Origin of the sequence: Subtercola sp. RTI3 (genome assembly GCF_035018625.1) — a bacterium.
GTDB classification, from domain to species: Bacteria; Actinomycetota; Actinomycetes; order Actinomycetales; family Microbacteriaceae; genus Subtercola; species Subtercola vilae.
The window spans coordinates 57,672-113,693 of record NZ_JASJXO010000006.1; the positions used below are offsets into that span (position 1 = coordinate 57,672).

Consider the following 56,022-nt stretch of genomic DNA (forward strand, 5'->3'; position numbering starts at 1 on the left):
CTGGGGCGACTGGTCGGGGCCGGTGGGTGCCGGTGGGGGCGCTGGCGCAGGCGCCGAATGCCCGGGGCTGGGCCGCGCCGGTGCTGGCACGTCAGCGCCCGGCATGCCGCACGTCGTCGATCGCGAGAATGCCGTCTTCGACTGCGCGGCGGAGAAGGTCGACCTTGGTGGGGGCGGGTCGCCCCACCTCCACGTACTTCGCGCGAACCCGGTCGAGGTACTCACGGGCCGTCGACGGTGCGATTCCGAGTTGCGCCGCCACCGCCTTCAGTGGCAGGCCTGAGGCGTACAGGTGCAGCACGTCTTGTTCACGCCGGCCCAGTTGCGCCCGGGAGAAGGCCTGGTCGGCATCGATGGCGCTGGCCCATTCGAGGTTGTTCAGCACCTCGCCCCGCGCCACCTGGCGAATGGCCGCCATCACGATGCTCGTCGAACTGGTCTTCGGAATGACCCCCGCCGCGCCCGCCGCCAGGGCGTCACGAATGCTCGAGGCGCGGTCGGCGATGCTGTGGATCAATACGTCGGCTCCGGTGGCCCTGGCCCGCTGCACATTGGAGGTGACAGTCGATGCGTCGCCCAGGCTCAGGTCGAGCACGATCACGTCGACAGTGGCCCCCTCGAGCAGGGGCAGCAGGGCATCCATCGTCAACGCGACGCCCACGACGTCGAACCCGGCATCGAGGCAGGCGGCGCGAAGCCCCAGCACAACCGACTCATGGTCGTCGACGATGGCGACCCGAACCTGCTGCGGCAATTCGGCCACGTGACCCTCCCGGCGAGACATCGAAGCTGTCGTCTCGCCTATCGTAGGCCCACCGCTGCTCAGCGCGGGGTCAGTACACCGATCGCTTCGACGTGGTGGGTGTGCGGAAACAGGTCGAACGCACGCAGTGACCGCAGCTCGTAACCCCCGGCAGAGAACTGCGCCAGGTCACGCGAGAACGCCACCGGATCGCACGCTACGTACACGACCTGGGCCGGGTGCAGGTCGATGAGGCTCGCCACAACCAGCTTGCCGGCGCCCGCGCGCGGCGGGTCGATGATGACGGATGCCCGGGCGAGAGCCTGACGCTCAGCCGTGCTGGCATCGCGCTGCAGTTGACCGAGGTACCGGTCGACACGAGCCGTGGCCGCCGACGCGTTCGCGGCGTCGCGCAGATTGAATTCGGCGTTCGCGGTGGCGCTCGCATCGCTCTCGACGCTCTCGATGCGCACGTCGGGTGTGAACCGGTCGATCAGGGCCGCGGCCAACAGGCCCACCCCGCCGTAGAGGTCGAGGTTGGCAGCTGAGGGGTCGAACAGCTCAGAGAGCACCTGCTGCTGCACGGCCTCGGTGAGCGTGCGGGCGGCGCCGTGGTGCACCTGCCAGAAGCCGAGTTCATCGAGCCTGAATTCTCGCTCGCCCACCCGCTCGACGATGGGCTTACCAGCCGGCGCCGACCCGACGACGACCCGGGCACCGCGGCGGCCGTCAGAGACCACGTCGACGCGGTCGGTACCGAGCAGGCGTTCGTCGAGGGGCGAAGCGTATTCGACCGCCTGAGTCGCGAGCGGAAGCGCGTCGACCGTCACGACGCGGTGCGAGCGCGCGGCGTAGGGGCCCACGAAACCGTCGTCGTCGACGTGCAGGCTCACCCGGGTGCGCCAGCCGAGGCCGTTCGCTGCATCATCGCCTTCGACCGCTTCGACCTGCACCTCGAGTGCCGGGTGGTTCTCGAGCCGGGCGAACCGCTGCAGAGAATCGACGAGCACCTGACGTTTGAGTTCGCGCTGCCAGGGCAGATCGATGTGGCCGAACTCGGCCCCGCCGGCGCGCCGGTCGGGGTCACGGTCAAGAGCCGCGGCCTTCCACACGTGCAGACGGCGGTGCGGGCTCTCCTCGAGTACCTCGACCGTCTCGGCGCGCCAGAACGACTGGTGGTCGTCGCTCGAGATGCGGGCCAAAACGGTTTCACCCGGCAGGCTGTCGGCGACGAAGACCACGCGGCCGTCGAGCCGCGCCACCGAAACCCCGCCGTGAGCGACGTTCGTCACCTGAAGCTCGACCGTCGTACCCAGAAGTTCACCCATACCTCCAGCATGACAGACGGTCATTGCCTACACTTGCCGACTATGCGCCTGTACCTCGCCTCCACCTCGCCCGCCCGACTCGCACTGCTGCGCCAGGTGGGAATCGAGCCGGTCGTCGTGCCCTCGCACGTCGACGAAGAGGGCGCTGTGCTCGCTGCCGAGGCCGCAGCCGGAGGCCCGCTCACGGCCCACGATCTCGTGCAGCTGCTCGCTCGCCTGAAGGCGGAGGCGGTACTCGATGCCGTACCGGGCGGCGAACCCATCGACGGCTTCATTCTGGGCGGCGACTCGGCCTTCGAGTTCGACGGGGTCATCTACGGCAAACCGCACCTGCCAGAGGTGGCAGCCGAACGCTGGCGACGGCATCGAGGGCGGGCCGGCGTGCTGCACAGCGGGCACTGGATGATCGACCACCGGTTGGGGGCAGGATCGGGTTCCGGCGGTTCGGGCACAGGCGGCGCGGAGTCTGGCAGCGCGGTGTCTGCGAGTGCGGTGTCTGCGAGCGCAGGCGCATTTCCCGCAGCCGGTAGTGTCACGTCGGCCACCGTCGAATTCGCCTCCGACATCAGCGACGCCGAGATCGCGGCCTACGTGGCCACCGGCGAGCCACTCGAGGTGGCGGGGGCGTTCACGATCGACGGGCTCGCGGCTCCGTTCATCCGCTCGATCAGCGGTGCGCCGTCGACGGTGATCGGCATGTCGCTGCCCGCGCTCCGCGACCTCACCGGCCAGCTCGGCGTGTCGTGGACCTCGTTCTGGAACACGCCGCACTCGTCCTGAGCATCCATCCTGAACACGCGCCAATTCATGCGCGGAGAGGCATACAGCGGCGCCGAGCAGCCCGTTTTGTAGACAACGGCACCGCCCGGGCATCCATTTTTGTAGGCACATGCCAAAGCGCCGGGCTGCCGGCCTAATAGGCTAGGTCACTATGCCTCGTATAACTAAAGTTCTGATTGCCAACCGCGGCGAGATCGCTGTGCGGGTTGTACGGGCCGCGAAAGACTCGGGTGTAGCGTCGGTGGCCGTCTACGCCGACCAGGACAGAGACGCCCTGCACGTTCAGCTGGCAGACGAGGCGTATGCCCTCGATGGCACCACGAGCGCTGAAACGTACCTCGTCATAGACAAGATTCTGTCGATCGCCAAGCGATCGGGCGCCGACGCCGTACACCCTGGTTACGGGTTTCTCGCTGAGAACGCCAGCTTCGCCCAGGCCGTCATCGACGCCGGGCTCATCTGGATCGGCCCCTCCCCCTCGGCCATCGAGCTGCTGGGCGACAAAGTGTCGGCGCGCCACATCGCCGAGCGCGTGGGCGCACCCCTCGCCCCCGGCACCATCGACCCCGTCACCGGCGCCGACGAGGTTCTCGACTTCGTCGCCATCCACGGCCTGCCCGTGGCCATCAAGGCTGCCTTCGGCGGCGGTGGCCGCGGCCTGAAGGTCGCCCGCACGGTCGAAGAGATTCCTGAGCTGTTCGAATCGGCCACCCGCGAGGCCATCGCTGCCTTCGGTCGCGGCGAGTGCTTCGTCGAGAAGTACCTCGATGAACCGCGCCACGTCGAGACGCAGTGCCTAGCCGATTCACACGGCAACGTGGTGGTCGTATCCACCCGCGACTGTTCATTGCAGCGCCGCCACCAGAAACTCGTCGAAGAAGCCCCGGCGCCCTTCTTGAGCGACGAGCAGAACGAGGGCCTCTACCGGGCATCCAAAGCCATCTTGAAAGAGGTCGGCTATGTGGGGGCCGGCACCTGCGAATTCTTGGTGGCGAAAGACGGCACGGTGTCGTTTCTCGAAGTGAACACGCGCCTGCAGGTCGAACACCCGGTCTCAGAAGAGGTCACCGGCGTCGACCTCGTACGCGAGCAGTTCAGGCTCGCCGAGGGCGGCGTGCTCGGCTACGACGACCCTGCGCCCCGCGGGCACTCATTCGAGTTCCGCATCAACGGCGAAGACGCCGGCCGCGGTTTTCTGCCGAGCCCCGGGCCCATCCACGTGTTCAAGGCTCCGGGCGGCCCCGGCGTGCGCGTCGACACCGGCGTGCAGGCGGGCGACGTGATCTCCGGGTCGTTCGACTCGCTGCTCGCCAAACTCATCGTGACCGGCGCGACTCGTGAAGAGGCGCTCGAACGGGCCCGCCGCGCGCTCGACGAGTTCGAGGTGGCCGGCCTGCCCACCGTGCTGCCCTTTCACCGTGCCATCGTGCGCGATCCCGCCTTCGCTCCCGAGGCCGGGCAGCCGTTCAGCATCTACACCCGCTGGATCGAGACCGACTTCGACAACACCATCGAGCCGTGGAGCGGGTCACTCGACGACGCAGCACCCGCGCCCGCCCGCAGCACGGTTGTCGTCGAGGTCGACGGCAAGCGCATCGAGGTCGTGCTGCCCGAGCGCCTGCTCTCGGCTGCCGGCAGCGGCATCGGTTCAGGGGCCGGCAGTTCGGGGGCGACCCTCGGCGCAGCACCGCGTCGGCGCAGCGGTTCCACCGGAGCCACGCTCACGGCCACCGGCAACTCGGTGAAGGCTCCCATGCAGGCCACCGTCATCAAGCTGGCCGTGGCCGAAGGCGACAAGGTCGTCAAGGGCGACCTCATCGTGGTGCTCGAGGCCATGAAGATGGAGCAGCCCATCCAGGCGCACAAAGACGGCATCGTGTCGTCGATTGACGCAGTCGTCGGCGAGACGGTCTCGTCGGGGCACCGGCTGCTCGAGATCTCCGACCACGTGGCGGCGTAGCGGCCGCCGCTCCCTCGATATTGCGGGGCGTGAGACGATGGACGCATGTCGAGTTCCGCGTTTCCGCTGGTCGACGCGGCCGACATTGCGCGGCTGGTCGGCCGCCCCAGCTTCGATCGGGCTCGGCCCTACGCCCGGGGGTCTGCGGTCGCGAATCTCGTGTGGAACGCCGAGACGCGCACCCTCACGGCCGCAGTTCAGGGCTCTGAAGGCGCTCCCTACCGCTGTTCGGTAACGCTCGACGAATCGAATTCGGTGTACTGGGTGCCCGTCAGCTCTTCGTGCAGCTGCCCGGTGCGTTTCGACTGCAAACACGTCGCCGCCGCCCTCCTCGCCAGCAATGCGGCCCACGTTCGCCGGCCGGTGGGCGATCACGGGTATGCGTGGGTCGCGCCGGGTGACCTGGGTGCGCCGGGTATTCCGGGCGGCTTGGATGCGTCGGGCACGCCTGCAACCGGCGGCATGCGCACCCCTGACGCCGACGCCGAACGCGGTACCGAGTGGCTGCCCGGGCGAGCCCCACGGGAGCTCGGCGAGTGGTATTCGCCGGCATCGGAGGCTCCGGCCCCCGCCGCCGCTGAAGCCCAGGGCTGGCGCCAGCGGGTGGGCGCGCTGTCTCAGCCCGGCGCATCCTCGGCGGCGGCAAAGCTCGTCGCACCCGCGCGCGGCGGGCAACGCTCGACCACGGCGATGGGGCTGCAGTTCGAAGTGCGGGAGTTCGTTCCGCGCAGCCGTGAGCAATGGCGGGGGCCGACCACGAAGGCCGCCCGCGAGCCGAAGGCGACCGATGATCCGCTCGAGCGCGCGCCCCGGCGACTCGGCGTTCGCCCCGTGGTTCGGAGTGCCGCCGGAAGCTACATCAAGGCGAGCGTCAGCTGGGGGTCGTTCACCCACCAGGTGAACCGGCTGAACCTGAACCCGGAGCACCACCGGTGGTTCGCCCAGTTCGCCGCCGTACAGCGTGCCACCCGCGAGCTGTACACCGGCCAGGAGAACGACTGGCTCTACCTCGACGACTTCAGTTCGCCCCTGCTGTGGGGGCTGCTCGACGAAGCCGCGCAGCTCGGAATCCCTCTGCTGGGCACCAAGAAGGCCTCGGTGGTGAAGGTGGGGGCGGGCGCCACGGTTCGGCTCGATGCTTCGCGGGCCGGCCAGGAGACGGCAGGGCCGGGGGTGGCAGAGCGGGGCGACCTGGTGCTTTCGGCGAGCGTGGTGGTCGACACGGCAGTACGCCCGGCATCGTCGAGCGGGGCCATCGGCGACCACGGGGTCTACACGTACGATCTGGCCCGGTCGAGCATCGTGCTGGCGCCAACGGTGACCGCCGCTGTCGAACCCACCAGCGAACGAGCCCACGCGGTGGCTCCCGAGGCCCGGGCAGACGAGACCATCGCGCCGGGTGCCGAGGGTGTCCCCGCCGTGCGCACGCGTCTGGGCGAGGAGGAACGCGCGCTGCTCGGCCACGTTGCCGACGTGGTGGTGCCCGCTGACGAGGTCGGGGAGTTCTTCGAGACGTTCTATCCGCGGCTCCGCCGCGCTGTGACGCTGGTCAGCAGCGACGAGACGGTCGAGTTTCCCGAGATAGCCCCGCCCGTTCTGGTTCTGACCGCACGCTTTCGCGCGAAGAACGTGCTCAGTCTTGACTGGTCGTGGCAGTACGGTTCGGGTGAACACACTCAGCAGCTGCCGCTGTACGCCTCGACCGAGGATGCCGATGCGGATGCCGACGGCGGAGGCGACGGCGACGAACGCGATACCGCTGCCGAGCGGCACACCCTCGGGGCGGTTCTCAGGGCCCTCGAGTTCGCGAACGACGCGGCAGCAGAGATCGGTGCACGGTCGGAGGCCTTCGAGCCGGTCGACCCGGCGCGCCCGCTGAATGCCAGCCTCGTGCTGCAGGGGTTCGATGCTGCCGTCTTCACCGAGAAGACACTGCCGATTCTGGAGCACCTCGACGCGGTGCAGGTCGACATCGTGGGCAAGCGGCCCGACTACCGCGAGCTGACCGGTGACCCGGAGCTCACCATCACCACCGTCGAGAGCGACAAGCGCGACTGGTTCGACCTTGGCATCATCGTGAACGTTGGCGGCTACCGGGTTCCGTTCGGGCCGCTTTTCAAGGCGCTCTCGAAGGGCGAGACGAAGCTGCTCATGGTCGACAAGACCTACCTCACCCTCGACCATCCCTCGTTCGACCGGCTGCGTGAGCTGCTGGCGGAGGCCAGCGCCCTCGCCGAGTGGGACACCGGAGTGCGCATCAGCCGCTACCAGGCGAGCCTGTGGTCGGAGTTCGAAGACCTCGCCGAAGAAACGGTTCAGGCGGTGGCGTGGCGCGAGGCCGTTTCGGGCCTGAACACCGTGACGAGCATCCGGCCCACGCCACTGCCCGCAACCGTGGATGCCTCGCTGCGGCCCTACCAGCTCGAAGGTTTTCACTGGCTCGCCTTTCTCTATGAACACGGTCTGGGCGGCATTCTCGGTGACGACATGGGGCTCGGCAAGACACTGCAGACCCTCGCTCTCGTAGCGCACGCCCGGGGGGCCGCACCGGGCGGCACCCCGCCGTTTCTCGTGGTGGCACCGACCTCTGTGGTCTCGAACTGGCTCGCCGAAGCGGCCAGGTTCACCCCTTCGCTCGTGGTCAGTGGCGTCACAACCACCCAGGCGAAGGGCAAGCGAACCGTGGCCCAGATCGCCGACGGAGCCGACATCGTGGTCACGAGTTATGCGCTGTTCCGGCTCGACTTCGCGGCATACAGCGCGGTGGGCTGGTCGGGGCTGATTCTCGACGAAGCGCAGTTCGTGAAGAACCACACGTCGAAGCTGCACGAGTGCGCAACCGCACTCGACGCTCCCTTCAAACTCGCCATCACCGGAACCCCCCTCGAGAACAACCTGATGGAACTCTGGTCGCTCTTCGACATCGTGGCACCCGGGCTGTTCGCCTCTGCGCCGAGGTTTCAGGAGGCGTATGTGAGGCCCATCGAGAAGGCGCTCGACCCCACGCTGCTGCCGAAGCTGCGGCGGCGCATTCGGCCACTGCTGATGCGTCGCACGAAAGAACTCGTGGCCCCCGAGCTGCCGGCTAAGCAGGAGCAGACGCTGCAGGTCGCGCTGCTGCCCGCCCACCAAGCGCTCTACGACACCTTCTTTCAGCGAGAGCGCCAGAAACTGCTCGGTCTCATCGACGATCTCGACCGCAACCGATTCATCGTCTTTCGCTCGCTGACGCTGCTGCGCATGCTGAGCCTCGATGCGTCGCTGATCGACGAGAAGTACGCAGATGTACCTTCGAGCAAACTGAATGCCCTGTTCGAGCAACTCGATGATGTGGTGGCCGAGGGCCACCGCGCCCTCGTGTTCAGCCAGTTCACCTCGTTTCTCGGCAAGGCGGCCACCCGTCTCACCGAAGCCGGCATCGAATTCGAGTACCTCGACGGCTCGACCAGGCGCCGGCCCGAGGTCATCGCGCGGTTCAAATCCGGCACGGCCCCGGTCTTTCTGATCAGCCTGAAGGCGGGCGGGTTCGGCCTGAACCTCACCGAAGCCGACTACGTGTTCATGCTCGACCCGTGGTGGAACCCGGCCACTGAGAACCAGGCGATCGACCGTACGCACCGCATCGGCCAGACCAAGAGCGTGAACGTCTACCGGCTGGTGGCGACCGGAACCATCGAAGAGAAGGTGATGGCGCTCAAAGAGCAGAAGGCGAAGCTCTTCGATGCGGTGATGGACGACGACGCCGTGTTCAGCACCGCCCTCACCGCCGACGATATCCGCGGCCTGCTCGACGTGTGAACAGCACCTCACAGGCCGCACGGCCCGCTCCAGTACCAGCAACCGGTGCTCCCCGCCCTCGGGGCGATGACAAGCGAGACGTGCTGCACATCCGAGCGGCCGACCAGGTTCGCGGCGGAGACGTCAAGGTCGAAAGTGCCGGCGACGGTGGGGGTGCCACTCAGCACTCCGGATGCCCGGTCGAGTGACAATCCGCTCGGAAGCGGTTCTAAGGCAGCGAACACCGTCGGGTCAAGGCCCGTCGCGGTGATCTGCGCGCGGTACGCCACATCGACCTGAGCCGCCGAAGGCGGAGCCGCCGACGTGATGACGGGCGCGAGTGGCGCGATACCCACCGAATCGGTCGCCGTGTTCGCCGTGAACAGCGATCCGCTGCGGTCGGCCACGATCGCTTCGGCTGACGGTGATCCGGTGAGCGTCGTGACCGCATCGATCACGCTGCCATCGACACCGAACATCGAGATCGTGTTGTCACCGATATTGCTCGTGTAGACATTGCCGATGAGATCGTTCGTGATGGCGAAGGGGTAGGTTCCGGGCATGCGGTGCCGTGACATGAGATTCAGGCCGATGGGGAGATCTTCGCCGATCTCGTAGACGCTCGCGCCGGCCGCGCTCACGGCGTAGACGTGGTCGTGGTGGTCGAAGGCGAGGCCGGTGGGGTAGGTGCCGGCGTCGAGCGTCGCCCACGCCCGGGTCACCGAGGCGGGGCCGGCCGTGCCGTACGTGATGCGGGAGATGGTGCCGTCACCGGTGTTCGCCACGAACAGGTCGCCGTGATCGTCGAAGGCGAGCGCTTGCGAGTCGGCGACCGGGTCGAGTGCGGCGACCGCGAGTTCGTCTCCCGCGGCCGAGAGTTCGACCACTGTCTCGTCACCGCTGTTCAGTACGAAGATGGCGCCGGCCGGGCTGATGGCGACGTCGACCGGGTGCCGCCCCGCAAGTGCGGCGCCGGCGTGTGCGGTGAAGGCCGAGTCGGCGAGCCCCGTGTCGGGGTCGAGCTTCACCACCGTGCTGGTCGTGAAGCTCGTGACGTAAAGAGCTCCCGCCGCGTCTTCTGCGATGTGCACGGGCAGCGAACCCGACGGAAGCGTTCCGTCGAAGCGTGGGTCGAGCCGGCCGCCGGCCAGCACCTTGCTGACCGAATTCGTACCCGGGTTCACCGTGAACACGTCACCGGCCGTGTCGACGACCAGTGCGCCGGGCTCTGCGCCCCGGGGAAGGGACGCGTACGCCGCCGGATGCACCACGGCTTGTGCGCTGCCCGCCAGGCCAGCAATGCCGCCCGCCATCAGCAGCGCTACAACGGGAACGGCGGCACAGAGTCGTCGATTCATGAAGGTTTCCTCTCGGTAGTTGCGGCCGGCCAACGAGCATGGCAACCGTCGCAAAGACGAGAGTAAATCATTTATGAGGCCCAGAACGGGCCTGTGGATAACTAGCCGGCCTCCGAAGCCGCAGGGGCTACCTTGACTGCATGACCTCATCTGCACTACTCGAATGGCGCGGCCCACGAAGCGAGCGACTGCATTGACGCCATCGTCACGGAAACGACAGTGCCCCTCGGGAGCGTTCGAACCATTGTGAGCAACCGTTTTCAGAGTGGGCGAAAGCTCGATTTCGGGAATGCCAACCCCTCGACTCTTGGAGCGGACTTTCTCGCCCTGGGGCTGCCATTGGTCACCAAGATAAATGAACTACACCCTGTCGGCGGATCTTTCGCACTGCTACAACTCCAGCGATTGAACGAGGCGCGCAATGCCCTCATTCACGATGACCCGGTCAGCATTGCGGCGTGCAGAACCATGCAGCCCCTCGTCCTTGAGACGGCCCGGCGATGGCGACAGTCGCTCGACTTCGTCGCCGCAGAAATGGATACTATTATGCGAGAACATCTCACTGATCTGATTGGAGCGCCTCCATGGTGAACGCAGAACGTGAACCCACAACTCAGCTGAACCGAACGGAACCCCTGCGAGCCGGGCAGAAAGTCATGGTCAGGTTCGGTGTGAGCGACATGCTGGCGACGGTGCGCTACGTCACCGTGCGGAAAGACCGCACACGGGTGTCGGTGGTGTTCGATTTCGCCCGAAGTGAGGTGTCAGAAGACTATTTCGGCATCTACGACATCGAGGAGGTACGCCGAGTCGCGTGAGCGTGAGCGTGAGCGTGCCAAATTGACCCACTCACGCCGGCGAACGCAGCTACAGAACGATGTGCATCGCGCGCGCCGCGTCGGAGATCGAGCCGGAGAGCGACGGGTACACCGTGAACGCGCGAGCCACCTGGTCTACGGTGAGGCGATGCTCGACGGCGAGCGCGAGCGGGAATATGAGTTCACTCGCCTTCGGGGCCACGATGACGCCCCCGATGACCGTACCCGAACCGGTGCGGGCGAACAGCTTCACGAAACCGTCTTTGATGCCCATCATCTTGGCCCGGGGGTTCTCGCTGAGCGGCAGCTTGTAGATGTCGCCCTGGGCGATGCCATCCTCGATCTGCCGCTGGGTCCAGCCGACGGTGGCGATCTCGGGCTGGGTGAAGATGTTCGAGGCGACGTTGCGAATCTCGGTGGGGTTCACCGCGTCACCCATGGCGTGAAAGACGGCCGTGCGACCCTGCATCGAGGCAACGGATGCCAAGGGCAGGAAGGTCGTGCAGTCGCCGGCCGCGTAGATACTCGGCACACTCGTGCGAGCCACCCGGTTCACCCGGATGTGCCCTGACTCGGTGAGTTGAACGCCCGCCTCTTCGAGGCCGATGCCGGCGGTGTTCGGGATGGCCCCCACCGCCATCAGGCAGTGGCTGCCTTCTACCGTGCGACCGTCGCTCAGCGTCGCCACCACGCCATTCTCGGTTCTGACCACCGAATCGGCGCGCGACTTAGACAGCACGGTCATTCCGTTGCGCCGGAACACGTTCTCGATCACCGCAGCAGCATCAGCGTCTTCACCCGGCAGAACCTGATCGCGGCTCGAGATGAGGGTGACTTTCGAGCCGAGGGCGGTGTACGCCGACGCGAACTCGGCGCCGGTCACACCCGATCCGACCACGATGAGGTGCTCGGGGATGGCCTCGAGCGTGTAGAGCTGGGTCCAGGTGAAGATGCGTTCGCCGTCGGGCATGGCACTGGCGAGCAGGCGCGGGCTCGCGCCCACCGACACCACAATCGTGTCGGCTTCGATGCGGTCGAAGTCGATGGCCCCGGCGCCATGACCGGTCGAGACGATGACAGCATCACGGCCATCCAGTCGCCCATCGCCCTGTACGACCTTCACACCCGACCGAATGAGGGTCGACTTCATGTCTTCTGACTGCTGGCGCGCGAGGCCGAGCAACCGCTTGTTGACGGCCTGCAGGTTCACTGCAACCTCGGGGCGCACCGCGCGGCCCGACTCGGTGCGGCTGAAGAACTGCACGCCGAGGTCGGCGGCCTCACCGATGGCCGATGCGGCCTCAGCGGTGGCGATCAGCGTCTTCGAGGGCACAACGTCGGTGAGAACGGCCGCGCCGCCCACCCCGACCCGTTCGATGAGGGTGACTTCAGCGCCGAGTTGGGCGCCGGCGATGGCTGCTTCGTAGCCACCGGGGCCCCCGCCAAGAACGGTGATTCTCTGCTTGCGCTCGAATTCATAGGCCATACGGCCATTCTTCCCCAGCGACGCCCCGGCCGACAAACTGCACAGATTCTGGCGCGTATCGAATCGGTTACCGGCGCGTTAACTAAAGTGGTGGAATGTCTTCAACACCTGCCTCCGAACCCGCACTGAACCCGCTCGACCAGGCCGATCTGAGCCCCTTCGACATCGCCCTCGAGGCGGCCGGGCAGATCGCCGAGAAGACCGGCGTCGCGCACCACGACATCGCGCTGACGCTCGGCAGCGGCTGGGCGAAGGCAGCCGACCTCATCGGCGAGACGGTTGCGACCATTCCCGCCACGGAGATCGTCGGGTTCAGCGCGCCCGCCGTCGTCGGTCACGTGGGTTCGCTTCGTTCGGTGCGACTGCCGAGCGGCAAACACGCGCTGGTCATCGGCGCCCGTACCCACTACTACGAGAGCCACGGGGTGCGCCGGGTGGTGCACAGCGTTCGAACGGCGGCGGCAACGGGGGCATCCATCATGATTCTCACCAACGGTGCCGGCGGCATTCGTGAGACCTGGCGGCCGGGCTCACCCGTTCTCATCAGCGACCACATCAACCTCACAGCCGACTCGCCCCTCGAGGGCGCCACCTTCATCGACCTCACCGACCTCTATTCGAAGCGGTTGCGCGACATCGCTCGAACAGTGGATGCTCAACTCGACGAAGGCGTCTACGTTCAGTTTCGCGGCCCGCACTACGAGACCCCGGCCGAAGTGCAGATGGCGAAGACCATCGGTGGGCACATCGTCGGAATGTCGACGGCCCTCGAGGCCATCGCCGCGCGCGAGGCCGGCATGGAGGTGCTGGGCATGTCGCTCATCACCAACCTCGCCGCGGGCATCTCGAAGACAGCGCTGTCACATCGCGAGGTCATCGAGGCCGGCCAGCAGGCAGAACCCGTGATCAGCGCGCTGCTTGCTCGCATCGTGGCGGCCCTGTGAGCGGCATTGTGGCGGTGGCCGAGGCGTGGCTGGCGCAAGATCCTGACACCGAGACGAGAGCCGAGCTGACCCGGCTCATCGCCCGGGCCCGCGTGGAGCCGGCCGATGACGACGTTGCCGACGCGCTGTCGACGCTGCACGAGCGATTCGACGACCGTCTGAAGTTCGGTACGGCCGGGCTCCGCGGCGAGATCGCGGCCGGCTCGAACCGTATGAACCGGGTACTGGTGGCCCAGGCCGCAGCCGGCATCGCCGCATACCTGCTCGAGAAGGCCGCTCCCGGAGTCGTGCCGTCGGTGGTCATCGGGTACGACGGGCGAAAGAATTCCCAGGTGTTCGCCGCTGATTCGGCCGAACTCCTCGCTGGCGCAGGGCTTCGCGCGATTCTGTTGCCGCGGCTGCTGCCGACCCCTGTCGTTGCGTTCGCCGTTCGCCACCTCGACGCGAGCGCCGGAATCATGGTGACCGCGTCGCACAATCCGCCGAACGACAACGGCTACAAGGTGTACCTCGGCGGCATCGACGAGGGCTCGCAGATCGTGGCTCCAGCCGACGAAGAGATCGAGACGCACATCCGGCGCGTTGCAGCCGAGTCGCTGGTGCCCGAGCTGCCGCGTTCGGCGGCCTACACAGTGGCGGCCGAGTCGGTCATCGACGCCTACGTCACGGCGACGGCAGCGGCAGGTCTGCTGCCGCCCAGCGAGATCGGTGCTCAGCCGCGAACGGTCTACACCGCCATGCACGGGGTGGGCTGGCAGACGTTCTCGAGGGTGCTCGGCGCGGCCGGCTTCATCGAGCCCGACCTGGTGCTCGCGCAGATCGAACCGGATGCACGTTTTCCCACCGTGGCGTTCCCGAACCCCGAGGAGCCCGGCGCGCTCGACCTCGCGTACGAGACCGCTCAGTCGTCGGGGGCGCACCTGATCATCGCGAACGATCCCGATGCCGATCGGCTCGCCATCGCGGTGCCCGACAAGTCGACCGACAGCGGGTACCGGCGTCTGACGGGCAATGAGGTGGGTGCGCTTCTCGGGTGGCGGGCTGCCGAGAAGCACGCGGCGGCAAGTGCCGCTGCGACGGAGACCGTAGGCTCCGCCGCCACCGAGCCTGCCACCCTCGCGTGCTCGGTGGTCTCCTCTCCCGCGCTCAGCGCCGTCGCGGCCGCGTATGGGCTGCGGTTTCAGGAGACGCTCACCGGGTTCAAGTGGGTGTCACGGGTTCCGGGGCTCATCTTCGGCTTCGAAGAGGCGCTCGGCTACCTCGTGAACCCAGAGAGTGTGCGCGACAAAGACGGCATCTCTGCAGCCGTCGCGCTGCTGTCGCTGGCCAGCGAGCTGGCGGTTGACGGCTTCACTCTCAGTGACCAGCTCGACCGGTTCAGCGAGAGGTTCGGCCACTACGACTCGGCCCAGGTCTCGCTGAGGGTCACCGACCTGAGCCGCATCGGCGAGATCATGGCCGCCCTTCGCGCCGACCCGCCGCAGAGCATCGGCGGGGTCGCCGTGGCGAGCATCGACGATCTGTCGGCCGGTTCGGCCGAACTGCCGCCGAGTGACATTCTGCGCATCACCACGACCGACGGCTCGCGCATCATGGTTCGCCCGAGTGGAACCGAACCGAAACTGAAGGTCTACATCGACGTGTCGAGCAGCGAGGGCAGCCTCGCAAAACGCAAGGCCTCCGTCGCGAAGCGCCTCTCGGCCCTCGAACGCGGCATGCGCGAGCTGGTCGCGTGAGCGGGGCAAGCCTGTGAGCGGGTCATGCCTGTGAGCGGGGCGCGAGTATGAGCGACACTGGCGAGTTCGACCTGCCGGGCCCCAGCGCGGGATTCGTGCAGTCTCTCGCGCGGGGGCTGTCGGTCATCCGGGTCTTCGGGCATGACACACCGCTGATGACCCTCAGCGAGATCGCACGCGCAACCGGGCTCACCCGGGCCACGTCTCGGCGATTTCTGCTCACCCTCATCGAGCTCGGCTACGTGCGAACCGACGGCAAGACCTTCGCCCTCACGGCCAAGGTGCTCGAACTCGGCTTCAGCTACCTCTCGGGCATCACCCTGCCCGAGATCGCCCAGCCGCACCTCGAAGCGCTTTCACGGTCGGTCGGCGAATCGACGTCGGCGGCCATCATCGACGGCCCCGACATCGTGTACATCGTGCGGGTGCCCACGCACCGCATCATGACGGTGGGGATCAACCTCGGCACCCGGTTGCCCGCCTACGCCACCTCGATGGGCAGAGTACTGCTCGCGGGGCTCTCACCGGCCGACCTGGCCTCGTATCTTCACGATGTGAAGCTGCGCGCCCTGACCGAACGCACCGTGGGTTCGGAGAACGCCCTCACTGCCGAACTCGACAAAGTGCGTTCGAACGGATGGGCCGTGGTCGACCAGGAACTCGAACCGGGGCTCCGCTCGATCGCCGTGCCTCTTTCCGGGCCCGACGGCAGGGTGGTGGGCGCCATCAACGTGTCGACGCAGGCCTCGTCGGGAACGAACGACGCCATGCGAAAGAAATACCTGGCGGCACTGAAGCAGACAGCCGCACGCATCGAATCCGACCTGCAACTGGCCCCGACCGCGCTCTGACGCCTCACCCAGCTCGGATCAGCTCAGCTCACCTCAGCCGGTCTCAGCTCACCTCAGCCGGTCTCAGCTCACCTCAGCCGGGCTCAGCTCACCTCAGCCAGGCTCAGCCCAGCGCCTGCTCCAGCTTCGCCGTCAGCTCATCAACATCGAAGTAGTTCTCGACCACGATGATGTCGGCATTCGTCTTTCCGAGCGAATCGACGAACTCAGGCGACGTCAGAATCACCTGTGCATCCGCCGCCACCACCGACACGCTCGCGATGTCGGCCGCCGTCACATCGGCCTCGATGTCGAGCCGGCGGAGGGCGCGCTCAGCGTTCACCTTCAGGATGCCCGACGTACCCACACCCGCACCACAGATCGCAACGATTTTCATTCGACTCCCCCTGTTTCGCTCGGGCGCTGAAACAGCGCCTGCACCTCGCCCTGAGTTGCGGCGCGCGCCACCCTGTCGATTGCTGTCGGATCGTTGAACACATTCGCCAGCTCAGCTATTCCACTCACGTGTTCGTCGGCGGTGATCACCGCGAGGCCGAGCACGACCGACACCGGGTCGTTGTACGGATGCCCGAACACCACCGGCTCGTCGAGTGTGACCACCGACATGCCCGACTCCAGCACGTCGGGTCCCGGCCGTGCGTGAGCGAGCGCCAGCCCCGGCGCGATGACGATGTACGCACCGAATTCCTCGACCATGGCCACCATGCGGGGACCGTATTCGTCTGTCGTCACGCCTGCATCGGTGAGGGCTGCACCTGCGAGCAGCACGGCCTCGCGCCAGTCGGCGGCGTGCTGCTGCAGCGCGATCGCCGAGTCGGGTAGGGAGAGCATCCGAAAGCCCTTCAGGCCTCGTCGAAACCTTCGGAGATGGCCTCAGCCAGCTCTTCACGGTCTTCAAGCGGAAGGAACGTCGCAGCCGCGGCGTTCAACTGGAATGTCTCGAGGTCTGAGAGGTCGTACGCGAACGCATCCGACAGCAGCGCGAGCTCCTGGCTCAGGGTGGTGTTGCTCATCAACCGGTTGTCGGTGTTCACGGTGACCCGAAATCCGAGCTGGTAGAGCAGGTCGAACGGATGATCGATGAGTTCCTCACCCCACTGGGCAATCGCCCCCGTCTGCAGGTTCGACGACGGCGAGAGCTCGAGCGCGATCTGTCGGTCTTTCACCCATTGCGACAGCGTGCCGAGCGTGACGAAGGTGCTCGCGTCATCTTGCCGCTCGACCGTGATGTCTTCGGCGATACGTACTCCGTGGCCAAGCCGCAGGGCACGCCCGTCGAACAGCGCGCTGCGGATGCTGCCCAGGCCGTCAGCCTCACCCGCGTGCACCGTCGTCGGCAGGTGGTTCTGGGCGAGGTAGTCGAAGGCCGCGCGGTGGTTCGCGGCCGGAAAGCCGAGTTCGGGCCCAGCAAGGTCGAAGCCCACAACCCCCCGGTCGCGGTGGCGCACCGCGAGTTCGGCCACCTCCATCGAGCGGTGGGCGTGCCTGATGGCCGTGATGAGCTGGCCGGTGCGGATTCTCTGGCCGTCGGCGAGCGCATCCTCGACGCCCTGGTCGAGGCCCGCCTGAACCGCCGCAACAGCCGCATCGAGGCTCAGCCCGCCGGCCTGGTGCAGTTCGGGTGCCCAGCGCACTTCGCCATAGATCACTCCGTCAGCGGCGAGGTCGTTCACGAACTCCCGGGCGACCCGGGTGAGCGCCTCGCTGGTCTGCATGACGGCAGCGGTGATGTCGAAGGTCTTCAGGTATGACACGAGAGATCCGGAGTCGGCCGAGTTCTCGAACCAGCCCTCGAGCGCTTCGGCACCGTTCGCCGGCAGGTCGAACCCGATGGCGTCGGCGAGTTCGACGATGGTCTGACCGCGCAGCCCTCCGTCGAGATGATCGTGCAGCGAGACTTTCGGCAGGCCCGTGATGCTGATGTCGCTGCCCGACAGAAAGAGTTCGTTGCCGCGCACCGACATTGTGTTACCTCCACTGTTCGAAGGGCAGCTGCCCCATCGCGGCCCTCGTATGGGTGAGGCACCACTCATAATCTATCGGAGTGCTCGCCCCGGGCATCCAGCAAACTCTCGGTGCGCGTTCACGCTCGCGTGTCGAGTCGCCTCGAGTTGCCTCGAACCGCCGCGTGCAGCACGCTGAACAGTGACCCACCGCACCCGACGAAAGCGAGCCCGCATGCCCCGCAAGATCATTCTCGACTGTGACCCCGGCCACGACGACGCGGTCGCGATGCTGCTCGCGCACGGCAACCCGGAGATCGAGCTGATGGCGGTGACCACCGTGGTGGGCAACCAGACGCTCGAGAAAGTCACCCGAAACGCCCTGTCGGTGGCGCGCGTGGCGGGAATCGTGGGAGTGCCGTTCGCGGCGGGGGCGGCGAGGCCACTGGTTCGGCAGATCGAGTTGGCCGGGAGCATCCACGGCGAGTCGGGGCTCGACGGCCCGGTGCTGCCTGAACCGACCATCGAGCTCGACAAACGACACGCCATCGACCTCATCATCGACACGATCATGCAGCACGAGCCCGGTGAGATCACCCTTGTTCCCACGGGCGGTCTGACCAACATCGCCATGGCCGTGCGCAAAGAGCCGCGCATCGCCGAGCGCGTACGCGAGGTCGTTCTGATGGGCGGCGCCTACGCGGGCGGCAACTGGAGCGCGACCAGCGAGTTCAACATCATCATCGACCCCGAGGCCGCGCACATCGTCTTCAACGAGAAGTGGCCGCTCACGATGGTGGGGCTCGACCTCACGCACCAGGCCCTCGCCACGCCCGAGGTGGCGGCGGCCATCGCCGCCGTCGGCACCGGGCCCGCACGCTTCGTGGGCGAGTTGCTCGAGTTCTTCGCGGAGGCCTACCGTGACAACCAGGGCTTCGACTCGCCCCCTGTGCACGATCCGTGCGCGGTGGCCTACGTGATCGACCCGAGCATCATGACCACCCGCACGGCTCCGCTCGACATCGAACTCACAGGAACTCTCACGCTCGGCATGACCGTGGCCGACTTTCGCGCCCCCGCTCCGGCCGACTGCACCACCCAGGTCGCCGTCAGCCTCGACCACGGGCGCTTCTGGGCGCTCGTAGTGGATGCCCTGCAGCGCATCGGCGACCCCGCCCAGTAGCCCGCGCCACGCCGCGCCGCGCCACGCTCCGTCCCGCACCCGACCCCGCGCAGACCCGATCCGCCCCTCGACTTTCCCCACAACGTCGCTCAGCCCGCCACACGCCGACGTTCTGGGGAAACTCGTCCCACAGTGCCACAGGGGCGGGCGGGCGGGGCGCTACGCGAGCCGCTCAGCCACGAGCGGGCCGCGCGGCACGAACGACGCCGCGGGGCCGACGGCGTACGCGCCGTCGAGCGCGTCGAGCGCCCGTTCGAAGCGAGACGCATCGTCGGCGAAGAGCGTGAACAGCGGTTGACCCGCCGTCACGGCGTCGCCGGCCTTCAGATGGAGGTCGATACCGGCGGCGTGCACAACCTGGTCGGTCGCCCGGGCGCGGCCGGCCCCGAGCCGCCACGCAGCGATACCGAAGGGCAGCGCGAGCTGTTCGAGCAGCACGCCCGACGACGCCGCGTAGACCGTGTGCGATTCCCGCGCAACGGGCAGTGCGGCATCCGGGTCTCCACCCTGCGCCACGATGAACCGCCGCCACGTATCCATGGCTCGGCCCGAAGTCAGCGCTCCGGCGACATCGGCGTCGGGCTGCCCGGCAAGCGCGAGCATCTCTGACGCGAGCGCCAGCGTGAGCTCGACGACATCGGCCGGCCCGCCGCCGGCAAGCACCTCGAGCGACTCGCGCACCTCGTTCGCATTGCCGATGGTGAGCCCGAGCGGGCGCTCCATATCGGTGAGCAGAGCCGATGTGCGCACCCCGGCATCGTTGCCGAGGTCGACCATGGCCTGTGCAAGCTCGCGCGACCGAGCGATATCTCGCATGAACGCCCCCGAGCCGAACTTCACATCGAGCACGAGCGCCTTGGTTCCTTCGGCGATCTTCTTGCTCATGATCGACGAGGCGATGAGCGGAATCGCCTCGACCGTCCCCGTGATGTCTCTGAGCGCATAGAGCTTCTTGTCGGCGGGTGCGAGGCCCGCGCCGGCCGCACAGATCACGCCGCCCACGTCGCGAAGCTGCGCCATCATCTCGTCATTCGTGAGGTCTGCCCGCCAGCCCCGGATGCTCTCGAGCTTGTCGAGCGTTCCGCCGGTGTGGCCCAGCCCTCTGCCCGACAACTGCGGAACAGCCACCCCGAATGACGCAACGAGTGGCATCAGCGGCAGCGTGATCTTGTCGCCGACCCCGCCCGTCGAGTGCTTGTCGACCGTGGTCTTGCCAAGACCGTCGAAGTTCATCGTCTCGCCACTAGCGATCATCGCAAGTGTGAGGTCGCGCACCTCGGAACGCGTCATTCCGTTCAGCAGAATTGCCATGGCCATGGCAGCCATCTGCTCGTCGCCCACGTACCCACGGGTGTAGGCGTCGATCATCCAGTCGATCTGCGGCGTGCTGAGGCTGCCCCTGTCGCGTTTCGCCCGCAGAAGGTCGATCATGTCGTGGGGCTCGGGCGCGGCGCTCACGCGGTTGCCTCGCGGTAGGCGACCAGCGTGCGGGGCCCGAACGCGTCGGGCAGCACCTCGTCGATGGTGCGGATGCCCGAGACCGTCGCAAGCAACATGCCCTCTGCGGAGTGTTCGTAGAGCAGCTGGCGGCACCGACCGCACGGCATCAGAGCGCCGCCCTGGCCGTCGACGCAGGTGAACGCCACGAGCTTGCCGCCGCCGGTCATGTGCAGCGACGACACCAGAGCGCACTCCGCGCAGAGCGTCAGGCCGTACGACGCGTTCTCGACGTTCGCGCCCGAGATGATGCGCCCGTCGTCGACGAGGGCCGCCACCCCCACGGGAAAGTGCGAGTACGGCACATAGGCGTGCGTGAGGGCGTCGAGCGCGACGGCTCGCAGGGCATCCCAGTCGACCGCAGAACCGGAGGTAGGCCCAGGCTCCGTCGGCACAACTCCCGGCAGAACTGCATCAGTAACCACAGCATCAGTCATCGTCACGCCTTTATGTAGGGTCGACCCGACGCAGCCGGCCCGCGCGAGCGGCCCACCAGCCCCGCCACGGCGAAGATCGTCAGCACGTACGGCAGCATCAGCATGAACTCACTCGGCACCGGTGAACCGATGATGCCGAGCACGTTCTGCAGGTTCGACGCGAACCCGAACAGGAGCGCCGCGAGCGTGGCCCTGATCGGATCCCACTGCCCGAAGATCACCGCCGCCAGAGCGATGTACCCCGCGCCCGCCGTCATCTCCTTGTTGAACGCGCCGACCGACCCGAGCGTGAAGTACGCCCCGCCGAGCCCGGCGATGGCGCCCGCGAGCAGCACGTTCCAGAACCGGGTGCCACTCACGTTGATACCGACGGTGTCGGCGGCCTGTGGATGCTCACCCACCGCTCGTACCCGCAGGCCCCACTTCGTGTGGAACAAGGCAAAGTACACCGCCGCGACCCCGATGTACATCAGGTACACCACGATCGTCTGCCGAAACAGAGTAGGACCAATGATGGGGATCTCGCTCAGCACCGGAATGTTGATGCGGTCGAACCGCGGCGGCGAGTTCAGCACTTCGGCGTTCTTCGACAGCACCTGCGAGTACAAGAAGTTGGTCAGCCCGATGACCAGCACGTTCAGCACCACGCCCACGATCACCTGGTCGACCAGGTACTTGATCGCGAAGGCCGCGAGCACGAACGACACCAGGGCTCCGGCGATCATCGCCACCACGAGGCCGAGCAACGGCTGGCCCGTGATCGAGGCCACGACCGCCGAGGCGAAGGCCCCGGCGAGCAGCTGGCCCTCGATGGCCACGTTCACCACACCGACGCGCTCGGAGATGACCCCGCCCATCGCACCGAAGATGAGCGGCACCGAGAGCGACACCGTTCCCACCAGCAGCCCGGGTACGGGCAGAGTCTGGCCTGCAGCCGCCCACGCGAGAAACCCGAACAGAAACAGCACCCCGAACAGGCTGGTCAACCAGAGCGGCACGTGCCGGTCGGCCCGCACACGCAGGTACGCCAGCACCGCTATGACGGCGAGCAGCACCGTCGCCACGATTCCCGCGATGCGCGTGGGAACACCGAGCGCCGGCAGCTGAATCAGGTCGTTGTCGTTCGACAGGCGAAAAGTCGAGACACCGTCGCGCCCGAGCACCACGAAGAGCACCAGCGCGATGACCGTGAAGATGGCGAACGCAATCGGGGCCTTGTACGACTTCACGATGGTCTTCTCGAGACCGTTCGACGAGTCGGGATGCTCGTGCTGCGTCGCCGTGGCACGAGTGCCGGGGTCGGCTACCTCGGTCGCCAGGTTGGTTCCGCTGGCGGCCGAAGCCGAGAGAGGGGAGCTCATTTCGCGGCCACCGCAATCTGTTTCGGGGCGGGCTTCTTCTTCGAAGCAACGCCGGGTGTGGGCAGGCGGAACACGGCCCGCACGAGGGGAGGCGCTGCGATGAACAGCACGATGAGAGACTGAACCACGAGCACGATGTCGACCGGGATGCCCTGGCCGGCCTGCATGGCGAAACCGCCGGCCTTGAATGCGCCGAACAGAATGCCCGCGACAAAGATGCCCCACGGCTTCGACCGGCCGAGCAGCGCCACCGTGATGGCGTCGAACCCGATACCGGCGTCGATGCCCGACGAGAACCCGCTCGTGACAGTGCCGAGAACCTGCGCCACACCGGCGAGGCCGACGAGCCCGCCCGAGAGCAGCATCACGGTGATGTACGAACGCTTCACGTCGATACCCGCAACCCGGGCCGCATTGGGGTTCTGCCCCACGGCCCGAAATTTGAAGCCGAGGCTCGACCGGTTCAGCAGCCACCAGACGAAGATCGTGGCGGCGATAGACACGATCAGCCCGGCGTGCAGGTTGAAACCCGGGCCGAGTAGGTCGGGGTAGACCGCACTCGGCAGCATGGCCGGCGTCTTGGGGTTGTTCGAGCCGGGCGCCTGCAAGAGGCCGGGCGTGCGCAGCATGTACGACACGAGGTACACCGCCACGTAGTTCAGCATGATGGTGACGATCACCTCGTGGGCACCCGTGCGGGCCTTCAGAAAGCCGACTATTCCGCCCCAGATGGCGCCGCCGGCAATACCCGCGGCGACCGCGAGAATGAGGTGGATGCCGTACGGCAGCGGAAACGAATACCCCACCCAGCCGGCCGCCGCCGCGGCGATGAGCATCTGCCCCTGGCCGCCGATGTTGAACATACCGGCCCGAAACGCGAGCCCCACACCGAGCCCGGCCGCGATCAGCGGCGTGGCGAACGTGAGCGTGTTGGTCAGCGGCTTGATGGCGTTCGCGAAGGTCGTGGCACCGAAGTTGACCACAGAACCTTGGAAGAGCGCGCCGTACGCACCCGAAACCGACGTCCAGATAGCAGACAGCGTGTCGCCAGGGCGGGAGAAGAAGTAGCCCGACGCGGCCTGCACGCCCGGATCGGTGAGTGCGATGAGAATACCGCCGGCGATGAGCGCCAGCACCACCGCGAGAATCGAGATGACAACGCTGCCACCCATGATGTCTCGCAGAACCTGGTTCGACTTCGGTGCAGGCTGAGCGGCCGCTGTGTCGCTCATAGAAGAGCCCCTTCGATTGTGTCGGTGTCGATCGTGGTGATGGTGTCGGGAACCTCGCCGGCCATCATCAGCCCGAGCACGTCGCGCGAGGTGTTGCCGGGCACGATGCCCACGATGCTGCCGCGGTACATCACCGCGATGCGGTCGGCGAGCGCCGTGACCTCGTCGAGTTCGGTCGAGACCACGATGACGGGTACCCCCGAATCGCGGGTCTCGACAATGCGCTTGTGCACGAACTCGATCGAGCCCACGTCGATGCCGCGGGTCGGCTGCGCGGCGACGAACAGCCGCAGATCACGGCTGAGTTCACGCGCCAGCACCACCTTCTGCTGGTTGCCGCCCGAGAGCCGGCCCACCGGGGTCTGGATGCCCTGCGAGCGCACGTCGAACTCCTTCGCCTTCTCGTCGGCGAACTGGTTCAGGTAGTTCAGCTGCAGGGTTCCGCGCTTGACGAACGGTGCGCGGTCGCTGCGGTCGAGCATGAGGTTCTCGGCGATGGTGAACTCGCCCACGAGCCCGTCATGGTTGCGGTCTTCGGGCACGAAGCCCACCCCGGCGTCGAGCACCTTCGCAACGCTCATGCCGACGAGCGAGCGGCCGTCGAGGGTGATCGAGCCGAGCACCTTCTCCTGCAGGCCGATGATGGCCTCGCTCAGCTCGGTCTGACCATTGCCCTGCACACCGGCGATGGCGAGGATCTCGCCGCGGTGCACCTCGAATGACACATGGTTCACGACAAGTTGGCCGAGGGCATCCACCACAGACAGGTCGCGCACCACGAGGGCGGCTTCGCCCGGGCTCGACACCTCTTTGTGCACGGTGAGTTCGACGGCCCGGCCCACCATGAGCGAGGCAAGTTCGGCATTCGACGCGGTGGGGGCGGCCTCGCCGACCACCGATCCCAGCCGGATGATGGTGATGCGGTCGGCGATCTCCCGCACCTCGCGCAGCTTGTGCGTGATGAACACGATAGAAGTGCCGGCGTCGCGCAACTGACCCATGATGACCATCAGTTCGTCGGTCTCCTGCGGGGTGAGCACCGCGGTGGGCTCATCGAACACGAGCACCTTCGCGTCGCGCGAGAGGGCCTTGATGATCTCGACGCGCTGCTGCACTCCCACCGGAAGGTCGTCGACCAGGGCATCCGGGTCGAGGTCGAACCCGAACCGGGCGCTGATCTCCCGCACGCGGGCGCGGGCAGCCGGCAGGTCGAGACGGCCACCTGCCTTGGTCTGCTCGTTGCCGAGCATCACGTTCTCGGCGACGGTGAACACCGGGATGAGCATGAAGTGCTGGTGCACCATGCCGATTCCCGCGTTCATGGCGTCGCCGGGCCCGGCGAAATGCTGCACCTCGTCATCGAGGAGAATCTCGCCGTCGTCGGCCTGATAGAGGCCGTAGAGCACATTCATGAGGGTGGACTTACCAGCGCCGTTCTCACCGAGAAGGGCGTGGATCTCACCTGGCTTCACAACAAGGTCGATGTGGTCATTCGCGACGAGTGACCCAAAACGCTTGGTGATGCCCCGTAGTTCGAGCTTCATAATTTCAATCTACCCGGGGAGTGGATGGTTAACGAAGGTCGGGGACCAGGTGAACCTGGCCCCCGACGCGTGTAGAGAAGGTGTGCTACTACTTCGTGACGAGGTACGACTTCACCGGGATGGAACCCGAGATGATGCCGGCCTTGATCGTGTCGAGCTCACCCTGCAGGCCCGAGTCGACCTTGCTCTGGAAGTTGTGGAACGGGGCGATGCCCACACCGTTGTTCGACAGATCGCCGATGTACGACGTCACGTCGAACGTCGACTTCGTACCGGCCTGGGTGACGACGTCACTCGTGGCCTGCTTGATGCCCTTCAGCACCGAGGTGAAGTAGAGGCTGTCGTAGGTGGGGAAGGTGTCGAACACGTCAGCGTCGGCACCCAGCAGGGCAACACTCTTACCCGAGTCGGTGATGGCTGCGCCAGCGCTCTGGAAGATGGGCCCACCGACGGGCAGCAGTACGTCTGCACCCTGGTCGATGAAGTTCGCTGCCGTGGTCTTCGCGGTGTCGTTCGCCTCGAAGCCACCGGTGAAGGTCGCTGCCGACGGGTTGGCCTCGTCGTAGCCCAGAACCTGAACCGACTTCGACTTCTGCTTGTTGAAGTAGTCGACGCCCTGCGCGAAGCCGTCCATGAAGATGGTGACGGTGGGGAAGTTCATGCCACCCCAGGTGGCTACCTTCCCGGCCTTGCTGTAGCTCGCCGAAGCGTAACCGGCGAGGAACGCGGCCTGGGCCGTGTTGAACAGAATCGGCTTGATGTTCGGGGCGTCGGTCTTGCCGTCGAAGTTGTTGTCGGCTGCGTCGTCGATGATGGCGAAGTTGACCGTGGGGTTCGCGAGCGCAGCGGTCACAGTGGCGGCCGAGAGGGCGAAACCGACGGTGACGATGAGCGTGCAGTTCTGCGAGATGAGGCTGTCGAGGTTCGGTGCGTAGTCGGTCTCTGCGTTCGACTGAACGGTGATGGCCTTGACGCCGAGCGACGCCGCTGCGGCGTTCAGGCCTTCATAGCCCAGCTGGTTGAACGACTTGTCGTCGAACCCGCCGAGGTCGGAGACCATGCAGGGCTTGAAGCCCGCGATGGCACTGGCCGTGGGCGCGCTGGTCGACGCGGCCGGCGCAGAGGCGCAACCGGCGAGAAGTGCCGCTGTCGCGATCGTGGCCAGGCCGCCGAAGATGGCACGGCGTTTGGTGTTGCTCAAGATGTCCTCCAAGATGCTTTCCCGCAGAAAGGGCGGGAGCTGTGAGAGACCACGTTACCCAATGTGACGTGCCCACAGAGGAAGCGGACCGCTTTGCGATACAAGCGTTACAAAGACGGGACAGCCCTGAAACTTCGTCGAAATGTTACTTCGGCGAACTCGGCGAGGTCACCACCACGGTTCCGGCGACGATCGCCGCCTTCAGCGCGGTGACCTCATCGGCCAGCCCAGCCGGCAGACTCGACGTCAGGTCGTGGTAGGGGGCCAGGTCGACTCCGCCGTTTGCGAGAGTTCCCACGTAGGCTGAATTCGTGAAGGTGCCCTTGGTGTCGTCGCCGACGATCTGTTCGACGGCATCGCCCGTCTTCTTCATCACGCTGGTGAGAAGAATCGGCTTGTACTCGGCCGGCAGGGTGTCGTAGCCGTCGTTGTCGACCCAGATGATCTTCGCTGTCTTCGATTCGACGGCCGCTGCGGCCGCGCCCTCGCCCACCTGCCCGGCGACGGGCAGAATGATGTCGGCTCCCTGGTCGATGAACGCCTGAGTCACGGTCTTGCCCTTGTTGACGTCTTCGAAGTCGCCGGTGAAGACACCGTCTTGGGTGGTCTTGTTCCAGCCGAGGGCCTGAACCGACGTGCCGTGCTTGGCGTTGTACGCGGCCACTCCGTCGACGAACCCGTCCATGAAGAGGGTGACCGGCGGTTGGTTTCCGCCACCGAACGTGGCGACCTTGCCCGTCTTCGAGACGCCGGCCGCGAGGTACCCGGCCAGATAGGAGGCCTGGGCGGTGTCGAAGAGAATCGACTTAACGTTGGGGGCATCGATCTGGTCGTCCACGATGGCGAAGTGGGTGGCCGGGTGCGCCGCCGCCTGCGCGGTTGTCGCGTCGGCGAGCTCGAAGCCCACCGTGAGCACGAACGCGCATCCGCTCGCCGTGGCCTGCTCGACGTTCGGCGCGAGGTCGGTCTCGTTGGTCGAGATGAGCACCTGGGCGGAGATGCCGAAGTCGGTCTCCGCCTTCTGCAGGCCCTCCCAGCTCGACTGATTGAACGAGCGGTCGTCGATGCCGCCCTGGTTCGTGACCATGCGGGCACAGTAGGTACTGGCCGACGCGGTCGAGGGCGCGGGTGCCGGCGAGCATCCGGCCAGCACCAGCAGAGCGCCGGTGAAGACCGCGAGAACGGGCAGCACCCGTGTGTACCTCATTACAGAACGTCTCCCGAACCCGAGAGGCGAAGAGCGTCGACGACGGCTTTCACACGCTGGGCGTGCGCGCTCGTCGTCACGAGCAGAGCGTCAGGAGTGTCGACCACGACGATGTCTTCGACACCGATGAGGCTGATGACACGGTTGCTGTGCGAGACCACGACTCCGCTCGAGGAGTCGGAGAGAACGCGGGCATTCTTGCCCAGGATGGCGAGTTCCGACTTGCGCCCGCCCGAGTGCAGCTTGGCGATGGAGGCGAAGTCTCCGACGTCATCCCAGGTGAAGTGGCCGGGAACGACGGCCAGCTTGCCCTCGAGCGCGGCCGGCTCGGCCACGGTGTAGTCGATGGCGATCTTCTCGAGGTCGGGCCAGACACGGTCGACGACGATGCCGCGGCGAGGGGTGTCCCACGCGGCGGCGAGCTCGAGCAGGCCCGCGAGCAGTTCGGGGCGCGACTTGCCGATCTGCTCGAGCAGGGTGTCGGCCCGGGCGATGAACATGCCCGCGTTCCAGAGGTAGGTGCCGCTCTTGACGTACTTCTTGGCCGTGGCCAGGTCGGGCTTCTCGACGAAGCTGTCGACGACGAGGGCATCGGGCGCGCCGTCGACACCGAGCGGCTTCATGGCGTGAATGTACCCGAACCCGATGGAGGGCTCTGTGGGCGTGATACCGATGGTGGTGACGTAACCCGCATCGGCGGTGATCATGGCCTGCTTCACGGTCTCCCGAAAACGCTCGGGTTCGCCGATGACCTGGTCGGCGGCGAACGAGCCGATGATGACGCCGGGCTCACGCAGTTCGAGGATGGCGGCGGCGAGCCCGATGGCCGCGGTCGACTCGCGCGGTTCGCTCTCGAGCACCACGTTCGTGTCGGCGAGCTCGGGAAGCTGGCGTTCGACGGCGGCGCGGTGGGCGCGGCCGGTGACCACCATGATGCGGTCGAACCCCGAGAGCGGCTCGAGGCGGTCGTAGGTGTCACGCAAGAGGCTCTGGCCAGAACCACTCAGGTCGTGCAGAAACTTGGGGGCATCCGCCCTCGACAGCGGCCACAGGCGTGAACCGATGCCACCAGCGGGAATCACGCTGTAGAACCGGCCGAGCAGATCGTTGTTCTCTGTCATGCGACTTACCTTACTAAGAGAGCCAGTGCTTACTCAGTGGGGGCGTTTGGCCACATCACGGCCACGCTGTGTTCACGCCTCGGCAATGCCCGTTTTCTAGCCTGTGAACATGCGGGTTGCGATTGTCACCGAAAGCTTTCTCCCCACCGTCAATGGCGTCACGAACAGCGTGGTCAAGGTGCTCGATCACCTGCACCGCGAGGGCCACGACGCCATCGTCATCTGCCCGGCCGCCCACGCGCCAGCCGAATACCGCGGCTTCGCCGTGCATCAGGTGCCAGCCATCGCCTACCGCCAGTTTCCTGTGGGGCTTGGCAGCCCGCAGGTCTACCGCCTGATCGCCGAGTTCGCACCCGACGTACTGCACGCCGCCTCTCCCTTCTTATTGGGCGCGCAGGGCATCGCCGCCGCGAACCGGTTGGGAGTGCCCTCGATCGCCGTCTTCCAGACCGATCTGGCGGGCTACGCGAAGCGAAACCACCTCGGCCCAGCGACAGCAGCGGCCTGGCGCTTCACGCGGTGGGTGCACGACGGGGCGACGCTGACGCTCGTGCCGTCGACGGCGTCGATGGATGCCCTGCAGCAGCACGGCTTCACGCCCCTGTCGCTCTGGGCCCGCGGTGTCGATCTTGATGCGTTCCACCCCCACCACCGCCAGAGCCCGAAGGCGCTCGAGCTGCGGGGCCGCCTCAGCCCGAACGGCGAGGTCGTCGTGGGATACGTGGGGCGCGTCGCTCCAGAGAAGCAGCTCGAACGACTCGGTGAGTTGCGGGGAATGCCGGGCATCCAGCTGGCCGTCGTCGGGGACGGCCCTTCGATGGGCAGCGTCGCGTCGGCTACGAAGGGAATGCCCATCACGTTTCTCGGGCGGCTCTCGGGCGATGAGCTCTCGGCTGCCTACGCCAGCTTTGACCTGTTTCTGCACACGGGTACCGAAGAGACCTTCGGACAGACGCTGCAGGAGGCGCACGCCAGCGGGCTGCCGGTCATCGCACCGCGGGCGGGCGGGCCGATCGACCTCGTTGCCGATGGCTCGACGGGGTACCTCTACGACCCTGCCGATGCGGCAGAACTGAGGCAGCTCGTCGGCGATCTGGTGGCGAGCCCGACGCTGCGGTCGCGGTTCGGCGAAGCGGGGCGTCGTGCGGTACTCGGCCGCACCTGGCAACGGGTCTGCGGCGAACTCGTGGGGCATTACGAGAGCGTCATGAACGTGCCTACACTGAAGGCAGCACCGCGACGAAAAGCACGCATTCAGTAAGGTTCGCCTTACATGACATTTCACGATGCGAACATTATGATTGACAAGAATTCGCCTCTGGCGCCGAACGCGCGAAGAAGACGAACCCATCCTTAAACCAAAGGGGGTTGCTCGTGGCCATTGAAGAGGCAAGCACGCTCACCACTGCCAGAAGCTCGTCGAAACGACCTGCCGGCACGCTCTATCGCGGCAACACAGGAATGTGGTCGTGGGTTCTGCATCGCATCACCGGTGTGGCCATCTACTTCTTCCTGCTTGTGCACGTGCTCGACACGGCCATGATCCGCGTGAGCCCCGGGGCCTACGACGCGGTCATGAGCACCTACAAGAACCCGATCATGGGGCTGGGCGAGACCGCTCTCGTCATTGCCATCATGTTCCACGCGTTCAACGGGTTGCGCATCATTCTCATCGACTTCTGGAGCAAGGGCGCGAAGTACCAGCGCCTCATGTTCTGGATCGTCATCGCGTTGTGGGTCATCGGCACCGCGGGCTTCGCGCCGATCCACCTCGCCAACGTCTTCAGCGAGGGGCACTGATGTCGACCATCATCGAGGCACCGCGCACGCCGCGGGAACGCAGCTCAAAGGGCCGGGTCAACTGGGAGAAGTGGGGCTGGATCTACATGCGCGCCTCTGGCGTGCTGCTGATCATCCTCATCTTCGGCCACCTGTTCGTGAACCTCGTTCTCGGCCAGGGCATCAAGGCCATCGACTTCGCCTTCGTGGCCGGCAAGTACGCCACCCCGTTCTGGCAGATCTGGGATGTGGTGATGCTGTGGCTCGCCATGATCCACGGCTCGAACGGCATGCGCACCATCGTGAACGACTACGCGTCGAACCCGGTCGTGCGGCGAATCCTGCTCATCGCGCTCTTCGTGGCCGCCGTCGTGCTCATCGTGCTCGGCACGCTCGTGGTCTTCACCTTCGACCCGTGCAGCACCCTGATTCCCGCAGACCAGGCGCTCTCGTTCTGCCCGGTCTCCTGACAAACCACTCGTCGTAACTCACTACTCGAAGTAACTCACTACTCGAAAAGGCTGAATCTCAGTGACTGAATACGCAGACGGCACCGTCGTAGACGGCGTCACCTACCACCGGCACGACGTCGTGATCGTCGGCGCGGGTGGGGCAGGCATGCGCGCGGCGATCGAAGCCGGGCCCAAGGCCAGCACCGCCGTCATCTCGAAGCTCTACCCGACCCGCTCGCACACCGGCGCGGCGCAGGGTGGCATGGCGGCAGCGCTCGCCAACGTCGAAGAAGACAACTGGGAGTGGCACACCTTCGACACCGTCAAGGGCGGCGACTACCTGGTCGACCAAGATGCAGCTGAGATCCTCGCCAAAGAGGCCATCGACGCGGTCTACGACCTGGAGAACATGGGCCTGCCGTTCAACCGCACGCCCGAGGGCAAGATCGACCAGCGCCGCTTCGGCGGTCACACCCGCGATCACGGCAAGGCCCCGGTTCGCCGTGCCTGTTACGCCGCAGACCGCACCGGTCACATGATTCTTCAGACGCTGTACCAGAACTGCGTCAAGCACGGCATCAACTTCTTCAACGAGTACTACGTTCTCGACCTCATCATGGTCGAGGTCGACGGCCAGAAGCGCCCCGCGGGCGTCGTGGCCTACGAGCTCGCCACCGGCAACCTGCACGTCTTCCAGGGCAAGTCCGTCGTCTTCGCCACGGGCGGTTTCGGCAAGATCTTCAAGACCACCTCGAACGCCCACACCCTCACCGGTGACGGCGTCGGCATCATCTGGCGCAAAGGTCTGCCGCTCGAAGACATGGAGTTCTTCCAGTTTCACCCGACCGGCCTCGCCGGCCTCGGCATCCTGCTCTCCGAAGCGGCCCGCGGCGAGGGTGCCATACTCCGCAACAGTGAGGGCGAGCGCTTCATGGAGCGCTATGCCCCCACGATCAAAGACCTGGCTCCCCGCGACATCATCGCGCGCTGCATGGCCACCGAGATTCGTGAAGGCCGAGGTGCTGGCCCCCACAAGGACTACCTCTACCTCGACATCACCCACCTCGAGCCCGCGGTCATCGACGCCAAGCTGCCCGACATCACCGAGTTCGCCCGCACGTACCTCGGCGTCGAGCCGTACACCGAGCCGGTGCCCGTGTTGCCGACCGCACACTATGCCATGGGCGGTATCCCCACGAACGTGAGAGCCGAAGTACTCAGCGACAACACCACCGTCGTTCCCGGTCTCTACGCCGCCGGCGAGTGCGCCTGCGTCTCGGTTCACGGCTCGAACCGCCTCGGCACCAACTCGCTGCTCGACATCAATGTGTTCGGCAAGCGCGCCGGCAACAATGCAGTCGAGTACGCGGCCACCGCCGAGTTCATTCCGCTACCGGATGACCCGGCCAAGCCCATCCGCGAGCTCGTCGACATGCTGCGAAAGTCGAACGGCACCGAGCGCATGTCTGACATGCGCAAAGAGCTGCAGCTCTCGATGGACACGAACGCACAGGTCTACCGCACCGAGAAGTCGCTCACAGAGGTCACCAAGGTCATCGAAGACCTGCGCGGCCGCTACAAGAACGTCATGGTGCAAGACAAGGGCAAGCGGTTCAACACCGACTTGCTCGAGGCCATCGAACTCGGCTTCCTGCTCGACCTCGCAGAGGTGCTCGTCTACTCTGCGCTCTACCGCAAAGAGAGCCGCGGCGGCCACTTCAGAGAAGACTTCCCGAACCGCGACGACGAGAACTACATGGTTCACACCATGGCGTACCTCACCGGCGACGCGCACTCAGAAGACGCTGGTGACCACATCAGACTAGACACGAAGCCGGTAGTCATCACGCGCTACCAGCCTATGGAGAGGAAGTACTAGCCCATGGCTACCGCAACCCTGGACTCTCCCCCGGCCCCCGCCGAGGCGCCCATCCCGACCTTCACCGTCACCATGATGGTGCGCCGGTTCGATCCCGATGTCGACGAAGAGCCGCGCTGGCAAGACTTCGACGTCGAGATGTACCCCACCGACCGGGTACTGGATGCCCTGCACAAGATCAAGTGGGAACAAGACGGTTCGCTCACTTTCCGTCGCTCCTGCGCCCACGGTGTCTGCGGCTCGGATGCGATGCGCATCAACGGCCGCAACCGTTTGGCCTGCAAGACGCTGATGAAAGACCTCGACATCACGAAGCCCATCTATGTGGAGGCCATCAAGGGCCTGCCCCTGGAGAAAGACCTCGTCGTCGACATGGAACCGTTCTTCGCGTCGTACCGCGAAGTGCAGCCGTTTCTGCAGGCGTCGTCGAAGCCCGAGAAGGAGCGCATCCAGTCGGCCAGCGACCGCGCTCGCTTCGATGACACCACCAAGTGCATCCTGTGCGCCGCGTGCACGTCGTCGTGCCCCGTGTTCTGGACCGATGGGCAGTACTTCGGCCCCGCGGCCATCGTCAACGCACACCGCTTCATCTTCGACTCGCGTGACGAGGCCTCGAGCGTTCGCCTCGACATTCTGAACGACAAAGAGGGCGTGTGGCGCTGCCGCACGACCTTCAACTGTTCAGAGGCGTGCCCCCGCGGCATCCAGGTGACCCAAGCGATCGCAGAAGTCAAGCAGGCCATCATGTTCGGCAAGCGCTGACCGAAAGAATCTAGGCTGGTGGCGTGAGCAGAACGCAGAGCGCCACCAGCGCACACGGGGCCAGCAACAGAAAGCCGAGCGACGCCGTCGAGACGGCGCGCGACGAGGCTCGTTCCGAGCAGAATACGCCCAAGGTCGGCATCGCGGGCCTCATCGACCGGGTCATGAAGCTGAAGCTCGTGCGGGTATTTCAGAACTACGGCAACAACGGCGGGCCGCTGCTGGCGTCGGGTATGAGCTATCAGGCCGTCTTCGCCATCTTCGCTGCCATCTGGGTGGGCGTCTCGATCTTCGGCGCGATACTGAAGTCCGACGAGCAGTTTCGCGGTGCTCTGCTCGCCCAGCTCAATACGGCTGTTCCCGGGTTGATCGGCGACAAGGGCGCGATCTCGACCGACGCGCTGCTCTCGGCGCCGGCCCTGGGCTGGACAGGCGCCATCGCCGCCCTCGGCCTCATCTGGACGGCCATCGGCTGGCTCGGCTCCACCCGCAGTGCCGTTCGCCTCATCTTCAATCTGCCGGGTCCGACCACCAACTTCGCCATTCTGAAGCTGCGTGACCTCGCTCTCGCCATCGCCTTCGCCGTTGTGCTCGTCATCTCGGCCGCGCTCTCGATCGCCTCGAGCTCGGCGCTCGGCTTCGTCTTCGGCCTCTTCGGCTGGGACACGGCGTCGGCGGGCGCGGAGATCATCGCCCGCGTCATCGGCCTCGTGGTGGTCTTCGTCTTCGACACCATCGTGCTGGGCGGCACCTACCGGGTGCTGTCGGGCGTGCCGATTCCGTTCAAGCAGCTGCTGCCCGGTGCGGCGCTCGGCGCCGTGGTGATGGGCGTGCTGAAGGTGCTCGGCTCGTCGCTTCTCGGCGGGGCCACCTCGAACCCGCTGTTGGCGTCGTTCGCCGTCATCATCGGCATTCTGATCTGGTTCAACCTCATCTGCCAGGTCGTGCTCATCTTCGCCTCGTGGATTGCCATCAGCATGAGCGACGCAGGTATTGATCCGCGCAAGCTCACCCCCGAAGAGGCCGAAGCCGAGGCGCTGCAGACCGAGGCCGACGCGCATCGCCAGGTTCTCGAGGCCCAGCACGCTCAGGTGGCATCTGAACTGGCGGATGCCCGGGGCCTGCGCCGCACGAATCTGCGCCGTCAGCTGAAGCACATCGACCGCGAGATCGCGGCCGAGAAGTCGGCGCCCGTCATCGACGCGAAGGCTGCGACACCGCCGCCGAAGTGAGTGTCTTCGGGGCCGACTACAGTTGAGACATGGCTTCACGCTCCACAGACCTGCGCATCGCATCCATCAACACGAACGGAATTCGCGCTGCCTTCCGCAAGGGTATGGGGGCATGGCTCGACGCGCGAGACGTCGACATTCTCGCCATTCAAGAGGTGCGGGCATCCACTGAAGACATCGAGCAGTTGCTCGGGCCCGAGTGGAACATTCTGCACGACGCCGCTTCGGCTAAGGGGCGCGCGGGGGTGGCGCTCGCGTCACGAGCGAAGGCGAGCATCCATCGCGTCACCATCGGCGATGACGAATTCGACAGCGCGGGGCGCTGGCTCGAGGCAGACTACGAGGTCAACGGCCAGATCGTCACCGTGGTGAGCGCCTATGTTCACTCGGGCGAAGACGGTACGCCCAAGCAGGTCGAGAAGTACAAGTTTCTCGACGGCATGGCCGCGCGACTGCCCGAGATCGCCGAGCACTCGCCGCTCGCCGTGGTGGTGGGCGACCTGAACGTGGGGCACACGCCGCTCGACATCAAGAACTGGAAGGGCAACGTGAAGCGCGCCGGCTTTCTGCCCAAAGAGCGCGCCTACTTCGACCGCTTCTTCGGCGAGCAGGGCAGAGCGGTCGAAGGCGTCGACGGCACGACCGGGCCCGGCCTCGGCTGGGTCGATGTGGGTCGGCAGGCCGCCGGCGAGGTCGACGGCCCCTACACGTGGTGGTCGTGGCGCGGCCAGGCCTTCGACAACGACTCGGGCTGGCGCATCGACTACCAGATGGCCACGCCTGCCCTGGCAGCGAAGGTCTCGAACTACGCCGTCGACCGCGCGGCCGCCTACGACGAACGATGGTCTGATCACACGCCCGTCGTCGTCGATTACACCATCTAGAAAGATCACACGCTCATGACACCCAGACCCGTACTCATGTCAGGCATGCAGCCGTCGGCAGAGTCACTGCACATCGGCAACTACGTCGGCGCCCTGCTGAGCTGGAAGGCGATGCAGGCCACGCACGAGACGTTCTTCATGCTGGCCGACCTGCACGCCATCACGGTGCCCCAAGACCCCCGAGAGCTGCGCGAGAACACCCGCCGCACGGTTGCGCAGTACATCGCCGCCGGCATCGACCCGGCGCAGTCGACGCTGTTCGTGCAGTCGCACGTTGCGGCCCACGCCGAGCTGGCCTGGGTGCTGAACACCATCACCGGCTTCGGCGAGGCCAGCCGCATGACACAGTTCAAAGACAAGTCGGCCAAGCAGGGTTCCGATGGCGCTTCGGTGGGCCTGTTCACCTACCCCATCCTGCAGGCGGGCGACATTCTGCTGTACAACGCCGCCGAGGTTCCGGTCGGCGAAGACCAGCGCCAGCACGTCGAGCTCACCCGCGACCTTGCCACGCGCTTCAACAGCCGGTTCGGCGACACCTTCGTGGTACCAGAGGCCTACATCCTCAAAGAGACCGCGAAGATCTACGACCTGCAGAACCCGTCGTCGAAGATGTCGAAGTCGGCCGAATCGCACGCCGGGGTCATCTGGATGCTCGACGAGCCCGCCGTCACTCAGAAGAAGATCATGCGCGCCGTGACCGACGCCGACGGTGGCATCGTCTTCGACCCCGCCACCAAGCCCGGCGTCTCGAACCTGCTCTCCATCTTCTCGGTGATGTCGGGCCAGAGCATCCCGTCGCTCGAGTCGGAGTTCACCGGTCGCGGCTACGGCGATCTCAAAAAGGCCCTGGCCGAGGTGGTCGTCGAGACGCTCGCCCCCATGCGGGAGCGGGCCCTCGAACTGCTGGCCGACCCCGCGGAGCTTGACCGCATTCTCTCCGCAGCCGCCGACCGCGCCAACGAGGTGGCCGACGCCACGCTCGCCACCGTGTACGAGCGAGTGGGCTTTCTGCCGCGGGTGCGTTACCGCCTCGTGTGACGCGCGCATAATAGAAGCGGGGTCACGAAGAGGAGCAGCACACGCCTGACATCGCCGGCTTTCTGAGCACGTGGCAGCTGAACGCGGTCGGTGTCACGGTGATCGTTGTCGCCGGGCTGTTGTATCTCGCGGGCATCCTGCGCCTGAGGCGTCGCGGTGAGTACTGGCCACCCCTGCCCACGGCGGGCTTCTACCTGCTGGGGCTCGGCTCGTTCGCGGTGATCGAGTTCGGGTTTCTCGGGGTGTACAGCACCGAGCTGCGGTTCGCCTTCAGCACCCGTGTGGCCCTGCTGCTGTTCGCCGTGCCGGGGTTGCTCGCTACCGGCAAGCCGGTGCTGCTGGCCCGCCGCGCCCTCACCGGCCGGGGCCTTCGCGCTCTGAACCGGGTGCTCGAGTCGCGCCTCATCGGCATCATGGGCAACGCGGTGTTCGGCCCGGTGTTCGCGCTGGTGGTGTTCTCGGTGTTTCTCACGCCGTTGTCGGGGGTGCTGCGGCAGTCGCCGCTCGCCCAGGGCCTCATTCCCCTCGTGGTGCCCGTCGTCGGCCTCATCCTCGTGCTGCCGCTCACCGAGCTGGTGGTGGCCCGCACAAGCCTGTTCATCGTGGCCGAGTTCATGCTGGCCTTCGTCGAACTCGTCATCGACGCCATCCCGGGCATTCTGCTGCGGCTGAACGACAACATCCTCGACCACGTGGCGCCATTCGTGGGGGTGACGCCGGGCTGGTTTCCGAGCCCGCTGCGCGACCAGCAACTCTCGGGCGACCTGCTCTGGTTCATTGCCGAAGTCGCCGACATTCCCATTCTGATTCTGTTGTTCATCCGCTGGTCGAAGCACGACAAAAAAGAGGCCAAACAGATCGACGAACTCTCAGACGACGAGATGGATGCCCTCACCCAGGCCCATCTGCGCTCGTTCGGTCAGCGCCCGCCCGACTGACGGGGCCAGCCCGCCGGGCGAGGTCAGCGCGCGGTGGCCTCGACGAGCTCTTCGTGGATGCGGCGCAGGTCTTCGAGCAGGAAGCCGAGCAGAATCCAGTGCTCTGAGCGCGGCACGGCGACCATCAGCGGCGCGGTGAGGGCCGGTAGGGCATCCACAACCTCGGGGCGGGTGCCGGGGAGATCGGCATTCAGAATGACGAGCCGCAGGTCGTGCGCGGCGCGCGTGAGCTCGGCGACGATCTCGCCCACGATGGGTTCGCCCGGCAACTCGTCGTCGTAGTGGTCGATCACACCGCGGGTCATACCGACCACCCGCGTGACCAGAATGCTGAGCATCGCGAGCAGCTGGCCGTCGCGTTCGAGCACGTCGCGGTGCACCGACCGGCGCGGGTTGAACTTGAGGCTCTCCTCACCGCTCGCGAGCGCCGCCGCCGCCTTCGCCCGCATGGGTGAGAGCAGTCGGGCCGCGAGCAGAACCTCGGTGCGCTCGTTGATGGTCGTCTCATCGCTCAGCAGGTGTGCCAGGGAGTCGAGGATGCCCGCAACCTCGTTACCCAGCCGCGCCACCGCCTCGTGCACCGGTTGCAGGGCGACCGGCGGCACGAGCAGCAGGTTCACCGCCACGCCGACCACTGCTCCGATGAGGGTCTCGACGATGCGGCTCGCCGCGTACCCGGGGGTCGTGGCCCCGAGCGACAGCACCAGCATCGCGCTGATGGGAATCTGAATAGACGAAGTGGGCCCGAGCTTCAACGCCCAGCCCAGCACCAGCGCAAGCACCACCGACAGCAGAACGGCCCACGCCGCCTGACCGAACACGAGCCCAACAAAGTAGGCCAGCACCACGCCGATGACGACGCCCACCGAGCGCTCGAGCGCCTTGCCGAACGACTGGTTGACGCTCGGTTGAACCACCAGCATCGCCGCGATCACGGCGAAGATGGGGGTCTGGCCTGCCGGCAGTACCAGCAGGCAGACGTACCACGAGACGATGGCCGCGAGGCTGGTCTTCACCACCTGCAGAAACGGTATTCGAGACGTCGAGAGAACGAGTTTCGCGTAGCGCTCGGGCGAAAGTGCGGCCACGTTGAGGCGTCGCCCACTGAACCAGCCGCTGGCCTTACTCACAGTCACACATCCCACACTAGAAGGCCGTGCCTTATATTAGATCCGTCCCAAAGAAAGGTAGCCCATTGCCTGGAGCTGTCGTCGTCATTCCCACGTATCGCGAAAAAGACACCATTGCCGCGATCATCGACCGGGTTCTGAGTTCTGTGCCGACCGTCAATGTTCTTGTCGTCGATGACAACAGCCCCGACGGTACCGGCGCGATCGTCGACGGCATTGCGGCAGCCGACGAGCGCGTGAACATCATGCACCGCACCGAGAAGAACGGCTTGGGCACCGCCTACGTCGCAGGCTTCGGCTGGGCGCTCGGTCAGGGCTACGACTTCATCATCGAGATGGATGCCGACGGCTCACATCAGCCAGAAGAGCTGCCACGCCTGCTGGCGCTGCTCGAGGGTGGTGCGAATCTGGCCATCGGCGCGCGGTGGATCCCGGGCGGCAAGACCGAGAATTGGCCCTGGTACCGCAAGCTCATCTCCCGCTCGGGCACCACCTACGCCCGCATCATGCTGTCGTCGAAACTGCACGACATCACGTCGGGCTACCGCGGCTTCAGCGCAGACACCCTGCGCGCCCTCGACCTCTCGAAGCTCGACTCGGCTGGCTACTGTTTTCAGATCGAACTCGCCTGGCTCGTCGAGCGCTCGGGCGGAAACGTGGGCGAGTTTCCGATCACCTTCGTCGAGCGGCTCGAGGGCCAGTCGAAGATGACAAGCGGCATCGTCGTGGAGGCACTCTCGAAGGTCACCTCGTGGGGTATCGCGTCTCGCCTCGGCCGTATCCCGAAGTCGCAGGCACTCTCCGCCCGCACGCCCGATTCCAGCGACCAGGCCGCCTAGCTCTCGAGTGGTATAAACTGATTCGAAGAACGTGCCCGGGGTCGGTGAGAATCCGAACCGGCGGTAATAGTCCGCGAGCGGCCTGGTTGTCTGCATGAGCAGAGAGTCGGCGGCTGATCTGGTGTAATTCCAGAACCGACGGTCATGAGGGTGTGGCGCCGAAGGGCGCCCGGCCTTCAGGAGTCCGGATGAGAGGTGCACGCGTGAGTTTCGCCGTACCTCGGCGGCACGCACGAGCGCTTTGCGCTACCCGGGAGTTCGTCAACCGACGAAAGAGCCCGATGACCGACACCCGCCCCGCCAGTGAGGCCGCCTTCGGTGGGCCCCTGCCTCCGGAGGGCAGTGTCTGCGAAGCGATGCGCCGTGCCATCGAGCTGAGCGCCAACGGCCCCGCCTGGGGTGTGAATCCGCAGGTCGGCTGCGTCATCCTCGCACCCGACGGCCGCGTGCTCGCTGAAGGCTGGCACCGCGGTGCGGGCACACCGCACGCCGAGGTGGATGCCCTCTCCCGCCTCTCCTCCCCCACCGACGCTCGGGGCGCCACCGCCGTGGTCACCCTCGAACCGTGCAACCACATCGGGCGTACTGGTCCGTGCAGCGCTGCGCTGATCGACGCAGGGGTTGCTGCGGTGTACTTCGGTGTCAGCGATCCGGGGCCGAGCTCGGCCGGTGGCGCCGCTACGCTCGAAGCCGCCGGAGTTCGGGTGCAGGGCGGGGTGCTGGCCCACGAAGTAGAGCAGAGCATCCGGCCGTGGCTGACCGCTCTGCGCACCCGTCGGCCCCACGTGACGGTGAAGTGGGCCGCGAGCCTCGACGGTCGCGCGGCAGCCGCCGATGGCTCGAGCCAGTGGATCACGGGCCCCGCCGCCCGAGCCGACGTGCACGCCCGGCGCGCCAGGGTCGACGCCATCGTCGTGGGCACCGGCACCGTGCTCGCCGACGACCCCACCCTCACCGCGCGGCGGGAGACGCCCCTGCTGGATGCGCCTGGCTCTGCCGCCCCGAGCACATCCGCTGGCACCAGCACCAGCACCAGCACCAGCACCAGCACCAGCACCAGCACCAGCACCAGCGATTCTGCAACGCCCGCCGCAACCCTCCATGCGCACCAGCCGCAACCCGTGGTCATCGGTCGCCGCACCATCGATGCCGGGGCACGACTGCACGCGCATCCGGAGCCCCTGCTCGAGTACCGCACCCACGACCTCACCGCCGTGCTCGGCGACCTGTTCGAACGCGGCGTGCGATCGGTGTTCGTCGAGGGCGGCCCCACCCTTGCGAGCGCTTTTGTCGCCGCCGGCCTCGTCGACGAATTCGTGGTCTACCTCGCCCCCGTGCTGCTCGGCGGGCCCATGCTGGCACTCGGCGACCTCGGCATTGCCAGCATCACGGATGCCCGGCAGCTCACCCTCGTCTCGGCCGAGCTGCTCGGCCCCGACCTCCGCCTGGTCGCCCGCCCCGCGCCCGCGCCCGGCACCACCCCCGCGCCCTTCACCTCCCCGATCGCCTGAGAAAGTAGTCGCATGTTCACCGGAATCATCGAAGAAGTAGGCACTGTTCTCGCCCTCGAACACAGCATTGACGCGGTGCGGCTCACGCTCCGCGCTCCGCTGGCGGTGACGGGCGCGAAGCACGGCGACTCCATCTCGGTGAGCGGCGTGTGTCTCACCGTGGTCGACCAGGGCCCCGACTCATTCACGGCCGACGTCATGCAGCAGACACTCGACATGAGTACCATCGGCGCCCTTCGCCCCGGCGACCCGGTCAATCTCGAACGCGCAGCCCTCGTGGGCGACCGTCTCGGCGGCCACATCGTTCAGGGGCACATCGACGGCACCAGCACGGTGCAGAGCGTCACCCCCGGCGAGGCGTGGAGGGTGCTGCGCTTCAGCCTCGACGACGACCTGGCCCGGCTCGTCGTCGACAAGGGCTCCATCGCCGTTGCCGGCGTCTCGCTCACCGTCTCGAACGCGGGCGACGACTGGTTCGAGGTCTCGCTGATTCCCGAGACCCTCGTCGCAACCACCCTTGGCGCACTCGCTCCCGGCGACGTCGTCAACATCGAAACCGACATACTCGCCCGCCATGTGGAGCGACTGCTGTCACTGAGGAGCAACCGATGACCCTGTCGAGCATTCCCGACGTACTTCAGGCCCTCCGCGCCGGCAAACCGGTGATCGTGGCCGACGATGAGGGCCGCGAGAACGAGGGTGACGCCATTCTGGCCGCCGAGCTGGCAACGCCCGAGTGGATCGCGTGGATGGTGCGCAACACCTCCGGCTTTCTCTGCGCCCCGATGACCGCCGCGCGGGCCGCCGCCCTCGGTCTCCCGCCGATGGTCGAGCGAAACGAAGACTCCCTGCGCACGGCGTACACGATCACGGTCGACGCGTCGTCGGGCGTGACCACGGGCATCAGCGCGGCCGATCGGGGGCACACCCTCCGCGCCCTCGCCGACCCGGGCTCCACCCCGGCCAGCTTCATCCGGCCCGGCCACGTGCTGCCGGTGGTCGCTGTCGAGGGCGGTGTTCGCCAGCGCCCCGGCCACACCGAGGCCACGGTCGATCTGCTGAAACTCGCGGGGCTCACCCCCGTGGGCGTCATCGGCGAGATCGTCATCGACGACGGCTCGATGGCCAGGCTCAGCGACCTCATCGCCCTGGGCGAGCGCGACGACCTTCCGGTCACCACGATCGCGGCCATGATCGAGTGGCTCGATGCGCTCGACCTGGCCGAGGCGACGGGCAGCGATGCGGTGGCGGGCCACGGCGGCAGCGGGCATCCGGAACCCGCTGCACACGCGAACGACAGCCGGGTCGAGTTCGAGGTCGAGACCGTTGTGCCCACCGTTCACGGCTCGTTCCGTTTTCGGGCCTACCACGACCGGGTCACCGGGTCAGATCACCTCGCGGTGGTCGCCGGCGACCCCTCGGCGCCCGGCGCGCTCGTGCGAGTGCACTCGGAATGCCTCACCGGCGAAGCCTTCGGTTCGCTGAAATGCGAGTGCGGCCCGCAACTGGATGCCGCACTCGAGCTCATCGCCCAGAACGGCGGCGTCGTGGTGTACCTGCGCGGGCACGAGGGTCGAGGAATCGGCCTCATCAACAAGCTGCGCGCATACCGGCTGCAGGAAGACGGCCTCGACACCCTCGATGCGAACCTCGCGCTCGGCCTCGCCGCCGACGCCCGCGACTACGGAGCGGCCGCCGCCATTCTCGACGAGCTCGGCCTCACGTCGATTCGGTTGCTCACCAACAACCCCGAGAAGGTGCGCCAGCTCGAAGAGCACGGCATCACGGTGAACCAGCGCGAACCGCTCGTGGTGGGTCAGGGCACAGCGAACACGGCGTACCTGAACACGAAGCGCGACCGAATGGGCCACCTGCTGCCCGCCGGTGGCAACTGACGCGGAGCGCGCAACGGTAGCCCTGACGCCGAAGCATCGCCCTCTCACCCGCCCCACCCGTACCCATCCGTACCCATCCGAAAGGCACCACCACATGAGCACCGCCGGTATCCCCACCTCCACGCCGCTCGACGGCACCGGCCTCACTGTCACGATTGTTGCGGGCCGCTGGCACGAGGAGATCACGAACGGCCTGCTCGCGGGCGCCCACCGGGCGCTCGCTGCAGCCAACGTGACCGTCACCGAGATCCGCGTGCCGGGCAGTTTCGAGCTGCCCGTGGTGAGTCGCGCGGCGCTCGAAGCGGGGGCCGACGCCGTGGTGGCACTCGGGGTGATCATCCGGGGCGGCACCCCGCACTTCGAATATGTATCCGATGCCGCCACCAGTGGCCTCACCCAGGTCAGCGTGCTGACAGGCAAGCCTGTGGGCTTCGGCGTGCTCACCCTCGACGACGAAGCGCAGGGCCTCGACCGCGCCGGCCTGCCGGGTTCTCGCGAAGACAAAGGCGCCGAGGCCGCCGATGCCGCTGTGGCCACCGCACTGGTGCTGCGCGAACTCAAACAGACAAAGAACTGAGAGCCCACCCCTTCGCGGGTCAACCACAGTGTGACGAAGGGCGAAGCACAAACTTCGCCCTTCGTCACACTGTGGTTGACCCTGCGCCCGACCGACGCCTCACCGTTTCAGTGTCTTCACATATTCCTGCCTGAAAGCCGCTATGTCTTCGCCCACGATTGCCCCGACCGTCGCCGCCGTCAACACTCGTTCGAGAGTCATTCTCGCGAGCCTCATCGGCACGTCGATCGAGTTCTACGACTTCTACGTCTACGCCACCGCTGCGGTGCTGGTGTTTCCGAAACTCTTCTTTCCCAGCACCGACGCGAACGTGGGGCTGCTCACCTCATTCGCCGTCTTCGGGGTTGCGTTCATCGCCCGCCCCATCGGTTCGATCATCTTCGGGCACTTCGGTGACCGCATCGGCCGCAAGAAGACGCTCGTCGCCTCGCTGCTCACGATGGGTATCGCCACCGTCGTGATCGGCCTGCTGCCCACGTACGCCTCGATCGGCCTGTGGGCGCCAATTCTCCTCACCGTCATGCGGTTCGCCCAGGGCCTCGGCCTCGGTGGCGAGTGGAGTGGCGCGGCACTGCTGGCCACCGAGAACGCCCCGAAGGGCAAGCGCGCCATCTACGGCACTTTTCCGCAGATGGGTGCGCCCATCGGCTTCATTCTCGCCAACGGCGTGTTTCTCGTGCTGAACATTGTCATGTCGCCCGACACCTTCACGGCCTGGGGCTGGCGCGTGCCATTCGTCGTGAGCGCTGTGCTGGTCATCGTGGGGCTCTACGTGCGGTTCCGTCTCGTCGAGACGCCCGCTTTTCAGAAGGTACTCGACTCGGGTGAGGTCGCGAAGGTTCCCGTGGCCCGCGTCTTCAAGAGCAGCTGGCGCCCGCTCATCCTCGGCACGTTCATCATGCTCGCCACCTACACCCTGTTCTACCTGATGACCACGTTCACGCTGACCTACGGCACCACGCCGACGACGGCTGCGACGGCCGGTCTCGGCTACAACCGCAACCAGTTCTTGATCATGCTCATCATCGGCGTCGTGTTCTTCGGCATCTTCACCCTCGTATCGGGCCCGCTCGCCGAGAAGTACGGTCGCCGCAAGACGCTGCTCTTCACCACTGCCGGCATCATTGTGTTCGGTCTGCTCTTCGTTCCGTTGTTCGGCGGCGGCGTGGTGGGCACCATGGCCCTGCTCATCATCGGCTTCACCCTGATGGGGCTCACCTTCGGCCCGATGGGTGCGGTTCTTCCCGAGCTCTTCCCGGCAAACGTGCGGTACACCGGGTCGGCCATCAGTTACAACTTCGCCTCGATTCTGGGTGCGGCGGTGGCCCCGTTCATCGCGGTGGCGCTCTGGCAGGCCGCAGGCGGCAGCGCAGTGCTGGTGGGCATCTATCTGAGCGCGATGGGCATCATCACTCTGATCGCTCTGTTCATCAGCCGCGAGACGCGCGATGTCGCGTACGACGACAACCTGAGCTGATCGGGCTGAGCCGGCGGAAACTGGCTTGCCGCGGCGGCTATGTCACGTCGAATCGACAGGACCGCTATTGCCAAGACTCTCTCGTGAACGTTCGACTATAAGACGGATCTTGCTGAGCGGTTGACGCTTGAAGAGAGGAGGTCGAATGCGTCCGTGACGAAGCTGTCGAGGGTGCGTCCGGGAGTGGCGATCCATTGAGCTGCGGCGTGATGGAAGGTCGCCCAGCAGACCGCTCCAACGAGATCGGCAGCGTCTCGTGTCTCTCCGCGGCCGCAAAGGGCATCCGCGAGGGCTGATGCCATAGCGGCCCCCTTAGCGAGGTCTCTCTCGAGCAAGGCGGGAGTCTCGGCGATGATGCGAAGCCGAGTCGCACCCGCTTCCTTGTTGTCTTCTAAGACATGAGTCGAAGCAAGGAGCGCGTTCCGGAGAACGTCCACGGGTGGCGTACCGTCCGGTTCGGCGATGACAGAAGCGATCAAGGACTGATGGAGATCGTCTTGACCACCGAAGAGTACCTCGCGCTTATCCGGAAAGTGACGAAAGAACGTCCGTTGATTCACGCCCGCCCGATCAGCGATGTCGGCAGCAGTCGTGCTGTCGTATCCCCGTTCGGCGTATAGCTCCAGAGCTGCCTGTTGAAGACGTCGGCGGGCTTCGAGTCCACTTCGCGGCATGCTCCGAGCCTACCGCGATACCCGACGTTGCGCCAGATGCTGACATAACGTATGTGTTACATTGTGGCGCAACGATGCCACGTGGTTTGAAGGGGCGATCTCATGAGAATTTTCATCACCGGAGGGTCTGGGCAAACCGGTCCTGCCATCGTCACGGAGCTGATCCGTGCCGGACACACTGTCAGCGGTTTAGCGCGTTCGGATGCGTCCATAGGTGTCCTCGAGAAGCTCGGCGCCGAACCGGTAGGAGGATCCCTGGAAGATCTCGATGTCTTGGCGACTGCCGCGGGCGCAGCCGATGGAATCGTGCACATGGCCTACGGCGGGGACTACGCCGACCCTGAATCGATGATCCGCCGTGAAGTGAACGCGATCACAGCAATAGGAGACGCGCTCGAGAACTCGAACAAACCGTTCGTCGTGACCTCCGGCACGCTCGTTCTGCCGCATGGGCGAGAGACGTGCGAGGAGGACAAGCCCGACCGTGACGGCGCTGCTGCTGCTCGACTCGCCGGCGAGGACGCGTGCCTGGCGTTCGCCGATCGAGGCGTGCGTGCGATCGTGCTGCGCCTCGCGCCCACCGTTCATGGCCCGAGTGATCATGGGTTCATGCCCATGCTCATCAGCACGGCAAAAGAAACAGGTGTGTCGGCGTACGTGGGAAGCGGATCGAACCGGTGGCCGGCGGTCCACCGCAGCGACGCGGCGCAGCTCTACCGGCTCGCGGTCGAAAGCGCTCCCGCGGGGAGCGTTTTGCACGCCGTCGCGGAGAATGTCTCTTTCTTCGACATCGCCCAAACCATCGCCGCGGGACTCAGCGTTCCGACGATGTCGTTGACTCCCGACGAGGCGGCGGCGCACTACATCAGCCCATTCATGGCCGCTCTATATGGGGCGGACGCCCCGGTTTCCAGCGCTCGCACGCAGCAACTCCTGGGCTGGAGCCCCACCCACGAAAGCCTGCTTGCTGACCTCGCCCAGGGCGACTATCTCACGTAGCCATTCACGACTGTCAGGGAGCTTCGGCTGACTGCCAACTACCCCACCACGCAATTGCTCGGCCATAGAGGAGCGCAAAGATATCGTGAGATCCGGCGCCGTACCGACTTCGTTGGGATCTTCCCGAACCGCGACGCGATCATCCGCCTCGTCGGCGCGGTACTTGCCGAGCAGACCGATGAATGGGTCGAGGGCCGCCGCTATCTCGGCCTCGACATCCTCACGAAAAGCCGCCTCACCCTCGACCCTGCGCTCGCTACGGCTGCTGCCGGAGTGAAGCCGCCACACGCTTCAGACGCATCCGGGATCGCATTGAGGTTCGCCCGGATTAGCGTTGATGAATGAGATCTCTTGGCGACGACCGCGGCCCGCGTCAGCAGCTTCCCCCGGGCATGCCGCGCAGGTTTGCGCAATACGTACCAGTTGACAAGTCGCTGCCGGATCGGCCAGTTGTGAATGTCGGCGGCTATGACGAGCTGGTCGAGGCTGTGAATTCCGAAGGCAGGACTCTGTGGCCGAATCACGCTGGGTAGTAATTCAAGACGGCCATCCGCTCGTGAAAATCTCCGAGAAGAATTCGGTAGACGTCGTTGGCTTTGCGCGGAGGCGCCTTGATATCAAAGCACCCACTCTGGTGGAGACCTTTGCACACGTCGTGAAACTTGTTTCCCGAGGTTAGTGACCTCTGCGCGTCGGAGTCGAGGGTGCGAATCTAGCGCGCTACGGCAGCGGGCGGCGAATGGCGCCCGCCGCCGCGCTCAGCGCCTGACCGGTGGAGCCGTGCTGGTGCGCACCAGCAGCGACGACGGAGCCCGTACCGACGACTTGCGCGCCGGTGCACCGCCGAGTTCGTCGAGCAGCATGCTCGCCGCGAGCCGACCTTGCTCGTACGGGTCTTGCGCAATGGTCGTGAGCCCGAACGACACGGCGAGGTCGTGGTTGTCGACACCGACCACCGAGAGTTGGCTCGGCACCGAAATACCGCAGTCTGCCGCCGCGAGAATTGCACCGATGGCCATTTCGTCGGAGTTCGCCACAATGGCGGTCGGGCGTTCACCCGGGCGCCTCAGCAGTTCTGTCACGACCGCGCGGCTGATGGCCAACGAGAAGCGGCCCGAGAGCATCCATTCGTTTCTGACAGGCAGACCGGCCGACCCCATTGCATCTCGGTAGCCCAGTCGTCGGGTCAACGGCACACGACGGTTCATGCCCTCGTCGTCGTCGCCCCCCAGGTGCGCGATGGCGGTGTGGCCGAGCTCGATGAGATGTTCGGTGGCCGTGCGACCGGCGCCGCGTTCGTCGATGCCGATGTGGCGCATGCCTTTCACCGGGCCGCCGATGACGAGTGCCGGATGCCCGAGAGACAGCAGTTGCTCGCGTTCGGGCTCGGTGAACTCCATGCAGAGCGCGATGAGTGCGTCAGTTCGTTTGCGAAGGATCGACCGGTGAAAGACCCGCTCGCGATCCCCCGACCGGCTCGCCAGGTTGTAGAGCATCAGATCGTAGTTCGCCGCACGGAGCACGACATCGATGCCCTCGAGCACCGTTGTGTAGAACCAACGACTCACCGACGGCACCACCACGCCCATGGTGAGCGTGCGCCCGGTGGCGAGACCCGAGGCCGTCAGCGAGGCGACATAGCCGAGCTCGTCGGCCTTCGCCTGCACCCGTAGACGGGTGGGCTCAGAGACGTTGGCGAGCCCACGCAGAGCCCGCGAGACCGTTGCAGTCGAAACACCCGTGGCCCGAGCCACATCGTCGATGCTCGTCACAACTGAAGTTCACCTCACTCACGCAATTCGGCGGAGGCTGCCTCGTCATCGCGCAGTTGCCGTGCCACTCGGGTGCGCAGCCGAAGCAGACCGGCGAGCAGGAGAACGAGTACAAGAAGCGTCAGCGCCCAGCCGAGAGCGGCCGTTCCCGTCAACTCTGCCACAACAGTGATGACGAAGAATGCCAGTGCGAAGAAGCCGAGAATGCCGATGGCGATGTCGATGGCCTCCTGCCGGCTGGGGCTGAGGAAATTCATCCCTTCACGCCGCCCGCGGTCAGACCGGCCACGATGCGCCTCTGAAAGATGAGCACGAGTATGACGAGGGGAATCGTCACGATCGTTCCGGCCGCCATGACCGTGGTGTACGGCTCCTGATGGGGCTGGCTGCCCGCGAAGCTCGCGATGGCAACGGTGACGGGTTGAGTGGCATCGCTTGAGAGCTGGCTTGAGATGAGGTACTCGTTCCAGGAGGAGATGAACGCCAGAATCGCGGTGGTGAACACGGCTGGGGCTGCCAGCGGCAGGATGATCTTGCGGAACGCCTGCGCCTGCGTGCACCCGTCGATGCGGGCCGCCTCTTCGAGATCCCACGGCATCTCCCTGAAGAACGAGGTGAGCGTGTAGACCGTCAGCGGCAGCACGAACGAGATGCTCGGAAGGATGAGCGCCTGGTAGCTGCCCATCCACCCGATGTTCGTGAAGAGCTGGAAGAGCGGTGTGATGAGAGCAACACCCGGAAACATCGAGGCCCCCAGAATGACGCCCAGCAGAATGCCCTTGAATCGAAAATCGAGTCGCGCGAGGGCATACGCAGCGAAGATTCCGATGATGAGGGCGATGGCGGTGACACACACCCCGATGAAGAGGCTGTTCAGAAGCGCCTTGCCGAGGTGGTTGCCGAGCTGCGTCGAGAAGGCGGTGGTGAAGTTGTCGAAGGTCACGTGCGTGGGCCAGAACGCAGTGTCGTAGGTGTAGCCCACGTCGCGGAATGCGGTGACGATCATCCAGTAGAACGGCGCCAGGCACCAGAGCACAATGACGGCGGCGCTGATACCGGTGCGGATTCCCCTGCCGCGGCCTCGCCGCTTCATGGCGATGGCGCGTGTGTCGACCGCGGCCACGGCTCGGTCACGGGCGACGGTGCGCGTGGCGGTTGCTGCGATGGCGCTCATTTTGCTGCTCCCTTTTGCTGGGCCTGCTGCGTGCGCACGACATTCGTGCCGAGCACGCGAACGAAGATGAAGGCCACGATGAAGATGATGATGAAGGTGATGGTCGAGAGGGCGGATGCACTGTTGAACCCTTGCCTGATCTGGTCGACGACCAGAATCGAGAGGGTCGTCGTGGCATTGCCTGTACCACCTCCGCCGCCGGTGAGAATGGCGGGCAGGTCGTAGATGCGCAGGGCGTCGAGAATGCGAAACAGCACCGCCACCATGAGTGCCGGGCGGATGAGCGGAAGCGTGATGCGCCAGAACTGCTGAAACGTCGTCGCGCCATCCATCTTGGCGGCCTCGTAGACGTCTTCGGGAATGATCTGCAGCCCGGCCAGAATGAGCAGGGCCATGAACGGCGTGGTCTTCCACGTGTCGGCGATGATGATGGCGAATCGGGATGCCCATTCATCGCTCGTCCACAGAATCTGTGTCTGCAGCAGCGCGTTCGCAATGCCGCTCGTGGCGAAGATGAAGAACCACAGCTTCGCCGTGACGGCTGTGGGAATGGCCCATGGCACGAGAATGGCCGCACGCACGAGGCCGCGACCCCGGAAGGTGCGGTTCATGATGATGGCCATCCAGACGCCGAAGGCCGTCTCGAGCGCAACTGTCACGACGGCGAAGAAGAACGTCACACCAGTGGCGTTCCAGAACTGCGAGCCCAGGTTGCCGGGCGGGCACGAGATGGTATTGCCCGACGTATCGAGGCACTGCTGCAGAATCCAGTGCGCGTAGTTCGAGATACCGGCGAAGCCCCCGGCCACGAACAGGCCGGTTGCCGGGTCGAGGCCGGCATCTTTCTGAAACGACATGATGATGGCGCTGACCACCGGGTACCCGATGACCACCGCGAGAAGAATGAGGGTGGGCGCCACGAGGTAGATCGCCACGCGTGTTTCGCCGCGGCGTTTCTTCTTGGCGCCCGTGCGCGGGGCGCGGGGAACCCCCGCAGGGGCTCCGACGACTTCAGTTGCTGTGGACATGTGACACCTTCACCGTTCTGTAGGTCGTACGGGTGGGGCGGCATCCTCGCCGCCCACCCGTACGCGCAGTGTTCGTTAGTTGCCGGTGCTGGCCGTCTGAATGGCGGCTTGCATGTCTGTCAGGGCCTGGTCGACTGTCTTGTCTCCCTTGATGGCCGCGTAGGCGTTGTCTTGCACGGCCTTGGTGACGGCCGGGTAGAACGGTGTCACGGGGCGCGGAACGGCGCTCGAGATCGAAGCCTTCAGCGTAGAGAGGTACGGGAACTTCGCCTGCAGCGACGTGTCGTCGTAGAGCGACGACAGCACGGGGGCGAGCGAGCCCTGGCTCAAGAAGAAGCTCTGCGTGTCACTGCTCTCGAGGAACGCGAGAAAGTCGTGCGCGGTCTTCTTGTGAGCCGAGTAGACGCTGATCGCCGCGTTGTGGCCGCCGAGGGTGGATGCACCAACTCCGGTCATGCCGGGCAGGGGTGCCACGCCGAACGTGTCTTTCACGGTCGAGCTGCCATCGGTCTTGGCGAGGTTGTACACGTACGGCCAGTTGCGCATGAACAGCAGCTGCCCGGCTTCGAAGGCCGTACGACCCTGCTCCTCCTGGTAGGTGATGGCGTCGGCTGGAATGTTGCCGTTCTTGTACGCGTCGACGAGGTTCTGCAGGCCTGCCTTCGCCTGGGGAGTGTTGAGCGTTGGCGTCTTGCCGTCGGTGCCCACGATGGAGCCACCGGCGGTGTTGATGGCCTCAGACACGTTCACCGTGAGGCCCTCGTACTTCGCGTACTGGCCGGCGTAGCAGCCGATGCCGTTCTGCGTGGCGATCGAGCAGTCTTTCATCATGTCTGCCCACGTGGTGGGTGGCGTGGGCACAAGGTCTTTGCGGTAGTACAGCAGGCCACCGTCGGAGGTCTGCGGTGCCGCATAGAGCGTGTTGTTGTACGTGGCCGTGGCGATGGTGGGCTTCAGAAGCAGCGAAGTGTCGACGGCCAGACTGTCTTTCAACGGCTGAAGCCAGCCCTTGGCGGCGAACTCGGCCGTCCACACCACATCGACGTCGACGACATCGTAGTTGGCGTCTTTGGCCTGGAAGTGCTGCACGAGGTCGTCGTGCTGCTGGTCGGCCTGGTCGCTCTGCTCTTTGAACGTGACCACCTGGTCGGGATGCGCGGCATTCCACTTGTCGATGATGGGCCGAACGACGTTGCTGTTGTCTTTGCCCTGAACGTAGGTGATGGGGCCGACGCCGTCGAGATTGTTCGCCGCGTCTCCGCCGCCCGAACCGCTGCCGCCTCCGGATGAACAGCCGACGAGCGTGGCGCCCATCAGCGCCATGCCTACGACGATGACACTCACTCTTGATACATGCACTGTGAAACTCCTCGTTGAGTCAGGAAGGCTCTGTTGCGCCTTGCGAACAGAACCTATACGGTGGCAAAACCAAATGCAAGCGCTTGCGGCAACCGCTTGTCATGTACGCCAGCTGTGAGGTCTCTACCGCCAGCTTAGTTGATTTATACTCATGTGTGATGCGAAGGAGAATCTCTGTGGCCGAAACGGCACCCACCCAGCCCGGCACGACGGGTAGTTTCACCACTGGCGAGTGGTGGCGCGACGCCGTCATCTACCAGGTGTACCCCCGATCGTTCGCCGACGGCGATGGCGACGGAATGGGAGATCTGAGAGGAATTGAAGAACGTCTCGGCTACCTCTCAGAACTGGGCATCGACGCGGTCTGGCTCTCCCCGTTCTACCGTTCGCCACAGGCCGACGGGGGCTACGACGTGGCCGACTATCGCGACGTCGACCCACTCTTCGGCACGCTCGCCGACTTCGACCGCATGCTGCAGACAGCCCACGAGCTCGGGCTGAAGGTGATCGTCGACATCGTTCCGAACCACACGTCGAGCGCGCATCCGTGGTTCGTCGAAGCGCTCGAATCTCCCTCCGGCAGCCCCGAACGGGCTCGTTACCTGTTCCGCACCGGCACCGGCGCGGCAGGCGAATTGCCGCCCAACAACTGGAGCTCGGTCTTCGGCGGTTCGGCCTGGAGCCGGGTGAACGACGCGTCGGGTGAATGGTACCTGCACCTGTTCGACACGTCGCAGCCCGACCTGAACTGGCGAAACCCTGAGGTCGTCGACGAATTCAAGAGCATCCTCGCGTTCTGGGCCGAACGCGGGGTCGACGGCTTCAGGGTCGACGTGGCGCACGGGCTGATCAAACACGACGAACTGCCCGACTTCGAGGGCATCACCGGCGAGATGCTCGAGGGCGGCGGCAACCGCGGGCCCATGTGGGATCAAGACGACGTGCACGAGATCTACCGGGGCTGGAACGAGGTGCTGAAGGCGTTCGACGGCGACCGCATGCTCGTGGCAGAGGCGTGGGTCGCCCCGGCCGAGCGCCTCAGCCGGTACGTGCGGGCCGACGAGATGCAGCAGGCCTTCAACTTCGACTTCATGACCGTGGGGTGGAACGCGGGCCGCATGCGCGACTCCATTCAGAGCGCGCTGGCGACCAACCGCGCGGTGGGGGCGACCACCACGTGGGTGCTCTCGAACCACGACGTGGTGCGGCATGCCTCGCGTTTCGGGCTGAGCGACCCGTCGGCGTGGCCGAAGGGCATCAGTGCGACCGACGAGCAGCCCGACAGCGCACTCGGCGTCGCCCGTGCCCGCGCGGCGACGGTGGTGATGCTCGCGCTGCCAGGTTCTGCCTATCTCTATCAGGGCGAAGAGCTCGGCCTGCCAGAGCACACCACGCTCGAGGCAGAGCTTCGGCAAGACCCGAACTTCTGGCGCACGGCCGGCGTCGACATCGGCCGCGACGGATGCCGCGTGCCGCTGCCGTGGAAGGGCGACGCGCCGGGGTTCGGCTTCGGCCCGTCTGGCTCGACCTGGCTGCCGCAACCGGCTTCGTACAGCGAGCTGGCTGCCGACCGTCAAGATGGCGATCCGTTGTCGACCCTCGAGCTGTACCGCCGGGCCCTGCTGCTGCGGCGAGAGTTGCAGCTCGGGCGCGCCGAGCTCTCGTTCAACGCCTCGACCGGCGACACGCTCGACTTCACGGTGGCCGGCGTGCGGGTTCTGGCGAACCTCGGGGCAGAGCCCGTCGAGCTGCCCTCGCACCATGAGGTGCTGCTCGTCAGTGACGACGCAGCGGTCGACGCCGGGCAGCTGAACTCTAACGGGTCCGTCTGGCTGCGCTGAGCGTGGGTGTGCGGATGCCCGGGGTTCGAGGTCAGGTCGAGGTCAGTGGGGCGAAATAAGCTGTACCGGTGACTTCCTCCACTGAACCACGCGCCACGGGCGCCGCACGAGGCCGCTCGGCCCGGGCATCCGAAACCACCCGCACCGGGCGGGGCAGGGGCCGCGGGCGCGACCCCGAAGGCCCGCGCGCGAAGTTCAGCGATCTGCTGCCCTACCTGTTCGAGCACAAGAAGGTGCTGTCGCTCGTCATCGTGCTGAGCGTTCTCGGGGCCGGTGCGAGCCTCGCCCAACCGCTGCTTGTGAGCCAGGTCATCTCGCTCGTGACGGCCGGGTCGAGCCTCGGCGGCCTGGTCTGGCTGCTGGTCATTCTGGTGGTCGTCTCCGGTCTCATCAGTGGTTTTCAGCACTACCTGCTGCAGCGCACGGGGGAAGGCGTGGTGCTCTCGTCGCGCCGGCGGCTGGTGGGGCGCATGCTGAACCTACCCATCAGGGAGTTCGACACGCGGCGCACCGGCGACCTCGTGTCGCGAGTCGGCTCTGACACCACACTGCTGCGGGCCGTGCTCACCCAGGGCCTGGTCGAGGCCATCGGCGGCTCGCTCACCTTCGTGGGTGCGCTCATCGCGATGCTCATCATCGACCCCGTGCTGCTCGGGCTCACCGTTCTCGTGGTGGGGGTCTCCATTGTCGTGGTCGTGCTGCTCTCGGCGCGCATCCGGGTGGCCAGCCGCCAGGCGCAGGAGAAGGTCGGCGACCTCGCCGCGAGTGTCGAGCGGGCCATCAGCGCCGTGCGAACCGTGCGTGCGGCCAACGCCACCGAGCGTGAAGTCGCTGCGGTCGAGAAAGATGCCGAAGGTGCGTGGCTGATGGGCATCAAGGTCGCCAAGATCTCGGCGCTCGTCGTACCGGTCTCAGGCATCGCCCTGCAGGTCGCGTTTCTCACGGTCATCGGCGTGGGCGGCTACCGCGTCGCGAGCGGCGCCATCAGCGTGGCCTCGCTGGTGTCGTTCATCCTCTTTCTGTTCATGATGATCTTGCCGCTCGGGCAGGCTTTCGGGGCGTTCACGTCGGTCAACTCGGCGCTCGGGGCGCTCGGGCGCATCCAGGAGATCATCGACCTGCCGAGCGAGGGGCAGTTCGACCGCGACGAGGCGCCGCTCGGCGGGGTGGCGGGGGCTGCGGCGCTGGGCGCCGCGGGCGCGGCGGCTGGCGCTGGCACCGCCGCCGGCGCGCGCGTCACGGGTTTCGCGCCCGGAGACGCGAGTATCGCGGTCGAGTTCGACGAAGTCCGGTTCGCTTACGCCGAAGGCGCTGCTCCCGGTGACGGCGCGAAAGACGGGCGGGGCGCGAAGTCAGGCCCGGGCACGGCGTTGCTGGCGGGCGCTGGGGGGTCGGGCATCCAGAGCACAGCGGTGCTGCACGGGGTGAGCTTCGCGGTGCCTCGGGGCAAGCGCATTGCGCTCGTCGGGCCCTCGGGTGCCGGCAAGAGCACCATTCTCGCGCTGATCGAGCGGTTCTATGACCCGACCGGCGGCGCGATCAGGGTGGGCGGCGTTGACATTCGGCAGCTCGATCGGCGGGAACTCCGCTCACAGATCGGGTACGTCGAGCAAGATGCGCCCGTTCTGGCTGGAAGCATTCGCTCGAACCTGCTGCTGGCCACACCCGACGCAACCGACGAACAGTGCGTGGCCGTTCTCGGCGCGGTGAACCTGCTCGAGGTGCTCGAGCGGTCGCCGCAGGGTCTGGATGCCCCGGTCGGCGAAGAGGGCGTCATGCTGTCGGGCGGCGAACGCCAGCGTCTCGCCATTGCGCGGGCTCTGCTTGCTGCACCGCCCATCCTGCTGCTCGACGAGTCGACCTCGAGCCTCGACGGGCTGAACGAGCAGATGCTACGGGAGGCCATCGATGCCGTGGCCGAGAACCGCACGCTGATCGTCATCGCGCACCGGCTGTCGACCGTGGTCGACTCCGACCAGATCATCGTGCTCGACCACGGATCGGTCGTCGGCGTCGGCACCCACTCCGAACTCGTCGTCTCGACTCCCCTCTACCGCGAGCTAGCCAAGCGCCAACTGCTCGTCTGACCCCACCTCCCGGCCCCACCTCCCGGCCCCCGTCTCGCCGCCCCCGCTCGCCCCTCCGCCGGCCACCGCGGCACACCCCACATCGAGTCGGGGGGGGGGGGGGGGGGGGGGGGGGGGGGCCCCCCCCCGGCGGGGGGGGGGGGGGGGGGGGGGGGGGGGGGGGGGGGGGGGGGGGGGGGGGGGGGGGGG

At 66.2% G+C, this 56,022-nt stretch carries 49 protein-coding genes, 1 pseudogene and 1 riboswitch (1 of these 51 cut by a window edge); of the genes and pseudogenes, 27 read left to right on the plus strand and 23 right to left on the minus strand.

The annotated features are described in order from the left end of the window. The 3 genes in view from QN358_RS04075 to QN358_RS04085 are tightly spaced (at most 59 nt apart) and all read right to left on the minus strand, a layout consistent with a single transcriptional unit that may run on beyond the window. Positions 1-105 carry the 5' end (the start) of a sensor histidine kinase gene (locus tag QN358_RS04075; RefSeq protein WP_323511692.1) on the minus strand. 1,248 nt of this gene lie to the left of the window's left edge, so only the first 105 of its 1,353 coding nucleotides appear in the window; its start codon is at positions 103-105; its stop codon lies off the left edge, out of view. Then, complete coding sequence (locus QN358_RS04080) at positions 92-763, minus strand: response regulator (protein ID WP_323511693.1); 672 nt, start codon at positions 761-763, stop codon at positions 92-94. Before QN358_RS04080 ends, QN358_RS04075 begins: the two co-directional genes overlap by 14 nt. A 59-nt stretch (positions 764-822) precedes the next feature. Beyond that, complete coding sequence (locus QN358_RS04085; protein ID WP_323511694.1) at positions 823-2,070, minus strand: class I SAM-dependent RNA methyltransferase; 1,248 nt, start codon at positions 2,068-2,070, stop codon at positions 823-825. 42 nt (positions 2,071-2,112) lie between these two features. Between QN358_RS04085 and QN358_RS04090 the strand changes: the two genes are divergently transcribed. The 3 genes from QN358_RS04090 (at position 2,113) to QN358_RS04100 (ending at position 8,608) form a co-directional block, all read left to right on the plus strand. Then, entirely contained in the window at positions 2,113-2,850 is a 738-nt protein-coding gene (locus tag QN358_RS04090; protein ID WP_323511695.1) for a Maf family protein, read from the plus strand. 151 nt (positions 2,851-3,001) lie between these two features. Continuing rightward, positions 3,002-4,810 carry an acetyl/propionyl/methylcrotonyl-CoA carboxylase subunit alpha gene (locus tag QN358_RS04095; RefSeq protein WP_136641605.1) on the plus strand — a complete coding sequence of 603 codons (1,809 nt, stop codon included), beginning with the start codon at positions 3,002-3,004 and terminating at the stop codon, positions 4,808-4,810. A gap of 45 nt (positions 4,811-4,855) precedes the next feature. Beyond that, the gene (locus tag QN358_RS04100) at positions 4,856-8,608 is read left to right on the plus strand and encodes a DEAD/DEAH box helicase (RefSeq protein ID WP_136641604.1); all 3,753 of its coding nucleotides are present in this window, start codon (positions 4,856-4,858) and stop codon (positions 8,606-8,608) included. A gap of 8 nt (positions 8,609-8,616) precedes the next feature. Here the strand turns inward: QN358_RS04100 and QN358_RS04105 are convergent, their stop codons facing one another. Next, the gene (locus tag QN358_RS04105) at positions 8,617-9,945 is read right to left on the minus strand and encodes a putative Ig domain-containing protein (protein WP_136641603.1); all 1,329 of its coding nucleotides are present in this window, start codon (positions 9,943-9,945) and stop codon (positions 8,617-8,619) included. Between the two features lie 656 nt (positions 9,946-10,601). Between QN358_RS04105 and QN358_RS04110 the strand changes: the two genes are divergently transcribed. After that, complete coding sequence (locus tag QN358_RS04110; protein ID WP_323511696.1) at positions 10,602-10,763, plus strand: hypothetical protein; 162 nt, start codon at positions 10,602-10,604, stop codon at positions 10,761-10,763. A 49-nt stretch (positions 10,764-10,812) separates the two neighbouring features. On the opposite strand, the gene QN358_RS04115 is transcribed toward QN358_RS04110, so the two are convergent. Then, on the minus strand, positions 10,813-12,249 hold the full coding sequence (locus QN358_RS04115; protein WP_136641601.1) for an NAD(P)H-quinone dehydrogenase: 1,437 nt from the start codon (positions 12,247-12,249) through the stop codon (positions 10,813-10,815). A gap of 95 nt (positions 12,250-12,344) precedes the next feature. On the opposite strand from QN358_RS04115, the gene QN358_RS04120 reads away from it, so the two are divergent. From QN358_RS04120 to QN358_RS04130, 3 genes are read left to right on the plus strand one after another with little or no spacing between them, the layout of a single operon-like run. After that, positions 12,345-13,193: a purine-nucleoside phosphorylase gene (locus QN358_RS04120; RefSeq protein WP_323511697.1), complete on the plus strand. Its 849-nt coding sequence runs from the start codon at positions 12,345-12,347 to the stop codon at positions 13,191-13,193. Next, positions 13,190-14,929: a phospho-sugar mutase gene (locus tag QN358_RS04125; RefSeq protein WP_136641599.1), complete on the plus strand. Its 1,740-nt coding sequence runs from the start codon at positions 13,190-13,192 to the stop codon at positions 14,927-14,929. Before QN358_RS04120 ends, QN358_RS04125 begins: the two co-directional genes overlap by 4 nt. Before the next feature lie 47 nt (positions 14,930-14,976). Further along, positions 14,977-15,780 (plus strand): IclR family transcriptional regulator domain-containing protein, encoded by an 804-nt coding sequence (locus QN358_RS04130; protein WP_136641598.1) that lies wholly within the window; start codon positions 14,977-14,979, stop codon positions 15,778-15,780. Between the two features lie 103 nt (positions 15,781-15,883). Here QN358_RS04130 and QN358_RS04135 read toward each other — a convergent pair whose 3' ends face one another. The 3 genes from QN358_RS04135 to QN358_RS04145 are packed head-to-tail and all read right to left on the minus strand — an operon-like array spanning position 15,884 to position 17,744. Next, on the minus strand, positions 15,884-16,156 hold the full coding sequence (locus QN358_RS04135; RefSeq protein ID WP_136641597.1) for a PTS sugar transporter subunit IIB: 273 nt from the start codon (positions 16,154-16,156) through the stop codon (positions 15,884-15,886). Then, on the minus strand, positions 16,153-16,611 hold the full coding sequence (locus QN358_RS04140) for a PTS sugar transporter subunit IIA (RefSeq protein ID WP_136641596.1): 459 nt from the start codon (positions 16,609-16,611) through the stop codon (positions 16,153-16,155). Before QN358_RS04140 ends, QN358_RS04135 begins: the two co-directional genes overlap by 4 nt. A gap of 11 nt (positions 16,612-16,622) precedes the next feature. Beyond that, positions 16,623-17,744 carry an adenosine deaminase gene (locus QN358_RS04145; RefSeq protein ID WP_323511698.1) on the minus strand — a complete coding sequence of 374 codons (1,122 nt, stop codon included), beginning with the start codon at positions 17,742-17,744 and terminating at the stop codon, positions 16,623-16,625. 214 nt (positions 17,745-17,958) lie between these two features. On the opposite strand from QN358_RS04145, the gene QN358_RS04150 reads away from it, so the two are divergent. Further along, on the plus strand, positions 17,959-18,906 hold the full coding sequence (locus tag QN358_RS04150; RefSeq protein WP_136641594.1) for a nucleoside hydrolase: 948 nt from the start codon (positions 17,959-17,961) through the stop codon (positions 18,904-18,906). A 159-nt stretch (positions 18,907-19,065) separates the two neighbouring features. Here the strand turns inward: QN358_RS04150 and QN358_RS04155 are convergent, their stop codons facing one another. The 8 genes from QN358_RS04155 to QN358_RS04190 form a co-directional block, all read right to left on the minus strand. Further along, positions 19,066-20,337, minus strand: a complete 1,272-nt coding sequence (locus QN358_RS04155; RefSeq protein WP_323511705.1) for a thymidine phosphorylase — start codon at positions 20,335-20,337, stop codon at positions 19,066-19,068. Positions 20,338-20,360: 23 nt separating this feature from the next. Then, positions 20,361-20,840, minus strand: a complete 480-nt coding sequence (locus QN358_RS04160) for a cytidine deaminase (protein WP_323511699.1) — start codon at positions 20,838-20,840, stop codon at positions 20,361-20,363. Between the two features lie 2 nt (positions 20,841-20,842). Beyond that, on the minus strand, positions 20,843-22,201 hold the full coding sequence (locus QN358_RS04165; RefSeq protein WP_136642889.1) for an ABC transporter permease: 1,359 nt from the start codon (positions 22,199-22,201) through the stop codon (positions 20,843-20,845). After that, complete coding sequence (locus QN358_RS04170) at positions 22,198-23,433, minus strand: ABC transporter permease (protein ID WP_136642888.1); 1,236 nt, start codon at positions 23,431-23,433, stop codon at positions 22,198-22,200. The genes QN358_RS04165 and QN358_RS04170 overlap by 4 nt, the downstream gene beginning before the upstream one ends. After that, the gene (locus tag QN358_RS04175; RefSeq protein WP_323511700.1) at positions 23,430-24,977 is read right to left on the minus strand and encodes an ABC transporter ATP-binding protein; all 1,548 of its coding nucleotides are present in this window, start codon (positions 24,975-24,977) and stop codon (positions 23,430-23,432) included. Before QN358_RS04175 ends, QN358_RS04170 begins: the two co-directional genes overlap by 4 nt. A gap of 88 nt (positions 24,978-25,065) precedes the next feature. Continuing rightward, positions 25,066-26,178, minus strand: coding sequence for a BMP family lipoprotein (locus QN358_RS04180; RefSeq protein WP_136642886.1), 1,113 nt, complete (start codon positions 26,176-26,178; stop codon positions 25,066-25,068). Positions 26,179-26,323: 145 nt separating this feature from the next. After that, on the minus strand, positions 26,324-27,385 hold the full coding sequence (locus QN358_RS04185; RefSeq protein WP_136642885.1) for a BMP family lipoprotein: 1,062 nt from the start codon (positions 27,383-27,385) through the stop codon (positions 26,324-26,326). Further along, positions 27,385-28,506, minus strand: coding sequence for a mannose-1-phosphate guanylyltransferase (locus tag QN358_RS04190; RefSeq protein ID WP_136642884.1), 1,122 nt, complete (start codon positions 28,504-28,506; stop codon positions 27,385-27,387). The genes QN358_RS04185 and QN358_RS04190 overlap by 1 nt, the downstream gene beginning before the upstream one ends. Positions 28,507-28,615: 109 nt before the next feature. On the opposite strand from QN358_RS04190, the gene QN358_RS04195 reads away from it, so the two are divergent. The 9 genes from QN358_RS04195 to QN358_RS04235 all read left to right on the plus strand — a co-directional run bounded on the left by QN358_RS04195 (position 28,616) and on the right by QN358_RS04235 (position 37,470). Next, positions 28,616-29,767, plus strand: coding sequence for a glycosyltransferase family 4 protein (locus QN358_RS04195; protein WP_136642883.1), 1,152 nt, complete (start codon positions 28,616-28,618; stop codon positions 29,765-29,767). A 113-nt stretch (positions 29,768-29,880) separates the two neighbouring features. Further along, positions 29,881-30,306, plus strand: a complete 426-nt coding sequence (sdhC, locus tag QN358_RS04200) for a succinate dehydrogenase, cytochrome b556 subunit (RefSeq protein WP_272898629.1) — start codon at positions 29,881-29,883, stop codon at positions 30,304-30,306. Next, the gene (locus tag QN358_RS04205) at positions 30,306-30,755 is read left to right on the plus strand and encodes a succinate dehydrogenase hydrophobic membrane anchor subunit (protein WP_136642882.1); all 450 of its coding nucleotides are present in this window, start codon (positions 30,306-30,308) and stop codon (positions 30,753-30,755) included. Before sdhC ends, QN358_RS04205 begins: the two co-directional genes overlap by 1 nt. 61 nt (positions 30,756-30,816) lie before the next feature. Further along, a complete protein-coding gene (sdhA, locus tag QN358_RS04210; protein WP_416351952.1) occupies positions 30,817-32,616 on the plus strand; it encodes a succinate dehydrogenase flavoprotein subunit in 1,800 nt (599 codons plus the stop codon). A 3-nt stretch (positions 32,617-32,619) separates the two neighbouring features. Next, positions 32,620-33,378: a succinate dehydrogenase iron-sulfur subunit gene (locus tag QN358_RS04215; protein ID WP_136642880.1), complete on the plus strand. Its 759-nt coding sequence runs from the start codon at positions 32,620-32,622 to the stop codon at positions 33,376-33,378. Between the two features lie 23 nt (positions 33,379-33,401). Then, entirely contained in the window at positions 33,402-34,610 is a 1,209-nt protein-coding gene (locus QN358_RS04220; protein ID WP_323511701.1) for a YhjD/YihY/BrkB family envelope integrity protein, read from the plus strand. A gap of 29 nt (positions 34,611-34,639) precedes the next feature. Then, positions 34,640-35,494: an exodeoxyribonuclease III gene (locus QN358_RS04225; protein ID WP_136642878.1), complete on the plus strand. Its 855-nt coding sequence runs from the start codon at positions 34,640-34,642 to the stop codon at positions 35,492-35,494. Positions 35,495-35,509: 15 nt separating this feature from the next. Then, positions 35,510-36,532 (plus strand): tryptophan--tRNA ligase, encoded by a 1,023-nt coding sequence (trpS, locus tag QN358_RS04230; protein ID WP_136642877.1) that lies wholly within the window; start codon positions 35,510-35,512, stop codon positions 36,530-36,532. Between the two features lie 98 nt (positions 36,533-36,630). Beyond that, positions 36,631-37,470: a cytochrome c oxidase assembly protein gene (locus QN358_RS04235; protein ID WP_136642876.1), complete on the plus strand. Its 840-nt coding sequence runs from the start codon at positions 36,631-36,633 to the stop codon at positions 37,468-37,470. Between the two features lie 23 nt (positions 37,471-37,493). Here the strand turns inward: QN358_RS04235 and QN358_RS04240 are convergent, their stop codons facing one another. Further along, positions 37,494-38,600, minus strand: coding sequence for an FUSC family protein (locus tag QN358_RS04240; RefSeq protein ID WP_323511702.1), 1,107 nt, complete (start codon positions 38,598-38,600; stop codon positions 37,494-37,496). A gap of 65 nt (positions 38,601-38,665) precedes the next feature. Here QN358_RS04240 and QN358_RS04245 point away from each other — a divergent pair, with 65 nt between their 5' ends. The 6 genes from QN358_RS04245 to QN358_RS04270 all read left to right on the plus strand — a co-directional run bounded on the left by QN358_RS04245 (position 38,666) and on the right by QN358_RS04270 (position 44,899). Beyond that, the gene (locus tag QN358_RS04245; RefSeq protein WP_201799324.1) at positions 38,666-39,439 is read left to right on the plus strand and encodes a polyprenol monophosphomannose synthase; all 774 of its coding nucleotides are present in this window, start codon (positions 38,666-38,668) and stop codon (positions 39,437-39,439) included. Positions 39,440-39,467: 28 nt separating this feature from the next. Continuing rightward, positions 39,468-39,643, plus strand: a riboswitch (FMN riboswitch). Between the two features lie 152 nt (positions 39,644-39,795). After that, complete coding sequence (gene ribD, locus QN358_RS04250) at positions 39,796-40,950, plus strand: bifunctional diaminohydroxyphosphoribosylaminopyrimidine deaminase/5-amino-6-(5-phosphoribosylamino)uracil reductase RibD (protein WP_323511706.1); 1,155 nt, start codon at positions 39,796-39,798, stop codon at positions 40,948-40,950. Between the two features lie 12 nt (positions 40,951-40,962). Next, positions 40,963-41,562 carry a riboflavin synthase gene (locus QN358_RS04255; protein WP_136642875.1) on the plus strand — a complete coding sequence of 200 codons (600 nt, stop codon included), beginning with the start codon at positions 40,963-40,965 and terminating at the stop codon, positions 41,560-41,562. Beyond that, a complete protein-coding gene (ribA, locus tag QN358_RS04260; RefSeq protein ID WP_323511703.1) occupies positions 41,559-42,845 on the plus strand; it encodes a GTP cyclohydrolase II in 1,287 nt (428 codons plus the stop codon). Before QN358_RS04255 ends, ribA begins: the two co-directional genes overlap by 4 nt. A gap of 94 nt (positions 42,846-42,939) precedes the next feature. Continuing rightward, positions 42,940-43,422: a 6,7-dimethyl-8-ribityllumazine synthase gene (gene ribH, locus QN358_RS04265; protein WP_136642873.1), complete on the plus strand. Its 483-nt coding sequence runs from the start codon at positions 42,940-42,942 to the stop codon at positions 43,420-43,422. Positions 43,423-43,564: 142 nt separating this feature from the next. After that, positions 43,565-44,899 carry an MFS transporter gene (locus tag QN358_RS04270; protein ID WP_136642872.1) on the plus strand — a complete coding sequence of 445 codons (1,335 nt, stop codon included), beginning with the start codon at positions 43,565-43,567 and terminating at the stop codon, positions 44,897-44,899. A gap of 95 nt (positions 44,900-44,994) precedes the next feature. Here QN358_RS04270 and QN358_RS04275 read toward each other — a convergent pair whose 3' ends face one another. Beyond that, positions 44,995-45,573, minus strand: coding sequence for a TetR/AcrR family transcriptional regulator (locus QN358_RS04275; protein WP_136642871.1), 579 nt, complete (start codon positions 45,571-45,573; stop codon positions 44,995-44,997). Positions 45,574-45,675: 102 nt separating this feature from the next. Here QN358_RS04275 and QN358_RS04280 point away from each other — a divergent pair, with 102 nt between their 5' ends. Then, positions 45,676-46,572, plus strand: coding sequence for an SDR family oxidoreductase (locus tag QN358_RS04280; RefSeq protein WP_323511704.1), 897 nt, complete (start codon positions 45,676-45,678; stop codon positions 46,570-46,572). Positions 46,573-46,656: 84 nt separating this feature from the next. Then, a pseudogene (locus QN358_RS04285) lies at positions 46,657-46,917 on the plus strand (transposase); the annotation flags it as partial. 413 nt (positions 46,918-47,330) lie between these two features. On the opposite strand, the gene QN358_RS04290 reads toward QN358_RS04285, so the two are convergent. From QN358_RS04290 to QN358_RS04310, 5 genes are all read right to left on the minus strand, one after another. Further along, positions 47,331-48,344 carry a LacI family DNA-binding transcriptional regulator gene (locus QN358_RS04290; RefSeq protein ID WP_136642869.1) on the minus strand — a complete coding sequence of 338 codons (1,014 nt, stop codon included), beginning with the start codon at positions 48,342-48,344 and terminating at the stop codon, positions 47,331-47,333. 14 nt (positions 48,345-48,358) lie between these two features. Next, positions 48,359-48,601, minus strand: coding sequence for a hypothetical protein (locus QN358_RS04295; RefSeq protein ID WP_136642868.1), 243 nt, complete (start codon positions 48,599-48,601; stop codon positions 48,359-48,361). Next, complete coding sequence (locus QN358_RS04300; protein WP_136642893.1) at positions 48,598-49,437, minus strand: carbohydrate ABC transporter permease; 840 nt, start codon at positions 49,435-49,437, stop codon at positions 48,598-48,600. Before QN358_RS04300 ends, QN358_RS04295 begins: the two co-directional genes overlap by 4 nt. A gap of 77 nt (positions 49,438-49,514) precedes the next feature. Continuing rightward, entirely contained in the window at positions 49,515-50,546 is a 1,032-nt protein-coding gene (locus QN358_RS04305) for a carbohydrate ABC transporter permease (RefSeq protein WP_136642867.1), read from the minus strand. 75 nt (positions 50,547-50,621) lie between these two features. Then, the gene (locus QN358_RS04310) at positions 50,622-51,869 is read right to left on the minus strand and encodes an ABC transporter substrate-binding protein (protein WP_136642892.1); all 1,248 of its coding nucleotides are present in this window, start codon (positions 51,867-51,869) and stop codon (positions 50,622-50,624) included. 194 nt (positions 51,870-52,063) lie between these two features. Between QN358_RS04310 and QN358_RS04315 the strand changes: the two genes are divergently transcribed. Beyond that, positions 52,064-53,746 (plus strand): glycoside hydrolase family 13 protein, encoded by a 1,683-nt coding sequence (locus QN358_RS04315; protein ID WP_136642866.1) that lies wholly within the window; start codon positions 52,064-52,066, stop codon positions 53,744-53,746. A gap of 68 nt (positions 53,747-53,814) precedes the next feature. Then, a complete protein-coding gene (locus QN358_RS04320) occupies positions 53,815-55,833 on the plus strand; it encodes an ABC transporter ATP-binding protein (RefSeq protein WP_136642865.1) in 2,019 nt (672 codons plus the stop codon). Positions 55,834-56,022: the final 189 nt, after the last annotated feature.

What these genes read in the sequence shown, in the direction of transcription:
- QN358_RS04085 (WP_323511694.1), bottom strand. Translation starts at nt 2,070, where the DNA reads ATGGGTGAACTTCTGGGTACGACGGTCGAGCTTCAGGTGACGAACGTC.
- QN358_RS04090 (WP_323511695.1), top strand. Translation starts at nt 2,113, where the DNA reads ATGCGCCTGTACCTCGCCTCCACCTCGCCCGCCCGACTCGCACTGCTG.
- QN358_RS04095 (WP_136641605.1), top strand. Translation starts at nt 3,002, where the DNA reads ATGCCTCGTATAACTAAAGTTCTGATTGCCAACCGCGGCGAGATCGCT.
- QN358_RS04100 (WP_136641604.1), top strand. Translation starts at nt 4,856, where the DNA reads ATGTCGAGTTCCGCGTTTCCGCTGGTCGACGCGGCCGACATTGCGCGG.
- QN358_RS04105 (WP_136641603.1), bottom strand. Translation starts at nt 9,945, where the DNA reads ATGAATCGACGACTCTGTGCCGCCGTTCCCGTTGTAGCGCTGCTGATG.
- QN358_RS04110 (WP_323511696.1), top strand. Translation starts at nt 10,602, where the DNA reads ATGGTCAGGTTCGGTGTGAGCGACATGCTGGCGACGGTGCGCTACGTC.
- QN358_RS04115 (WP_136641601.1), bottom strand. Translation starts at nt 12,249, where the DNA reads ATGGCCTATGAATTCGAGCGCAAGCAGAGAATCACCGTTCTTGGCGGG.
- QN358_RS04120 (WP_323511697.1), top strand. Translation starts at nt 12,345, where the DNA reads ATGTCTTCAACACCTGCCTCCGAACCCGCACTGAACCCGCTCGACCAG.
- QN358_RS04130 (WP_136641598.1), top strand. Translation starts at nt 14,977, where the DNA reads ATGAGCGACACTGGCGAGTTCGACCTGCCGGGCCCCAGCGCGGGATTC.
- QN358_RS04135 (WP_136641597.1), bottom strand. Translation starts at nt 16,156, where the DNA reads ATGAAAATCGTTGCGATCTGTGGTGCGGGTGTGGGTACGTCGGGCATC.
- QN358_RS04140 (WP_136641596.1), bottom strand. Translation starts at nt 16,611, where the DNA reads ATGCTCTCCCTACCCGACTCGGCGATCGCGCTGCAGCAGCACGCCGCC.
- QN358_RS04145 (WP_323511698.1), bottom strand. Translation starts at nt 17,744, where the DNA reads ATGTCGGTGCGCGGCAACGAACTCTTTCTGTCGGGCAGCGACATCAGC.
- QN358_RS04150 (WP_136641594.1), top strand. Translation starts at nt 17,959, where the DNA reads ATGCCCCGCAAGATCATTCTCGACTGTGACCCCGGCCACGACGACGCG.
- QN358_RS04155 (WP_323511705.1), bottom strand. Translation starts at nt 20,337, where the DNA reads ATGATCGACCTTCTGCGGGCGAAACGCGACAGGGGCAGCCTCAGCACG.
- QN358_RS04160 (WP_323511699.1), bottom strand. Translation starts at nt 20,840, where the DNA reads ATGACTGATGCTGTGGTTACTGATGCAGTTCTGCCGGGAGTTGTGCCG.
- QN358_RS04165 (WP_136642889.1), bottom strand. Translation starts at nt 22,201, where the DNA reads ATGAGCTCCCCTCTCTCGGCTTCGGCCGCCAGCGGAACCAACCTGGCG.
- QN358_RS04170 (WP_136642888.1), bottom strand. Translation starts at nt 23,433, where the DNA reads ATGAGCGACACAGCGGCCGCTCAGCCTGCACCGAAGTCGAACCAGGTT.
- QN358_RS04175 (WP_323511700.1), bottom strand. Translation starts at nt 24,977, where the DNA reads ATGAAGCTCGAACTACGGGGCATCACCAAGCGTTTTGGGTCACTCGTC.
- QN358_RS04185 (WP_136642885.1), bottom strand. Translation starts at nt 27,385, where the DNA reads ATGAGGTACACACGGGTGCTGCCCGTTCTCGCGGTCTTCACCGGCGCT.
- QN358_RS04190 (WP_136642884.1), bottom strand. Translation starts at nt 28,506, where the DNA reads ATGACAGAGAACAACGATCTGCTCGGCCGGTTCTACAGCGTGATTCCC.
- QN358_RS04195 (WP_136642883.1), top strand. Translation starts at nt 28,616, where the DNA reads ATGCGGGTTGCGATTGTCACCGAAAGCTTTCTCCCCACCGTCAATGGC.
- QN358_RS04205 (WP_136642882.1), top strand. Translation starts at nt 30,306, where the DNA reads ATGTCGACCATCATCGAGGCACCGCGCACGCCGCGGGAACGCAGCTCA.
- QN358_RS04215 (WP_136642880.1), top strand. Translation starts at nt 32,620, where the DNA reads ATGGCTACCGCAACCCTGGACTCTCCCCCGGCCCCCGCCGAGGCGCCC.
- QN358_RS04225 (WP_136642878.1), top strand. Translation starts at nt 34,640, where the DNA reads ATGGCTTCACGCTCCACAGACCTGCGCATCGCATCCATCAACACGAAC.
- trpS (WP_136642877.1), top strand. Translation starts at nt 35,510, where the DNA reads ATGACACCCAGACCCGTACTCATGTCAGGCATGCAGCCGTCGGCAGAG.
- ribD (WP_323511706.1), top strand. Translation starts at nt 39,796, where the DNA reads ATGCGCCGTGCCATCGAGCTGAGCGCCAACGGCCCCGCCTGGGGTGTG.
- QN358_RS04255 (WP_136642875.1), top strand. Translation starts at nt 40,963, where the DNA reads ATGTTCACCGGAATCATCGAAGAAGTAGGCACTGTTCTCGCCCTCGAA.
- ribA (WP_323511703.1), top strand. Translation starts at nt 41,559, where the DNA reads ATGACCCTGTCGAGCATTCCCGACGTACTTCAGGCCCTCCGCGCCGGC.
- ribH (WP_136642873.1), top strand. Translation starts at nt 42,940, where the DNA reads ATGAGCACCGCCGGTATCCCCACCTCCACGCCGCTCGACGGCACCGGC.
- QN358_RS04270 (WP_136642872.1), top strand. Translation starts at nt 43,565, where the DNA reads ATGTCTTCGCCCACGATTGCCCCGACCGTCGCCGCCGTCAACACTCGT.
- QN358_RS04275 (WP_136642871.1), bottom strand. Translation starts at nt 45,573, where the DNA reads ATGCCGCGAAGTGGACTCGAAGCCCGCCGACGTCTTCAACAGGCAGCT.
- QN358_RS04280 (WP_323511704.1), top strand. Translation starts at nt 45,676, where the DNA reads ATGAGAATTTTCATCACCGGAGGGTCTGGGCAAACCGGTCCTGCCATC.
- QN358_RS04295 (WP_136642868.1), bottom strand. Translation starts at nt 48,601, where the DNA reads ATGAATTTCCTCAGCCCCAGCCGGCAGGAGGCCATCGACATCGCCATC.
- QN358_RS04300 (WP_136642893.1), bottom strand. Translation starts at nt 49,437, where the DNA reads ATGAAGCGGCGAGGCCGCGGCAGGGGAATCCGCACCGGTATCAGCGCC.
- QN358_RS04305 (WP_136642867.1), bottom strand. Translation starts at nt 50,546, where the DNA reads ATGTCCACAGCAACTGAAGTCGTCGGAGCCCCTGCGGGGGTTCCCCGC.
- QN358_RS04310 (WP_136642892.1), bottom strand. Translation starts at nt 51,869, where the DNA reads ATGGCGCTGATGGGCGCCACGCTCGTCGGCTGTTCATCCGGAGGCGGC.
- QN358_RS04315 (WP_136642866.1), top strand. Translation starts at nt 52,064, where the DNA reads ATGCGAAGGAGAATCTCTGTGGCCGAAACGGCACCCACCCAGCCCGGC.